Consider the following 57,671-nt stretch of genomic DNA (forward strand, 5'->3'; position numbering starts at 1 on the left):
CAAATACGTTTGGGATAGCTTGTAAAACTTGTTATTTGGCAACCCAGGATAATTAACCCAAGCCACTTCATCTTGCTCTTGTAACCATTGTGCCAGTTCTAGTGCATTTTGACTATGTTTCTGTATACGTATAGATAAAGTTTCAAGTCCTTGAAGAATTTGAAATGCATTAAACGGGCTCAACGCAGCGCCATGATCCCGCAACCCTTCTATACGTGCTTTTGCAATAAATGCAGCGCTACCCAAGACTTCGTGATACACCAATCCGTGATATCCTTTTGACGGCTCTGTAAACTCAGGAAATCTACCGCTCGCCCAATCGAATGTCCCTGCATCGATAATTGCCCCACCAAGAGAAGTCCCATTGCCACTTATATACTTTGTTAGCGAATGAATTACAATATTTGCTCCGTGTTCAATGGGATTCAATAATGCCGGAGTTGCTACAGTATTATCCACAATAAATGGAATCTTAGCCTGACTGGTCACCTCTCCGATCGCTTTGAGATCTAAAACGTCCAGTTTTGGATTCCCCAAGGATTCCACAAATACCACACGTGTATTCTCCTGAATAGCTGCTTCAAAATTTTCTGCTTCTGAAGGATCTACAAATGTCGTTGTGATACCGAATCTTGGCAAGGTGACATTTAACAAGTTATAAGTGCCTCCATATAAACTATTTGAAGCAACAATATGGTCTCCGGATTTTAACAAGGTTAATAATGTTGTACTGATTGCAGCTGTCCCCGATGAAGTAACTACGGCACCAATGCCTCCCTCGAGTGCAGCTAATCGTTTTTCTAAGATATCATTGGTAGGATTATTCAATCTGGTATAAATAAATCCCGGTTCACTAAGGTTAAATAAGTTGGCCGCGTGATCGGAATCCTTAAAAACGTATGAGGTAGTTTGATAAATAGGTACTGCTCTTGTACCTCCGTTGGATACTACATCATGTCCTGCATGTAGCGCTTGGGTTGAAAAATTTTGTGTACTCATGATTTTCTAACTTTTAAATTTTTTAGTTTAGGCATATGCCAAAATAACAAGGACAATATTTTCATCTTTAGACTGTGCACGGTCTAACTGAAAAAATGTCAAAAAAAATTCAAATACAATCAACACTCTTAAAAGTGTGAACGCGTAGAAAATTAAAAAGAAAGGAAAATCAATTACCAGAAAAGTAATTGTTTCGTGTTATCTATTCCAAAACACATTAACTGCTTGGATAGAATTTAGCACCTTCTTTACGAATAAAGGGTTGCTAAGGTTTCATAGGGTCTATTCCCTCCACCTTTCTTGATAACTTACTAAGTATGTATAAGAAACTTATGGCAAAGCTAGTAATTATTTTTATATATGAGATATCAGTAACCACATTTTATTTTTACAATACCTTTATAAAAATTAATGATACGTTAAATACTTTTGGGTCTAATCATTTTTCATAACTTTGCCCGAATTATTAGCAGGGAAAGATTTGACTGATTGCAACCCTAACAAGCCAAACAATTTGGCTACACTGTATTACAGAGTATAAAATGCTAAAGCAGTTATCAACCTAAGATTTGTTGATATGTGTTTTTGAGCAATCGTTTCAAGATCTTCCCATTAAACAATTATAAATGGCATATTTATTTACCTCAGAAAGTGTTTCTGAAGGACACCCAGATAAGGTTGCTGATCAAATCAGTGATGCATTATTAGACAATTTTTTAGCTTTTGATGAAAATTCAAAGGTGGCTTGTGAAACTTTGGTTACTACTGGTCAAGTAGTGTTAGCCGGAGAAGTAAAATCACAAACCTATCTGGATGTACAACAAATTGCTAGAGAAGTAATCAATAAAATTGGATATACTAAAGGTGCATATCAATTTAGTGGTGATTCCTGCGGAGTAATATCTTTAATTCATGAACAATCTCAGGACATAAATCAAGGTGTTGATCGAGAATCTAAAGAAGAGCAAGGAGCTGGTGATCAAGGGATGATGTTTGGATATGCTACCAAAGAAACTGCTAATTATATGCCTTTGGCACTTGATATTTCACACAAAATACTTATCGAATTAGCACAATTACGAAGAGAAGGCAAAGATATTTCATATTTACGCCCTGATTCTAAAAGTCAGGTTACCATAGAATATAGCGATGATAATATACCTCAACGTATTGTAGCTATTGTAGTCTCTACGCAACATGATGACTTTGACAGGAATGATGATGCTATGCTTGCGACTATTAAGGAGGATATTATAAAGATTTTGATTCCGCGTGTTAAAAAACAATTACCGGAATATGTGCAAGCATTATTTAATGATGAAATCACCTATCATATCAATCCAACCGGAAAATTCGTTATAGGCGGACCTCACGGGGATACCGGTTTGACTGGACGTAAAATTATAGTAGATACCTATGGTGGTAAAGGAGCACATGGTGGAGGCGCCTTTTCTGGAAAAGATCCAAGCAAAGTAGATCGATCTGCAGCCTATGCTGCCAGACATATTGCCAAAAATCTTGTCGCTGCTGGCGTAGCTAACGAAATTTTGGTGCAAGTTTCTTATGCTATCGGTGTTGTAGAACCAACCTCGATTTTTGTAGATACTTATGGTACTAGTGCTTTAGACCTTACAGATGGTCAAATCGCAGCACAGGTTAAAGATATTTTTGACATGCGCCCTGCTGCTATTGAAACACGCTTAAAACTACGTAATCCAATTTATACGGAGACGGCTGCCTACGGTCATATGGGTAAAGAACCTCAAATTATCACCAAGGTATTTGAAAGCCCGTATTCTGGTAGAATTGAAAAAGAGGTTGAACTATTTACATGGGAAAAACTAGACTATGTAGACCATGTTAAGAAAGCGTTTAAGCTCAACTAGTTCTAAGCCGATTCTGATAAAATTAAGAAAATCTTAGTTATTACAAAAGCTGTAATACGTTGACAATTTGTAACTTGCCACGTTTTACAGCTTTTTATATAGCCTTAAACCAAAATTATGAAGAATCTATTATTTTATGCGTTTTTGATTATGTGCTTCTCTTCAAATTTTGCCCAAAATATTCAAAATGAATTCTCTGTCATAAAAACTGTGGATTCCCAAATTCAAGCAGAAAATTTTGAAATTTCATCCACCACATCCAATTCTATCCTGTTATGGACTGAAAATAACTCACGTACAGTGCAAGCTCCCATTTCTGATGAAGCTTGGAAAATGACACTGCAAAGAATAAAACAGTCTAAAGAAAGATTTATGCAGGATAAGAGCAAGAGTATTAGCATACGTATATTAGACACCATTATTCTTCCCATTCCTGAAGCTTCTCAAGAATCTAGATTATCCGGATGGTAATCAAACACTACTGATTTCCCTATCTGGTAATACCACCGAAATTTAAAAGCACACCTCAAGTTTCAATAACTTTAACACGCATTAAGATTAGCGTTAAACTACCGCTAAACTTGAATAGCAGATTTTTATCTACATTCGAATAACCGTAACTTTAGTAAAAAGAAAAATCACGCTCATTTGATTTATTTGAGCCAAAAAAAACTAGTGTTATGAATATAAAAGACAAAGTAATTATTATTACCGGTGCATCAAGTGGTATTGGTGAAGCAACAGCTATTAAACTAGCTAAAGAAGGTGCAAAAGTTGTATTGACTGCCAGACGAGAAGATCGACTAAAGGAATTAAAAAATAAGATTGAAGAAAATGGTCATGAAGCTTTAGTTATTACCGGGGATGTAACAAATAAAGATGATTATAAAAAAATCGTGGATGAAACATTGAAGCATTATAACACTATTGATGTTATTGTAAACAATGCCGGCTTGATGCCATTATCCTATATTAAGAATTTACATACCGATGAATGGGATAAAATGATAGACGTAAATATAAAAGGAGTTACTAATGGAGTGGCTGCGGTCTTACCCACTATGATGAAACAAAAAAGTGGACATATAGTTAATCTATCATCAAGCGCCGGTCGCAAATATTATCCAGGTGGAGCGGTTTACTGTGCTACAAAGGCTGCTGTCAAAATGTTCTCTGAGGGATTGCGGCAAGAATTAGCGCCTAAATACGGAATTAATGTAACCTCAATAGAGCCGGGATTTGTAGATACCGAACTTACTGATACTATCACAGATGAAGAGATTAAGGAAAAATTAGCTCCAATGATTAAAAAGGTAACTACCCTTGAACCCGAAGATATTGCTGAAGCCATCCACTATGCCATTGCACAACCTAAACGTGCCAATATCAACGATGTGTATATCATGCCTACAGAACAAGAGAGCTAATATAGCATAAACTAAATGTTTTAAATCCGTAGCTTAATTTTTAACCTACGGATTTTTCATTTTTTATCCTGCTGTAAATTAAATATCCTACAAATAATAGAACGCTAATTATAGAGATCCATAACAAAACTATTTTGAGCTGATCCATATAGCCCCCGGTAATAGCAATTAGAATAACAAGTGGGGTTATCCCTATCAAAGTTGCTCCTATAAATTTTGGGTAACTGATATCTATGATACCCGCCACAAAACTAATGGCATCATTAGACAAAAAAGGGTTCAATCGTGTTACAATTACAGCCCAAAACCCATAGTTGGCAATAAACTTTTCAATCTTCTCTTCAGTAGCAGTTCCCAATACGGCTGAAGTAATGAATTTTGCAAAGTATTTACCAATATAAAAACCAACCGTGGATGCTATACTAACTGACACATATATAAGGACGCTACCCCATAACGGTCCGTAAGCGATTACTGAAACTATCATCAACGCAAGTGAAGGTATTACGATCAAGAACATTTGCAAAATCATTGCTACAATTAAGATAATAGGTCCCCAACAACCAAATGTAGCTATCCATGAATTTATGTCATCACTGTTACCACTGGATAAAACGCTCCAAGCCTCATCAAAGAATTTAGTAACCTCAGGTATAAAAATATAAGAACCTACCACAATGCATGCAACAATAAATGTTACCAACTTGGTCAAATGTTTTTTAAACATATTTCAAACTTCGTAGAAAATTCTGAACAAACATGAACCTCAATAAACTTTCACCAGCATTTTTCCTTTATTCTTACCATCAAACAAATCGAGAAATGCTTGCGGAATTTGGTCAAATCCTTCTACTATGGTTTCAGAAAACGTTATTTTTCCTTCGTTTAACCAGGTTGACAATTGACTGATTGCCGGGCCGAACTCTTTTACAAAATCTCTAACAGTGAATCCTTGCATACGTACACTCTTTTTTATCAGAGTACCTTCGTGCCGAGGCCCAGTTGGTGTTTCGCTTTCATTATAAATTGAAATAGCGCCACAGTTAATAACTCTACCGTACTTATTGATATTATTCATTACCGCATCAAGAATTTCTCCTCCCACATTATCAAAGTATACATCTATACCATCAGGACAATGTTTTGCAAGTGCTTTAGACATGTCCTGGGTTGTTTTATAATTGATACCCTCATCAAAACCAAATTTACCCTTTATGGTGTTAATCTTTTCATCACTTCCTGCGATACCAATAACATTACAACCTTTAATTTTACCGATTTGTCCAACGATACTTCCCACAGCTCCTGATGCGCCGGATACCACCAAGGTTTCTCCTTCTTTCAAATTACCTATTTTTTCTAATCCGAGATAGGCTGTTATACCAGTAAGCCCCAAAACACCCAAATATGCGCTTAAGGGCGCAGTGTCTTTATTTACCTTATTTAAACCTTTACCAGATGAAGTTTGATATTGTTTCCATTGAAGCATCCCATTCACGAAGTCACCTTTCTCAAAATTGGAATTATTAGATTCAATCACTTCAGCAACTATCCCGGACTCTACCGGTTCATCGAGTTTAAAGGGTTCTATATAAGATTTTGCATCTCGCATTCTCCCTCTCAAATATGGATCTACAGAAACATACTTAGCTTTTAAAAGCAATTCCCCTTCTTTCGGAGCTGGTTTTTCTTCTTCAATGAAAGCGAAATCAGATGTGGAGGGACGTCCTTCAGGTCTGTTTTTTAATAATATAGTCTTATTCATTTGTACATTTTTTTATAAAGTTAGTGGATTGTTATTTAAGTAAAAATTAATCCAGTACGCTTTGTTTCGTTTTTCAGAAAACATTAACGGTTGGGGCTTTACAAGATTCTTCTCATGAAACAACACAAAACATACGTTTCATATTTTATTATAGTTTTAACCTTTGACCCATAAGAATTTAGAGGTCTTTAACGTCTTATACATTTTGCAATAAGTACCTTTAAATTTATATTTAAAACGAAATGTTATGCATCATTTAGATACTTTATCACAGCAAATGAATTCCTTAAAGGAAGAGGGTTATACAATCGAATTCGATTTAAAAAATAATAAAATATTGGATCACAAATCTGATAAAAGTTATACTATAGATGAGTTCGATGTAGTACAAACATTTAGATTTGAAGGTGCTAGTAACCCTGCAGATAATTCAATTTTATACGCTATAAAAACTACTACTGGTGACAAAGGGGTGCTTTTGGGAGCATATGGAGCAGATGGTGAAGAGGTATCTAAAGAGATGATTGATAAATTACGCGCAATAAATTCCTAAAGATTTTCAGTAAAATTAGTCAAAGTGTTAATATCAGTAAGGATGCAATGTATTTTTTCATTGTGTCCTTTTTATTTACTTAAAAAGTTTTATGCTCCTGTAGATTTTCTTTGAAGTGAAAAAGTAATTTTTTCAAACTAAGGAAATCCATTATATTTACGATTTTACAAAACAAACGATCCTTTGCTAAACCCCATAAATAAAAATCTATGCATGTTGCAATAGCCGGAAATATCGGTGCAGGAAAAACGACTCTAACCAAACTTTTGGCCAAACATTATAAATGGGAAGCTCAGTTTGAGGATGTTTTAGAAAATCCATATTTAGAGGATTTCTATAATAAAATGGAGCGGTGGTCATTTAATCTTCAAATTTATTTTTTAAATAGTAGATTTCGTCAAATATTAGAAATCCGAGAAACCGGTAAAGATATCGTCCAGGATAGAACTATTTATGAAGACGCCTATATATTCGCTCCCAATTTACACGCTATGGGATTGATGACAAATCGCGACTTCGAAAATTATAAATCACTATTTAATTTAATGGAAAGCGTGGTTGAAGGACCTAATCTTTTAATATATCTTAGAAGTAGTATTCCTAACTTGGTTTCTCAAATCCATAAACGAGGCAGAGAATACGAGAACACTATAAGCATTGATTATCTAAGTAGATTAAACGAGCGTTATGAAGCATGGGCGCACGACTACGATAAAGGAAATTTATTAATTATTGATGTAGATAACTTAAATTTTGTTGATAATCCCGAGGATCTGGGAACTATTATAAACCGCATAGACGCCGAACTAAACGGGCTATTTTAATGCAAAAAACTCATCGCATGCGATGAGTTTTTCTTTATATTGCTATTGACGATTAGTTATCGTCTGTACCACCGGTACCTGTATTTTCCTTAACTTCATCTACTCCTTCTTCGACTGCATCACCTACATCGTCTGCAGCATCTTCGATAGCATCACCCATATCATCGGCTGCATCTTCAATATCTCCTTTTTCCTTGTTTGTATCTCTACATGAAGTAAATGCCGTACTAAACGCAAATACAAGCATAAACATTACTAATACTTTTTTCATCTTAATTTATTAATTAGTTACTATTGCTTTTATTAATTATCGTCTCCGATTCTTTCGATTTCTTCGTTAACCTCTTCATTAACTTCTTGGTCTACTTTTTCGGCAGCACGCTCTAGCATACCTTTAGACTCCTCTTCTTTTTCTACTTGAACTTCTTTTTCTTTAACGATAACTTCTTTTTTAGTTTCTCTACAAGAAGTAAAGGCAGTACTTACTGTTAATAAGATTGCCGCAATAAAAATTGCTCTTTTCATACAATGGTTGATTATAAATGTTAAAACAAAGATATAATAGCAAGAACATTCCTAATTAAAATAAATATATAATGTTTTCACAAAAAATGCTAAAAATAGCATGTCTACGTAGTGTGTGCTGACGCATAATTAAACGGTAGGCCTAGGTGCTTCCAACAGCTGTTTTCTCTGTATGTGATCCATAACTATAGCAGTTGCACCGGTGTTACTATTCACAAAGTGACCAGCAATCATGCCCGTTTTTTCACGAAATGCTTTATTCGTTATAAGATGATTTGCCACCTCTCCAAATTCTTCTTTGGTAGCAACCGAAAATAATCCTGCAAGCTTTTGAAGCTGTTTGGCTTCTCTGAAGTTATCAAAATTCTTTCCAATTAGGATTGGTACGCCAAAAGTAGCCGGCTCTAAAATATTATGCAGTCCCGAAGTACCCATAGCCCCACCCACATAAGCTATATCTGCGTAGCTATAAAGCTTGGTTAAGTAACCAATTGCATCAACAATACATACTTGAGCAGAGGCTTCTTGACCTAAAAAAACATGCTTCTCTGAGAACAACACCTGTTTTTGTTGAATCCTAGATTGTAGATTTTTAATTTTTTCAGTTTTGATTTCGTGAGGTGCGATTACAAAACAAACTGAGGCTGGAGCATTATTTATAAAATCTATAAATATTTCTTCATCCTCGGCCCAGGAGCTACCTATTACAATACACGTTCGCTTTTGTTTGAACTCTTCAATAAACTCAACTGTATTATCCATTTCTATTTGATGACTCACCCTATCAAACCGGGTGTCGCCACTCATAGTCACATTATCAAAACCGAAGGACATTAAAATGTTTCGTGAAGGCTCATCTTGTACAAAAAAGTGCTCGACCAAGGTTAATTTATCTCTTAAAAATTTACCATATGACTTAAAAACTGCCTGATTTTGTCTAAAAGATGCAGATATTAAGAGCAACGGGATCTTTCGTTTATGAAGACCGGAAATAAAATTTGGCCAAAATTCATATTTTACAAATATCGCCAGTTCAGGTTGTACATTAGTTAAAAAATGGTTGACATTTTTTGGCGTATCCAGCGGCATATACACAATGTGATCGGCAAGTGTGCTTCTTTTTTTTGCCTCATAGCCGGAAGGAGAAAAGAAGGTTACTAAAATTTTATAGTGTGGGTATTCCCGCTTCAATGCCTGAATAACCGGAACACCTTGCTCATACTCACCTAGTGACGCACAGTGCATCCAGATTACTTTTTGATCATTGAGATGTAAGGCTTCTAAGCTTTCAAAGATTTTGCTCCTACCTTCTGCAAATAATTTTAGCTTAGGAGACAATAAGCCAACCATTGGCAATACTTTTTGAAACAAATTTATTAGGATAGTGTACAAGGTATTCAAAACAGCAAAATTAAAGAGATGCTAAAATACATTTCTTTTGTAAAAAATAGCGTTGTTGTTGGTTTCATTATTTTGTACTTTCGTGAAGTTTCAATACACACCTATGAAGAAGATACAAATGGTTGACCTCAAAGGTCAATATGCTGGAATCAAAGAACAAGTTGATTCCTCAATATTAGAAGTTATAAATACCACAACCTTTATAAATGGCCCTGAAGTACATAGTTTTCAAAAAGAATTAGAGGATTATCTTGGTATAAAGCATGTCATCCCTTGCGCCAATGGAACCGATGCCTTACAAATAGCTATGATGGGACTTGGCCTACAGCCCGGTGACGAGGTTATTACTGCCGATTTTACCTTTGCAGCTACTGTTGAAGTTATCGCCTTACTACAATTAACACCTGTATTGGTCGATGTGGAAATAGATTCGTTTAACATCGATCCCGAAGCAATTCGTAAAGCTATAACTCCTAAAACTAAAGCGATCGTTCCTGTACACCTTTTTGGACAAGCTGCCAATATGGATGAAATTATGGCTATAGCTAAAGAACATGATTTATATGTTATCGAAGATAATGCTCAGGGCATCGGAGCGAACTATACCGATAAAAATGGTAGAAAAGAAAAAACAGGAACCATTGGTCATGTTGCATCCACTTCTTTTTTCCCTTCAAAAAATTTAGGCTGTTATGGAGATGGTGGTGCCATTTTTACGAATGATGACGCATTAGCTCATGCCATCAGAGGCATTGTTAATCATGGCATGTATGAACGCTATCATCATGATGTTGTTGGAGTAAATTCACGATTAGATTCTATTCAGGCCGCAGTATTACGTGCTAAACTACCAAACCTTGACGCTTATAATACTGCCAGGAGAAATGCTGCACGAAAATATAACAAAGCCTTCAAAGGAATTGAAAATATTATTACCCCCAAGGTGTCCGGCAGTTGCCAAACTAGTTGCGATGTTATTTGCGACACCTGCGACTGTCATGTTTTTCACCAATATACATTACGTATACTCAATGCAGATCGTGATGCACTGGTTAAACACCTCAATGCGAATAATATTCCTTGTGGCGTTTACTATCCGATACCTTTACACAGTCAAAAAGCATATACCAGTGATCGATATAAGGAAGCTGATTTTACAGTGACAAATCAATTAATCAAAGAAGTAATTTCTTTACCGATGCATACCGAATTAGACGACGAACAAATCGATTTTATTACACAGCATATTATTGATTTTATATCTAAATAGAAACTAACACTCACAAACTCATGACTCGTTTTAAACTTAGATTAACCACGCTTTTAATAGCCTTTTGTAGTTTTACGTACGCTCAGGACTTTTACCTCCATTGTGGTAAAATTCTAGATACAGAAAATGGTAAAATGCTTACTGACAAAACTATTGTAGTAGCCGGAAACACTATCCAGAGTATTGAAGATGGATATAAAAATGCTGATGGCAACATTGAGGTCATTGATCTTAAAAATAAAGTAGTACTGCCCGGTCTTATTGATATGCACGTACATCTTGAAAGTGAAACAAATCCTAAACAATATTTAGAACGTTACACAAATAATGATGCTGATGTTGCTTTCAACGCAGTTGGGTTTGCAAAAAGAACTTTACTGGCTGGATTTACAACCGTTAGGGATTTAGGCGGAAGTGGTGTAAATATCGCTTTAAAAAATGCAATAGCCAAAGGTTCGATCGAAGGACCTAGAATATTTACTGCAGGAAAATCGTTAGCAACTACCGGAGGGCATGCGGACCCAACGAATGGCAGTAGTCGTAAATGGATGGGAAATCCAGGTCCTAAAGAAGGAGTGGTTAACTCAGTCGATGATGCCAAAAAAGCAGTAAGACAACGCTATAAAAATGGTGCCGATTTAATTAAGATCACAGCTACGGGCGGTGTTTTAAGTGTCGCTAAAAGCAGCTCTAATCCTCAGTTCACAATCGAAGAAATAAAAGCTATTACTGAGACTGCAAAGGACTATGGATTTCATGTAGCCGCGCATGCACATGGAGATGAAGGTATGCAACGTGCAATTTTGGGAGGTGTAAAAACCATCGAGCATGGAACACTTATGAGTGAAGAAACAATGGACTTAATGATTAAACATAATGCCTATCTTGTGCCTACACTAACTGCTGGTAAAGAAGTCTCTGAAAAAGCTTTAATTCAAGGATATTATCCGGACATAATTGTGCCAAAAGCCCTAGAAATTGGACCGAAAATTCAAAATACTTTTGGAAGAGCCTATAAAAAAGGAGTAGGAATTGCGTTTGGAACAGATGCGGGTGTGTACCAACACGGACAAAATGCTAAAGAATTTGGTTTTATGGTTGAAGCCGGAATGCCAGCTATACAAGCGATTCAAAGTGCTACAATAACAAATGCGCTTATTCTCAACATGGCTACTAAGTTGGGTCAGATTAAGACCGGTTTTTTTGCAGATATTATCGCAGTGGATCAAAATCCTGTTGAAAATATTAAGGTATTAGAAAAAATTTCTTTCGTTATGAAAAATGGTAAGGTAGTTAAACAGTAGTCTTTTTTCTTTACTCTAATCGTTTAAAAAGCCATCATTTAAATTCAGAATTTAAATGATGGCTTTTTTTATCTGAAATTAACTTCAATGGCATTAGTACCTCGAAAAATCTTTAAATCTCCATAGAATTGAAAGACAGAAAGGAATAAAATCTTGCATAGTTCTTAATCAAATCTATCCGATTTTAGCTTTTTCCGCAAAAATAATAAGCTATCCTGTAAGCATTTCTCTCCAAACATGACAAACCAGGTATTCTTATTAGATAACTAATAAGCTTACAGATCAAAACTAAATCTTTTTAACTCATGAAAGTAATTCGTTCCTTCTACGCTTTTATTTTTCTTTTATGCCTTGCATCCTGTATAAAAGAAGATGTTATAAGTGACGAAGTAAAACCAGCAATCAGGTTTACTAATCCTTTACAATCACTCGCCTTAGACGACTCCTATTTGTTAAAAGCAACCTTTACAAATACAATTGGTCAGGAAGAATCTAAGATGTTCACATGGTCCAGTTCTAATGACTCTATTGTTGCTATAGATATGGAAGGTAAAGTAACCGGCAAGAAAAAGGGAGAATCAATCATTACCGTTTCTACAACTCTTGACACCGAGATTATCGAAGCCAGTACAACGGTCAAAGTCAGTGATCAAACAATAGAGGCCAACGAACCTAAAAAGGGCACTATTGTCTCTACTAGCAGTTATGAACTGCAAGGTGACTTTACGCTAAAAAAAATTCAAGACCAAGAGTTTCTAGAACTATCAATCGCAAACAACTATGTTGCCTCTACCGCATTACCTGGTTTATATCTATACCTTACCAATAACCCTAATAGTATAAATGGTGCATTAGAAATTGGCCCTGTTACAGTATTTAGCGGTGAACATTCATACAGTATAAGTACGCAGGATGCTACACTTAATGAGTACCAGTTTTTATTGTACTGGTGTAAACCATTTTCTGTAAAAGTTGGAGAGGGAGAAATAAAATAAGAATATAAAACTATGAAGAAATTTTACCTAACTACTGTCATATTAGTACTAGCTATTCAATTTTCTACTGCTCAATGGACAAAGGGAAAAAACAAAGGATACTATAAACTTTCAGCATGGTCTCTGGTTGCTGATCAACATTATACGGATACCGGCGACACAGATCCAAATGCTACACGAGGTCAATTTAACGTTAATTTTTACGGTGAATACGGCGTCTCAGATAAACTTGATATCATCGCGTACATACCCTTTTTTGCCCGGGCTTACCAAAATGATCAGGTATCGGGTACTACAGGGGAAATAATTCAGAAAGGGGAAGCTATTAATAGTATTGGGGATAGCGATATTGGTATACGCTATGCTATTTTAAAAAAGGATCATCTGGCGTTATCGACTACTTTAAAACTGGGTATTCCAATTGGAGAAAGTGCCGGTGGTTCTGACAAAAGCTTTCAGACGGGAGATGGAGAATTTAATCAGTTACTTCAGGTTGATTTAGGAATCCCATTCACCATAAATAGTTTTCCTCTCTATGCAAAGACCTTTGTGGGATTTAATAACAGAACTCAGGATTTTTCAGATGAACTGCATGCAGGTGGAGAGATCGGATTCTCTTTTCTAAAAAATAAATTTTGGCTTATAGGTAGACTAAACACTGTGCAGTCATTACAAAATGGTAGTAAGTCAGCGCAAAATTCTCAAGGTAGTATCTTCGCAAACAATGTTGAATACACCAGTGTCGGTGGTGAAATAGCTTATTATATTACCAAGAAGCTTGGTATCTCCCTATCATATGCTTCTGCGATTAGTGGCAGAATTATTTATGCAAGTCCATCCCTATCCGGTGGAATATTTATGGATATTAAATAAAACTTAGGAGACTTAGAATTAAAAAGTGTCAAGAAGTAATGCTCTTGACACTTTTTAACTTTATTTAAACCTACCTAAAGCGTTGCAGAGGAAGTTTCCATCGCACGATCTACTTTTTTAACTAATCCAGATAACACTTTACCCGGTCCTACTTCTACAAAAGAAGTAGCGCCATCGTTAATCATGTTTTGAACGCTTTGCGTCCATTTTACAGGTGCAGTTAATTGCGCAATAAGGTTATTCTTTATTGACTCAGGACTAGTAACTGCAGTTGTGCTTACGTTCTGATAAATCGGACAAATTGGATTGCTAAATAATGTTTCTTCAATGGCAGCAGCCAATTCTTCTCTAGCCGGTTGCATCAATGGCGAATGAAATGCTCCCCCGACAGGTAATAACAATGCTCGTCTGGCTCCTTTTTCTTTCATAATTTCACATGCTTTCTCAACAGCTTCATTTTCACCGGAGATCACAAGTTGTCCCGGGCAATTATAATTTGCAGCAACCACCACACCGTCAACCGATGCGCACACATCTTCGACAATTGCATCATCCAAACCAAGTACTGCAGCCATCGTTGAAGGATTCATTTCGCATGCTTTTTGCATAGCCAACGCTCGTTTTGATACAAGTCGTAAAGCATCTTCAAATGTCAGCGTTTGGTTAGCCACGAGCGCAGAAAACTCTCCCAACGAATGACCTGCAACCATATCCGGTTTGAAATCAGCACCAAGAACTTTAGTCAAAATAGTCGAATGTAAAAAGATAGCGGGCTGTGTAACTTTAGTCTCTTTAAGTTCATCAGCTGTTCCCTCGAACATAATTTTGGTAATTTCGAACCCTAAAATTTCATTAGCATTTTCAAAAAGTTCTTTTGCAACTTTAGAGTTTTCATAGAGATCCAATCCCATTCCACTAAACTGAGCACCTTGTCCAGGATATATATATGCTTTCATTATTATTGTTATTAAATTTTGACAAAAATATAAATTCTAAAATGAAAGACCTCATACTTTAAGCATGAGGTCTGATAATATGACATTTCAATAATTACCAAATTACATCTTAAGAGCGCCATCAACGCCAATATCTGCCTCATCTTTAGTAATAGCGGCTATTCCGATTTTAAATAAAGTGACGTATTTATTGTTTTTTGTATCCCAATAATAAGCTTCCCGAGGATAAAATTGAATTGCTGTAAGTCGTGGATCCTCTAAACCATCAAACCACACATCAGATTTTTTATCATAGAGCTCTGCTAAAATTTTACGCTCTTTAGTAATTATCGCCTCACCATATACACTCAGGTATCTCATATCAGAAGGGTCACTGTAAATAAGCTGTACCCGTTTGTCATTTTCAATATGCTTGTTGTGATCACTATCGGCTGCACTTAGAAACCAAATATTTCCTTGTTCATCCACTTTTTTGGTTGTCATTGGGATAGCATTCAATGGCTTTAGATCCAAAGCAGTTACCATCATGGTAAATTTTATATCCTCAGCTAAATCTCTAAGTTTGGCTTTTGCTTCATTATCAAATAGATCTTTTGTACTCATAACTTTCTTTTTAGGAAAGATACGCTTACGTTATACAAATTTGACGTAAAGAAATATTAAAGAATACCTTTTATCTTGTTAAGAATTAGCTCTGAGTATAGTAATCTATAATTTCAATCACCTGATTATAGTATGCGTCACCAAAAATATTGAGATGTACTAATACATAATAAAGCTGATACAGAGGTATTCTGCGCTCCCAACCTATAGCTAGTGGATAAATTTCCTCATAACTATCCATTACTGAAAAATCAAAACCTCCAAATAATTTCATCATTGCTATATCCATTTCACGAGAAGCAAAACAAACCGCAGGATCTATAAGACAAGGAGAAGCATCGGAGGTTACTAAGAGATTACCTGACCACAAATCACCGTGAATCAAACTAGGTTTTTCTGGTGCAGTATTATTCTCTATCCACTGAAACAGTTTTTCTTTATCCCTAAATATATACCTTTTAGATTCGGCCCATGTAAATTGTGGTTGCAACCGTTGCGTTATGTAAAAGGTCCCCCAATCTGATATGGGCTTATTATATTGTGGTAAGGAACCTATAAAATTATCCTGATGATATCCGAATTTAGGTTGAGAAATTGCATGCAATTTTGCTAGATTTTGCCAAAACCGAATCCAAAAAGAATGGCTTTTGCTTCCGCTTTCCACATATTCAAGTATCAAATATGAAATCTTATTATAAACACCGGTAGTAAGTATAGAAGGAGTAATAAAGGTGCGAGTTTTTGTTATGGTCGAAAGTCCATCTACTTCACTTTGAAACACGTTTTTAATAGAATGGGATAGGTTTATTTTTAAAACATACGTATTCTTGACACATATTACCTTGTATACACTATTGGTGTCTCCCCCAGAGAGTTGTACTATTTGCACAACTTTGTCAGTTACAGTTTTCTGAATTATCTTTATTATATTACCATCAATCACATATTATTTTTTATTCTTAAAGTAGGTATAATATGTGAATGCATAACTGTGTCTTTCATCCATCGGGTGAAACTCCTCTTCCTGTTTATCCCAAATATCACTAGCTATGCTAGGAAAAAAGGTGTCCGCTTCAAAGCTTGCGTGCACACGTGTCAATTCAATTTTTTCAGCATAATCCATTCCCATTGCATAAATCTCACCCCCACCTATGATAAAAGGTTGATTATCATTTTTTGCTATTTGTAGAGCGTCTTCCATACTGTGAACCACAATAGCGCCCTCAGCCTGATAGTCTTTGTTTCTCGTTATAACGATATGTATGCGATTAGGAAGCGGATTGGGAAATGACTCAAATGTTTTGCGCCCCATAATGATATGATGACCCGTCGTAAGTTTTTTAAACCGTTTGAAATCATCCGGTAAATGCCAAACCAAGTCATTATTTTTTCCAAGTGCATTGTTCTCTGCAGCCGCAGCAATCATTGTAATCATAGAATCATTTATTTCTAAGAATATTTATTTTCTTCCATATTGAGAATCTAACGCCTGATCGTCAGAAACATTTGGTATAGATTGATTAAAACCCATTTCACGTTCCATCTTCTCTATTTGAGCCTTTTGTTTTGCAACCAATTTCAACATTTGCCTATCTGTCCATTCCTTTCCCATAAACTTACTAAACAGCACTACCTTACCCGTGTGAATAAGCAAAATAAATACCCAAATCAAAATAACATACACAAACCAGTCAACGTCAAATAACCTAATATCTTTTCCAAATCCAAACACAAGATTTAGAACGATAAAGAAAATTGCTCCTGCCAGAAAAAAAATAAAATGGTGAAGTAGCCTCTTTTTCTCTAAAATGCGAATACGAGCGTTTTCGAACAATTCTCGTTGCTCTGCATCAATATGAGGCGTTTCTTTCTTTTTTGAAAACATATAGTAGTATCTTAGTAATCTATAGTAAAGATACCGGATTTGTAAAAAATCAGCCTTAATACTTATGAAGAATTTAAGAAAAGAGTTTCCTGTGGTGGATCAATATACCTATTTGAACACTGCTTATTCTGGCCCCTTGTCCACTCAACTAATAAATCATCGACGCACTCAAGATCAACTACAATTAGAACGTGCAAGTTTATATCGGATTGAAAATGACTCCATTTTTTCTACGGTCAAAAAGACAATTGGCTCCAGTTTTGGGGCACAAAATTCAACAATTGTATTAACTCAAAATTTTTCCATAGGAATTAATACTATTTTTAATGGTTTATCCACAAAGAGCAAGGTTCTACTCTTAGAGAATGATTATCCTGCTATGCAAACCGCAGTGGCAAGTAAGGGTTTCGATACGAAGTATGTAAGATGGGACAAAAATATTCGCGAAAATATTAAAAGTGCAATTGATTCGTATACGCCTGACATTTTTGCGTTTAGCATAGTGCATTATATCAGTGGGGCAAAAATAGATCTTGCTTTTATAAAAGATCTAAAAGAAACATATCCCAATATTTTATTCATCGCGGACGCCACGCAGTTTTGTGGCACAAGTGCTTTTGACTTTGAGAATTCTGGCATTGATATTTTGGGCAGTAGTGGATATAAGTGGTTGTTAGGTGGCTACGGAAACGCTTTTTTTGCCTTTCAGAAAAACACACTTGAAGCAGTAACACCAACACCTTATAAAAAAAACATATCAATCTCATCGGCGCCGGACGATTATAAAAGCTTAGAGGCACGTTTTCAACCTGGACATTTGGATACCTTTAATTTTTCCAGTTTAAACTATTCTCTAAAATTTCTACAAAGTATTGGATTTGATCGGATTGAAAAAGAATTAGAAAAACTTAGGCGTAAGCTCTGGTTCGAATTAGCAGATCTCAATTTAATTGACACTACTAATTTTTGCGTACAGGAACACAGCAGTATCCTTAACATATCAGGTGATAAAAAACTTTTTCAAAGTTTAAATAAAGAAAGAATAGTTTGCTCCCAGCGCGGCACCGGTATTCGTTTCAGTCTACATTTCTTTAATTCTGAAGACGATATTGAACATGTGATAGCTGTGTTAAAAAAAGTATTGTAAGCCTACTCTATTCTACTATTTCAACCCCTCGCCAAAATGCTACGTAGTTCTCGATTTGTTTGGCAAGATCACTTGTATCGGGGTAAAACCATGCCGCATCTAGATTTTTTTCTCCGTCTACCTCTAGTGTATAATAAGATGCCGTTCCTTTCCATGGGCATTTAGTATGTGTATCACTAGGCTTAAAATATTCTGTGTGTATAGATGATGGAGGAAAATAATGATTATTTTCTATCACTTTTGTTTCATTACTTTCTGCCAATATCTTACCATTCCAAATAGCTTTCATAAGTTTATTTTTTACTGAAAATATAATTTTTGTATAACATTTGTTCGTCAGAAAAGGATTCTTTGATTTGCAGACCTGACTCTGACGCTAACCATGATACTATTTCGTCATCATATTTCTGTGAGATTTCCGTATGAATACTTTCCCAAGCTTTAAAATGCACTTGTAATTCCAGCTCATCAATTGATACCGTTTGCTTTTTAGTACTAACCAAATAACTTTTTGCGGTACCGCTCTCAGGATCGTATGTTTCCCAATGATTGAAGGCATCCAGATTGAAATTACCGTTTAATTCTTTGTTAATTCTGGTTAATATATTTTTGTTAAATGCTGCTGTAACACCGGTTTTATCATTATAAGCATCCAAGACCATTTGAGGATTTTTTTTCTGATCAAATCCCATAAACAACAAATCGTCATCATTCATGCAATTGTTAAGTCTTTTTAAAAACTCAATAGCTCGAGGATGTTTCAAATTCCCAATATTCGAACCTAATACCATGATAATTTTTTTACGTGAACTCAAACTTTGCAATCGATCTAAAACCTCAAAATACTCCCCTATCTGACCCTGAACCTGAAGGTTAGGTAATTCTTTATGCAGACTATTTACCAATCCCTCAACAGCGTTTTCACTTATATCGATAGGATGGTACGTAAATTCTTTATTTGATTTAAGTAGTTCTTTGAGCAATACCTTGGTTTTCTTACCATCACCTGCACCTAGTTCAATAAGATCAAAACCTTCCGGATTTTTGCTAAAGCTATTAATTATGTCCGTGCTGTGTCTAGTTAAAATAGTATGTTCAGCATTGGTCAAATAATACTCTGGCAGCGCCATGATTTTCTGAAATAAAGCATCACCTTTTTTGTCATAAAAAAATTTTGATGATAAATATTTAGGAAACGCTGTTAAGCCTTCGTGTACCTCTTTGGCTAACGAAGACACGATAATATTCTGTTGGTTAGAATTCATTTTTGATGATTTGATCTTATTTATCTTTAACTAATCGGAAGCCATTAAATTGCCACCGTAATGTTGGATGAAAAAAATTGCGATATGTCGAACGTGTGTGATGCTTTGATGTAGCTACTGAGCCACCGCGCAGCACCTTTTGATTTACCATAAATTTACCGTTATATTCACCCAAAGCACCTGGGGCTTTACTGTATCCGGGATAAGGTAAGTAAGCACTCTCCGTCCATTCCCATCGAGAACCCCATTCAAAAAGGTGTTGTGCAGTTTCCCATTCGAACTCCGTTGGTAATCGTTGCCCTTTCCATTGAGCAAAAGCAAAGGCTTCATAGTAAGAAATGTGAGATAGAGGAGCATCTAAAACAAGTTCTTTAAGACCTTGCATAGTATACTGTTTATACTCTGAATCAACATTGAACCAATATAATGGTAAAGCGATATTATTTTGACCTATCCAATCCCATGCCTCAGCATGCCATAGTAAAGGCTCGCTGTAACCACCCGCATTGATAAATTCTAAATACTCTCTATTAGTAACTAATGTATCAGCGATGTTAAAGGAATGCAAAAAAACTTTATGATTATTTTGTTCGTTATCATAACAAAATCCTTCCCCAGAATATCCTATATCATAAATTCCCTCTTCTATCTTTAGATATTTTGTCTTACCAGAGGTTACAGAATTTTCATTAAACGTGTCGTTATATTTGGGCAGGAGTGGATTATTCCCCAGAATATACTTAATATCGGTAAGCAATAATTCTTGATGCTGTTTCTCGTGATGGATTCCTATTTCTATCAAATCATACACTTCCGGATTATCCGTTTCTTCCATAAAACTTTGGAGATGACCGGTAACATAATCTCTATATTCGTAAACTTCTTCGACTGTTGGCCTGGACAAATTACCTCTATCGGTTCGCACTACGCGCTTACCAAAGCTTTCATAATAGCTATTAAAGACAAAATCATACTCCGCATGAAAACGTTTATAGTTAGTATTAAATTTCGCTAAGATAAACTCTTCAAAAAACCAGGTAGTATGACCCAAATGCCATTTAGGCGGCGATACATCCACTATCGGCTGAACAACATAATCTTCTGTTTGTAAGGGAGCACAAATCTCTTCTGAGTGTGAGCGCGTTTCTAGAAAATCGGCTAATAAATTCTTGGTAATACTCATAAAAAAAGTGCACAAGCTTTTCGACATGCACACTCAAATTTAAGTATTTTTAAAATGGATCGGCTGCAATCCAGCGTTAATCAGTTGTTAAAAGATATTACTAATTTGATTTCCTAAATGTAATAGGAACCTTATAGACTATGGCAATCGGCTTATTACCCCATTTAGCGGGTTCCATTTTAGGTATTTTTCGGATTATACGAATTCCCTCTTGTTGCAAATAACGGTGTGCCCCCGTAACCTCAAGAATTTCCACTTTTCCTTTCTTATCAATCATGAATTCGATATTCACCGTACCTTCTAACGCATCCTTAATTGCAATTTCAGGGTATTCAAAATTTTTAATAATATGAGTTCGTAATTGATTATTAAAACATTGAATTGGTGTTTGCCTAGAGCGATCACATTTGGGCCACATAGGCGTAATTCCCTTTTCATTTGCATTTTCTTGGGATAACATAATGCCATCTTGTGAAAAAGCATTAGTTGTAAAAAGCAGGGTTAAGATGAGTAAAAGTTTTTTCATAATTCTTCAGTTTTAATTGGGGTCAAACTGCAACCGCTCCTTTAATATGTGGATGCGATTCATAGTCTTTTAATTCAAAGTCATCAAAAACGAAGCCAAAAATATCTTTCACCTTAGGATTGAGCTTTATAGTAGGTAATTTATAAGGTGTTCTAGACAGCTGTAATTGTAGTTGTTCTATGTGGTTATTGTATATATGAGCATCTCCAAAAGTATGAATAAATTCACCCACTTGTAAATCACAAACCTGTGCGATCATCATGGTAAACAAAGCATACGAAGCGATATTAAAAGGAACCCCTAAAAAAACATCTGCACTGCGCTGATAAAGCTGGCAAGATAATTTATTGTCAGCAACGTAAAATTGAAAAAAAGCGTGGCATGGAGGTAATGCAGCTTTTCCTTGTGCCACATTCTCAGAAAAGGATTTTGAAGTATCCGGCAAGACACTTGGATTCCATGCGGAGACTAGCATCCTTCTGCTATTTGGATTAGTTTTCAAAGTATCTACCAGCTCTTTAATCTGATCTACTTCATCTCCATTCCAATTTCGCCATTGATGACCATATATCGGCCCTAAGTTACCATGCTCATCTGCCCAGTCATTCCAAATTTTAACTCCGTTATCTTTTAGGTATTCTATATTAGTTTCTCCTTTAAGAAACCACAACAATTCATGGATTATTGACTTTAAATGCAATTTTTTGGTAGTCACCATAGGGAAGCCTTCGCTAAGATCAAAACGCATTTGATACCCAAAAACACTTAGTGTTCCTGTTCCTGTTCTATCTCCCTTTTCATTGCCATTTTCAAGTACATGCTGTACGAGATCAAGATATTGCTTCATACTAAACGGGCATTCTTTTTTTTATTATCACCTCTCTTTTCAAATATACAAAAATATGGACACCAGACCTTATTATTTATAAGCTATAGAAAGAAAATTATTTCACTGTACTGACTAGCCAATAATCATTCCTGCAATGGTTGCTGACAATAGCGACGCAATCGTACCCCCGAGTAAGGCCTTCATTCCAAATTCAGAAAGTGCTTTTCTCTGACCCGGTGCCAACGAACCTATTCCTCCAATTTGAATTCCTATAGAAGCAAAATTTGCAAATCCACATAACATATAGGTAGCCATGATTACAGATTTATTGTAAGTAAGATGAAGAGGGTTTAATGGATTTTTTAAATCTGCAAGCTGGATGTAACCAACAAATTCACTAGCCGCTAACTTAATCCCTAACAATTGCCCCATTAACATCATATCTTCTTTTGCAATTCCAATCAACCACATTAAAGGTGAAAATATAATTCCCAAAATAGATTCAAGTGAAAAAGCACTATAGGGAGTGTTCTCTGCTAATACGGTGTTTAAACCTGTCCAAACCCCTATTTTATTAAAACCATAATTGATCATTGCAATAAATGCGATAAAAACCAAAAGCATAGCCCCCACATTTGCTGCTAATTTTAAACCTTCTGTCGTTCCATTCGCGATTGCATCCAGAATGTTTGATCCTATTTTCTCAGAAGAAACCTCAACATTTGTGTCAATAGCTTCTTGCTGTGGGTACAATAGCTTAGAAATCACAATTGCTCCTGGTGCAGCCATTACAGAAGCAGCCAATAAATGCTTAGCAAACTCTAATCGCAATACAGGATCTTCCCCTCCTAAAAATCCGATATAGGCAGCTAATACGCCCCCCGCAACAGTAGCCATCCCACCAATCATAACTAATAAAATTTCAGATCGCGTCATGCGTTCCAAATATGCTTTGATCATAAGAGGAGCTTCTGTTTGCCCAAGAAATATATTACCAGCAACACTCAGACTTTCTGCTCCAGAAATCCCCATCAATTTGGTAAGAACCCACGCCATCCCCTTTACTACTATTTGAATTACTCCAAGATAAAACAATACAGAGGTTAAGGCTGAGAAAAAAATTATAGTCGGTAAAACCTGAAATAAGAATATAAAGCCAAAGCTATCTACATCCATCATACCACCCAATAAAAATTCGCTTCCTGCTCTGGTAAAATCCAGGATAAGGACAAATATCTTGCCTACAAATTCAAAGGTATTTTGTACAAATTCAATCTTCAAAACACCAATAGCTAATAACAATTGAGCGACCAGTCCAATCCCAACTGTTTTCCAATTAATAGCTTTACGATTGCTGCTAAAAAGGAAAGCTATGAATAGTAAAACGAACATGCCTAACACGCCTCTCCAAAAACTTGTAAAAGTAAATCCCTGATTTGGCAGTATAATCGATTCTTCAGTTGAGGTTTCAGACAAAAGTATTACATCCTCAGCAATAAAAGAAAATTTATCTCCCGCTTTAGTTAGCACTAACGTTGAATCACTTAATGTTGTGATCTTATATCGTATGATTGAGTCCTGAGCTTTTTCAGGAAAAAAAAGCAATACCTTGTTTTGTTTTATATAATCACCACTCAACTCTTCGCCGATAGCGTTATAGGTGTATGAAAAAGCACCTTCTTTAAACTCTAAATGATCTACCGCATCAGTCTTAAATAATTTTTCAACTCCTCTTGAAGCATCTTGTAGTAACCATTTTTTTTCTATTGATTGTGCTGTAGCAATTGCACTAATAAGGAATATAAATAGACCCGTGAGTAATCCTTTTTTCATAAAAAGTTTGATCATTTGTAATAGAATAGATAAAATATCTAAAGTATAACAACTATTCTCGTTTTGAAATTTCATCTCTTATTCTAGCAGCAAGCTCATAATCCTCACTATGCACTGCTTGATCCAGCATTTTGTTCAGCTCCTCAATTGAAAGGTCTTTATAACTAGTTTCTTTAGCCTCAGGTTCAATATCTTCTGCTACTAACTCATCAACTAAAAAATTCTCGACATCGCTATCCTCATCTTCCTTTTTAGGATTGACTTTTAGATAAATACCTGCTTGGTCTAAAATATTTTTATACGTAAATATAGGTGCCTGAAAGCGCAAAGCCAAAGCAATTGCGTCGCTAGTTCGTGCATCGACAATCTCTTCAATTTCATCACGCTCACAAATTATACTGGAGTAAAATACACCATCAACTAATTTGTGAATAATTACCTGTTTTACCTTTATTGTGAACCGGTCAGCAAAATTTTTAAAAAGATCGTGCGTTAATGGTCGAGGTGGTTTAATTTCTTTTTCTAAAGCAATAGCTATTGATTGTGCCTCAAAGGCTCCAATGACTATTGGTAACTTTCGCTCCCCATCTACTTCGCTTAAAATTAACGCGTAAGCGCCATTTTGCGTTTGACTATATGATATTCCCTTTATGTTCAGACGAACTAAACTCATAACGTGTTTTAATAGAAAAAGGCTGTTTGAACAATTGGACTTACACAAAGGTTCAAACAGCCCTCAATCGGGGCACAATTTATGAAAATTATGCGTTATTCGCCTTAAATTCCTTTAATTTTTCAATTAACTGAGGTACTACCTCAAAAGCATCTCCGACAATCCCGTAATCTGCCGCTTTAAAAAACGGAGCTTCAGGATCATTGTTTATCACTACTTTAACTTTACTCGCGTTGATTCCCGCCAAGTGTTGAATTGCTCCTGAGACACCTACTGCGATATATAAGTTTGAAGCTACCGGCTTACCAGTTTGACCCACATGCTCACCGTGAGGCCTCCATCCCATATCACTTACAGGTTTTGAACATGCTGTTGCCGCTCCTAATACCTGTGCTAAATCTTCAATCATTCCCCAATTCTCAGGACCTTTTAACCCTCTTCCTCCAGAAACAACAATCTCGGCATCAGCTATAGAAACTTTATCTGTAGCTTTATCTACCGATGTAACCTCTACAGTAAAATCGTTGTCTGATAAGGCAGGATCAAAACTTTCCACCTTTACACCCACCTTGTCCTCATGAAGACCGAAGGCATTATTAGACAATCCGATAACCTTTTTATCTGTGTTAATTTCAGTTATATTAAAAGCTTTGTTTGTAAATGCCGTGCGCTTTACTGTGAATGGAGAAGCACTTTCTGGTAAGGCCACAACATTTGAAGCATATCCTGCATCCAAATGAACGGCTAATAAAGGCGCGATAAATTTACTATCTGCACTTGAACTGATTACAATAACTTTAGCACCCTCCTTTTCGGCTGCTTGTTTTAGAACATCTGTGTATGCCTTGGCGTTAAACGTTCCTAATTTATCATTCTGAACATGTAACACTTTATCCACACCATACACGCCCAATTCTTCATTCTGATCGGCACCAATGCTCACCGCCGTAACGGTGGTTCCAAGCATTTTTGCGATAGCTCTAGCGTAAGAAGCTACTTCAAAGGCTGCCTTCTTAAATTTGCCGCCTTCATTTTCTGTATAAACTAATACTGACATATTATATATTTTTAAAAACCCCTCTTTCAGAAAGATTTATTTTTTCAACAATTACTTATTTATATAACTTTTGCTTCGTTGTGTAGCAAATCAACTAGCTCTCCGATATTATCCGGAGCTATTAGAGTAACCTCTCCTTTAGGTGCCGGCTTCTCAAACTTAACAGCTTTGGTCTCATTCTGCACATCTGCAGGCTCCTTTACCGTAAGTGGTTTCTTTCTAGCCATCATAATCCCTCTCATGTTAGGAATACGCAAATCACTTTCTTCAACCAAACCTTTTTGCCCACCTATAACCAAAGGCAATTTAGCTTTTGATGTTTCTTTACCCCCATCAATTTCCCGTATTGCAGTAGCTGTATCTCCTTCAACTTCAAGACCTATACAGGTGTTTATAAAGTTAGCTCCGGTAAGTGCTGCTATCATCCCAGGTACCATTCCTCCATTATAATCAATGGATTCCCTCCCGGCAATAACTAAGTCATAACCGCCTTGCTCGACTACCTTTGCAATTTGTTTTGCTACATAAAAACCATCCGTCGCTTCGGTATTTACACGAATTGCATTATCTGCACCTATAGCCAGTGCTTTTCTCAACGTTGGCTCTGTCTCAACTCCTCCTACATTTACCACATCAACTGAGGCACCTTGCTTCTCTTTAAACCACATCGCACGTGTTAAACCAAACTCGTCATTAGGGTTTATCACAAATTGAACTCCATTCGTATCGAATTTTGTATCTCCTTCAGTAAAATTAATTTTTGAAGTAGTATCCGGCACATGGCTAATACAAACTAATATTTTCATTTTATAACTGGTGTTTTTTTGAGTAATAATTAATTAAGACGAAGGTACAAATAAAATGTCAAATTTACTATGCGTGCATAATAAATTTTTTAGCATTCAACCTTTCTCAAAGGGTATTAATTGCTATTTTTGCCTTTCGAACAGGACAAAAATAATTCTTTATAAATGAAAACGATACAATTCAGAGAAGCAATTTGCGAAGCAATGAGCGAAGAGATGCGCCGAGACGAATCTATTTATCTAATGGGTGAAGAGGTTGCAGAATATAACGGAGCTTATAAAGCGAGTAAAGGAATGCTGGATGAATTTGGTGCTGAACGTGTAATTGACACTCCAATTTCGGAGCTTGGTTTCTCTGGCATCGGCGTAGGTAGTGCTATGAATGGGAATCGTCCTATCATAGAGTTTATGACGTTCAACTTTTCTTTAGTAGGTATTGACCAAATTATCAACAACGCTGCAAAAATGCGTCAGATGAGTGGAGGTCAATTTAATATTCCAATCGTTTTTAGAGGTCCCACAGCATCAGCAGGACAATTAGGAGCTACGCATTCACAAGCTTTTGAGAACTGGTTTGCCAACACTCCCGGACTCAAAGTTGTGATTCCATCAAACCCAAAAGACGCAAAGGGATTACTAAAATCGGCTATTCGTGATAATGATCCTGTTATTTTCATGGAAAGTGAACAAATGTACGGTGATAAAGGAGAGGTTCCTGAAGGAGAATTTACAATCCCCTTAGGTGTTGCGGAAATAAAAAGAGAAGGTTCTGATGTCACCATCGTATCTTTTGGTAAGATAATTAAGGAAGCATACAAAGCTGCGGAAGAATTAGAAAAAGATAATATCTCCTGCGAAATCATTGACTTGAGAACAGTAAGGCCTTTGGATCTGGATGCAATCTATAAATCTGTAAAAAAGACGAATAGATTGATAATTTTGGAAGAAGCATGGCCCCTTGCCAATATCGCTTCAGAAATTACGTATCAAGTTCAATCAAACATATTTGACTACTTGGATGCTCCTGTAATTAAAATTAATACAGCAGACACTCCAACACCATATTCTCCGGTTTTATTTGAGCAGTGGCTTCCTAATAAAGAGGATGTAAAAATTGCGGTAAAAAAAGTAATGTATAAATAAAACTAACGACTACCCCCAAGTTTGCCTTAGTTATTCCTACCCAAATTCTTAACAGAAGCTTAGTAGATCTGAAAAAGGTGATTTGTAATTAAAGTATAATTTTATCCTTTTTTAAATATAACAGATGAAATATTGGATCTTAGGGGTTTTTGTGATATTTGTGAGCACATATGCTCTTGCGCAAACCAAAGTAAGTGGTCATGTACGTGACACCAACCAACAACCCATTCCTTTTGCTAACGTAGTTTTTGAAAATTCAACAATCGGAACCATCACAAATGAAAACGGTAAGTTTTATATTGAATCTGATGATACATATGATGCAATAAAGGTGTCCTTTATAGGCTTCCAAACTCAAACCATTACATTAGATCGCAAAACTAATTATGAAATAGAGATTCTCTTAGAAGAAGAGACGAATTCTCTTGATGAGGTAGTTATATACAAGGGCAAGACTTCAAAAAAGAATAATCCGGCAATTGATATTCTTAGAAAGATATGGGAGAATAGACGAGATAATGGAGTTAAAAAATTTAAACAATATTCGTATGATAAATACGAGAAGTTAGAATTTGATTTAAACACTATTGACAGCGCCCTTATCAATAGCCGTGTTTTCAACGGAATGGAATTCATATTTGATGATATCGATACGTCAAGAATTTCAGGTAAAACTTATTTACCCATCTTTCTTAATGAAGCAATCTCTAAAGTCTATGGAGACAACATTCTCAACGAGACTAAGGAAGTTTTGACCGGTAATAAAAACGCAGGATTTAGCAACAATCAAACACTTATTGCATTTGTAAAAGACCTCTATTCTGATTACAACATCTACGATAATTATTTAAAGTTTTTTGACAAGAGTTTTACCAGTCCGCTATCAAGAACAGGTATTGGCGTCTATAATTATGTGCTTTCTGATAGTGCTTATGTAGATAATAAATGGTGTTATAATATTGTATATTATCCGAGGCGTAAAAACGAACTCACTTTTAAAGGAGATTTCTGGGTTAACGACACCACTTGGGCCGTCAAACAAATCAGTCTTGAAGTAACTAAAAGCGCCAATATTAACTGGGTAAAGGATCTTTATATCGAACAAGAATTTGATGTACTTAATGATTCCACCTTTTTAATAACTAAAGATTACTTTCAGTCAGATTTTGCTTTTAGCAAAAAAGAAAAATCACGAGGTGTATATGGAAAGAGAACAACACTATATGACAACTATAAATTTGACATACCAAAGGACAAAAAATTCTATCAAAGTCAAATTGATCCTTACAACGAGGATGTTTACAACCGGGATGATCAGTTCTGGTCGAATGCTCGCATGGAAGCTCTCAACAAGGATGAGACAAAGGTCTACAAGCTGCTAGACACTTTACGCACGGTAAAAGCATTTAAGCGTCTTTATAATATAGGAACAATTTTGGCTTCAGGATATGTCGAATTGAATGGATTTGATTTCGGACCTTTATTCTCCTCGTTTGGCTACAATACTATTGAAGGCTTTCGTTTGAGGGCTGGAGGTAGAACTTATTTTACAGCTAATGACCAGTGGAGGATCGAAGGATATGGTGCCTATGGATTTAAAGATGAAAAATTCAAATATGGAATTTCGGGAAAATATTTATTAGACAGGAAATCGCGACTTATCGTCTCTGCAGGTAATCGTAGAGATGTAGAACAACTTGGCGCCAGTCTCACCAATACAAATGATGTTGAAGGTCGCAGTTTAGCATCCTCATCCGTTATAGCCACAGGTGACAATAACCGCCTAACATCAATTAATCTAACCGCACTTTCGCTGGAAATTGAACCTCGTAAAAATCTAACAATTGGTATCACAGGATCTTTCAGGAAACTGAAACCTGCTGACAGGGAATTGTTTAGTTTAGATTTTTATGACCCTGATACTAATGAACTAAAATCCGAAATCAAGCAAACCGAAATCTCTACCAAGATTACCTATTCACCGGGACGTAAAACTACCGGCTATGGTGTGGATAGAATTATCGTGAATGACGGAGACTACGCTCAGCTCTTTCTAAATTATAGTGCCGGTCTTAAGGGTATTGCTGAAAGTGATTTTGAATACGAAAAACTACAGTTTTTTTATAGACAGCCATGGAATGTGGGTGGCTTTGGGAAGTTAAATAGCTCCTTAGAAATAGGTAAAACATTTGGCAATGTTCCATTAGGTTTATTAAGTGTGGTTCCTGGAAATCAGACGTATCTCTCGATCTATAATACTTTTCCGCTACTTAATTTTTATGAATTTGTGACAGATACGTATACATCCCTTCATTTAGAACATAACTTCAACGGCCGAATTTTTTCAAGAATTCCGCTATTAAGAGAACTCAATCTTAGAGAGCTTGTAGGCGTTAGAGGTGTTTGGGGAGAATTATCCGATGAGAACAGATTACTTAGTGAACCCTCTGAGCTACTTCTAATTGCTCCCAACGAGGAAATTTATTGGGAATATAGCGTTGGTGTTGGAAACATTTTTAAAATTTTCAGAATTGATTTTCATTTTAGGGGTAACTACTTTGATAACCCTGATGCTCGTAGTTTTGGTGTTACCGGATCCTTTGGCTTCTACTTCTAAAAGGTTTACGAATAATCAGCTCATTTCAAATTAGTTAACACACACCAAAAGACATCTCTAAATTAAATTTTACTTATCGTACTTTAAAAAATTAATAATTTTGGATAAAATTTAAGTTTAACCTTTATCCAACCCCCTGTAATTGTTATATTTGCCGCCCATTAAAAGTAGAATAAATATGAGCGCAGCAACACGCGAGAGTTTTGACGTTTTGATCGAAATTCCAAAAGGAAGTAGAAATAAATACGAATACGACTTTGATATAAAGAAAATACGATACGATCGTATGATATTTTCTTCTATGATGTACCCGGCAGATTATGGTTTCATTCCTGAAACTTTAGCTCTAGACGGAGATCCTTTGGATGTTTTGGTATTAGTTACAGAACCTACTTTTCCAGGTTGTGTGATGGAAGTTAAACCAATCGGAGTATTTCACATGGCAGATGAAAAAGGTCCAGATGAAAAAATCATTTGTGTTCCTATCTCTGATCCGATAGCAAATAGCATTTCTGATCTTAGTGAACTAAACCCTCATTTAATTAAAGAAATTGAACATTTTTTCCAGGTTTATAAAGATCTTGAAAAGAAAAAAGTTGATGTTGGGGATTGGGGCAATCAAAGTGCAGCCAAAGATATTATCAAAGCTTGTGTAAAACGTTTTGAAGATTTGGCAGACAAACCTAAAGGACTTTTTAGCATCAGCTAAAAACAGCATATAATTATCCTAAAAGCGCAATATTTTACATAAAATATTGCGCTTTTTGTATTTAAATGAATTTTACTACATTTAAACTTCATTAACTAAATACAAACTATATGCAATCAAACATGATCCTAATCCCCATAGCCTTAGCTATACTGGGATTGCTCTTTATGCTCATAAAAATGTCTTGGGTAAAAAAACAATCTCCGGGAAGCGAAAAAATGCAGCAAATCTCTAAAAGTATCAAAGAGGGCGCCCTAGCATTTCTCTCTGCAGAATATAAATTACTTCTGATTTTTGTACTTATTGCTTCCATCGCACTTTTTGGGATTTCAATGTTTGTTGAAACTACCAGCTGGATGATCGTCCCTGCGTTTGTAATAGGAGCTATTTTTTCAGCGCTTGCAGGTAATATTGGTATGCGAATCGCTACCGAAGCAAATGCACGAACTGCAGAAGCTGCAAAAACAAGTTTACCGCAAGCATTGAAAGTTTCTTTCGGTGGCGGAACGGTAATGGGCTTGGGCGTAGCCGGTTTGGCTGTTTTAGGCCTAAGTCTGTTCTTTCTTTTCTTCACTAATCATTTTATGTCATCAACCGGTGATTTCTATGAAAACATGACTATCGTTCTGGAAGCACTGGCAGGTTTCTCTCTTGGTGCAGAATCCATTGCGCTATTTGCACGTGTTGGTGGGGGCATCTATACTAAAGCAGCAGATGTAGGTGCTGATTTGGTTGGAAAAGTAGAAGCCGGAATCCCTGAAGATGATCCTAGGAACCCAGCAACCATAGCTGACAATGTGGGTGACAATGTGGGAGATGTTGCAGGAATGGGCGCAGATTTATTTGGTTCCTATGTTGCTACAGTTTTGGCCGCAATGGTATTAGGTAATTATGTTATACGCGATATGTCTGTTACCTCTCAGTTTACAGATGACTTTAATAATATGGGACCTATTTTGCTTCCTATTGTTATAGCCGGAGTGGGTATCTTAGCATCCATTATTGGAACATTTCTAGTTTCTATAAAGAATAATGATGCTAAAGAAGCTCAGGTACAACGTGCACTAGATATAGGAAATTGGGGAGCTATATTGATTACCGTTATCGCCAGTTACTTTTTGATTCAATACATGCTTCCGGAGACGATGCAGATGAACTTTTTTGGTGAAGGATCAAAAATAATTCCTTCCATGAATGTTTTCTACTCCTGTATTATCGGACTAGCGGTAGGGGCGTTAATTTCTATGGTAACGGCTCATTACACTAGTTTAGGTAAAAAGCCCGTTTTAGATATCGTTAAGAACAGTTCTACAGGGGCTGCCACCAATATTATTGCAGGATTAGCCGTTGGTATGAAATCGACGTTTTTATCTGTTTTATTATTCGCTGCGGCAATTTATGGATCTTACGAACTTGCCGGATTTTATGGTGTAGCTCTAGCGGCTTCGGCCATGATGGCAACGACAGCCATGCAACTAGCAATTGATGCCTTTGGTCCTATTGCGGATAATGCTGGCGGAGTTGCAGAAATGAGCAACTTGGAGGATCATGTTAGGGAACGAACAGATATTTTAGATTCTGTAGGGAATACAACCGCGGCCGTTGGTAAAGGGTTTGCAATTGCTTCGGCAGCCTTAACTGCTTTAGCTCTATTTGCGGCATATGTGACGTTTACCGGAATTGATGGTATTAATATTTTTAAAGCTGATGTCTTGGCGGCATTATTTGTCGGAGGAATGATTCCTGTCGTATTCTCGGCTCTGGCAATGAAATCTGTAGGAAAAGCTGCCATGGAAATGGTTCAGGAGGTACGCAGACAGTTTAGAGAAATTCCAGGGATTCTCGAAGGAACGGGTACTCCCGAATATGCTAAATGTGTAGATATTTCCACAAAAGCAGCCTTAAAAGAAATGATATTACCAGGATTATTAACCATTATCAGTCCTATTCTTATAGGGGCTTTCTTTGGAGCAGAACCGCTAGGAGGTTATATGGCTGGCGTATGCGTATCTGGTGTGATGTGGGCTATTTTTCAAAATAATGCCGGTGGTGCCTGGGATAATGCCAAAAAATCATTTGAAGCTGGCGTGGAGATTGATGGAAAAATGACATTTAAGGGATCTGAAGCTCACAAAGCTGCTGTTACAGGTGACACCGTAGGAGATCCTTTTAAAGACACTTCTGGTCCATCGATGAATATCCTAATTAAATTGACATGTTTAATAGGACTGGTGATTGCGCCGATACTAGGCGGTCATCATTCGGATACTGAGTTATCTCCCAATCAGGTAATTGAATCAATCGAAGCTCTTAATGTTGCCAATTTTGAAGTGGAGATCAGCGTGATAGATGACAAAGCTACCGCTACGGTTCTTTATGTAAAAGATGGAAAAAGTTTTAGAGAGACCTATGCAGGTTCAGAAACCTCGGTTAGGGCGGATATTGAAAAACTTAAAAACTCCTTAAAATAAATCAAAAATTAATTACTAACCTCGTCTCTCGACGAGGTTTTTTTATCTTTAGCCCTACAAGATATTTCCATGTTTAGAAGAAAACCTTTACGCATCAATTCTTATTTAAGTTACGGTACGCCTTCTCATTTTAGAGCATCAGGAAGAGCTTTAGAGTTTCGAAATGTTGAATTCATCAATGATTTAAATCAGTGGCGTACACTAATTAATATTTATAAGCAATTTGAAAGTGACGAAATTCGTAATAGTGAACTCCTTCTAAAGCTATCTAATGGTTTAAAATTCTCTACAAAGACGGATAAAGAAGGATATTATGTTTTTGATCGTGATATTGAAAATTTACATGAACTGGCAGATAGTCAAGGATGGGTCAAGTATGTGGCATCCTTTGATGATGATACCTCACCAATCATAAAGAATAATATTTTTGAAGGTGAAATGATTATACCATCGTCAAAAGCCAACTATGGAATTATAAGTGACATCGATGACACCATTTTACATACAGGAGTTGCTTCCTTTATGAAGTGGCGACTAATTAGAAACACATTTTTTAGAAATTTTGATAAGCGTATGCCGCTGGAAGGGACTTCACAGTTCTACAAAAAACTACAATTGGGAACACTTAAAGAACCATTGAATCCATTTTTTTATATTAGTAACAGCCCTTGGAATTTATATGATTATCTAACAGCCTTCTTAAAACGACATTATTTTCCTAAAGGCCCAATATTGCTGCGGGATTTTAGAAATCCATTTGAAAGAAAACCTAAAGTCAAACTTCCGCACAAAGAACGAGAGATTATAAATTTGCTCAGGATATACCCTGATTTAAAATTTGTTTTGATTGGTGACAGCGGAGAAAAAGATGCAGATATTTACACCAATATTGCTCAGCAATTTCCTGATAGAATTCTAGCAATTTATGTACGAAGCGTAAATCACGCAAAGCGCTTTCAACGTATTCAAAGTATTGTAGACAATTTTAAGACTACGCCAATGCTTCAAGTAAAAACCTCTGAAGAAGCCGAGGCACACGCTCGCAATATAGGACTGATCCTATAAATTTAATTTTTTAGACTTCGAACCTCAGATGTAAGTGTCTTCATTGCCTCTTGCAGTTGCTTCAAGCTAGCACTATCGGTTTGTGAATCTACATTAAAACTCAACTTGCTATTCACTTCCCATAACTCCATGATCTGATGAGATTGTATTGGGTAAGGTAAATATTCAGGATTCAACGAGACCAAGGTAAGCGTACTTGCATCAGGACTTTTACGAATCTTTTTTACCAACACACTATCCTCTAAAACAATGACATACATATTATTGTCAGTCACCTCAGATAAATTGGAGATGGCCTTTCCAATCACCCATTCTTTGGGTTCTAAAACGGGAAGCATACTATCCCCTTCAACTTGAAAACCTCGATACGTGGCATTACGGTATTCGGACAAGGGTATATTAAACGCCGGCAATTGTTGATACCACTCTACATCCTGTACATTTTGTGGATACCCCGCGGCAGCCTTCACATTAACCAATACGATGTTCTCATTATCCTCTGCATCAACAGTCACCACTTTTGGTGCTACATCCACAGCAGATAATTTAATGTTTTTTTGTTCACTCTCACCGAACAACCATAAAGGATTTAAACTAAATTCTCGTAACAAATTAGCCACTACTCTACCAGAAATTTTCGTTTTTCCACGTTCTATATCTGCCGTAGAATTTTTAATCCCCAGCACCTTGGCGAATTCAGACTGCGTATAATGTTTCTCTTCGCGAATCTGCTTGAAACGCTTAATGGTTTGGTTGGTTGAATGTTCCATAATTAAATTTATGTTTTTGGAAATGTTCATAACAAATATATCAATTTTTGGAATATTTCCAATTTTAACAGTTATAAATTTTTATTTTAATGGAATATTTCCATAAATTTGGAATCTTTACAAAACAGAAAAAAATGAACGTAGTATCAACTCATATTCCCGTTAAAGAGCAAGTAATAAAATATTCATTGAATAATACAATGGGTGCTCTTGACCAACTAGCCCTTGCGTTTACTCAAAAAGGATTTTCATTTAAAAGAAATTATAAAATAGGCAATTATACTTTTGACTTTTACCATCCGTCGTTGCGTCTGGCTATCGAAATTGATGGGTATGCACATGAATTCTCAGAAATTGTGAATCAAGATCGTCCTAAAAAACTTTTAATTCCTTCTTTAAATCTTCATGTGCTGCGTTTTACTGATCACCAAATCTTGGTAGATAGTGAAGAAATTTTTAGAGCTATAAAAACGCATAACCCATTGGATAAGGAAATTAATTATGTCGTTTGATCGTATTGAAGAAAAGTTGTCTATCCTTGCGGACGCAGCAAAATATGACGTTTCCTGTTCCAGTAGTGGTGCAAAACGTACAAATGCTACCAAAGGATTAGGAAATGCTACGAATAGTGGAATATGCCATAGCTACACAGAGGATGGTCGCTGTGTATCTTTGTTAAAAATTCTGCTTACTAATCACTGTATTTTTGATTGTGCGTATTGCGTAACAAGAAAAAGTAATGATATTAAACGAGCAGCTTTTAAAATTCAGGAAGTTGTAGATCTCACGATTAATTTTTACCGTCGCAACTATATTGAAGGGCTTTTTCTAAGTTCCGGAATTTTCAAAAGTGCTGATTACACGATGGAACGATTGGTTCAAGTGGCTAAAAAATTACGCTTGGAGGAAAACTTTAATGGCTACATTCACCTGAAATCAATTCCGGGTGCCAGCGATGAGTTAATGAGAGAGGCTGGGTTGTACGCGGATCGCCTAAGTGTTAATATAGAAATACCTACGATATCCGGTTTAAAATTATTAGCTCCTGATAAAGACCATAAGGACTTTATCAAACCGATGCTGAAAGTAAAAAATGAAATTATTCAATATAATACAGAGAGAAAAATCATAAAAAATACACCGAGGTATGCCCCTGCCGGTCAAAGTACCCAAATGATTATTGGCGCAACAGGAGAAAGTGATAGGGATATTATGTACTCAGCTACACATTATTACAAAAATTATAATATGAGACGGGTATATTATTCGGGTTATATTCCTATTAGTACCGATAACAGGCTTCCCTCTATAGGATCTGAAGTTCCGATTTTGAGAGAGAACAGGTTATATCAAACCGATTGGTTACTTCGTTTTTATGGTTTTAATGTGTCTGAGCTACTTAATGAAAACCATAAGAATTTAGAGTTAGATATTGATCCCAAATTGAGTTGGGCGCTTCGTAATTTGCATTTGTTTCCTATTGATATCAATAAGGCCGACAAACGGTTGATTGCAAGAGTGCCTGGAATTGGCATGCAGTCTGTCAATAAAATTACCCAAGCCAGGCATTTTAGAAATCTGGATTGGTCTCATTTAAGAGCGATTGGTATCGCAATGAATCGTGCCCAATATTTTATAATCTGTAACTCCCGTGAGTTCAATAGAAAAGAATATGCTGCTGATCACTTAAAACAATTAATTCTTTTAAACTCTAAAAGCAAGTATCAAAAACACTTTGACCAACAATTGAGTTTGTTTTAATGTTCATTCACTATTAATATGTTAACAAAATTACTTTATGACGGAAGCTTTGAAGGTCTCTTAACATGTATTTTTATAATCTTTGAAGAACGATTAAAGGATTTCTCTATTGAAAAAAAGGCAGAAGCTACTACTGAACTATTTGGAGATCATCAGGATGTATTTACTGATTCTATAAAAGCTGATCGCGTATGGACCGGTTTCAAAAAACATAGCACAAAGAATCAGCAGCAGCAAATTTTAAAAGTATTTCTTAGTGAGATCAAAGGAATGGAAAATACCTTAGCTACGTATTTTATCAACAGTTTCACTATAAAAAAACATAGGGGAAATGATTATAGTAACCCAACTATTTTGAAAATTAGTCAAGTAGCTAAGATGGTTGGCAGAGAAAAGCACAGAATGGAGGCTTTTGTTCGTTTTCAGCATACCATAGAAGATGAATATGTGGCGTTTGTAGAACCGGATTTCAATGTACTTCCTTTGATTTCAGCTCATTTCAAAGATCGTTATGCAGATCAAAAATGGTTAATTTATGATGTCAAAAGATCATACGGAATTCAGTATAATTTAAGAGAAGTCAGGCTAGTGACCATCGACATGCTTACAAAACCTCAACCTAAGATTCATTCAAATTTATTAAGTTCTAAAGAACTTAAGTATCAAAAATTATGGAATACCTACTTTGAAAAGGTAAATATAGCTTCGAGAAAAAACACAAAGTTACATGTGCAACATATCCCTCTTAGGTACTGGAAATACCTTACTGAAAAGACCATGATTCCTTAATACAACTGTCATACTTCTTATGTTCCTAGATGCTATTGTATTCCTAAATAAAGTAGCTGAAGCTCAATTTTTTAATTAATTTTATTATGTATGCGTAATAAAATTTTAAATAAATAAAATAATACACTAGATTTGGCGTTAAATAACCCATTAACTATATCTATCAATTATGAAAAATTTATTTTTAGGAGCAGTAGCTGTATTATTATTATCAGTTACTTCATGTAAAGAAACTGCAAACAAAGCAGAAGAAGCTGGTGAAGCAATCGAAAACGCGGCTGATGAGGCAACTCAAGCAGCTACTGATGCTGTTCAAGAAGCAGATAAAGCTTTAGAAGAAGCTGGTGATGCTTTAGAAGAAGCAGGTGAAAACGCTAGTGATGCTGCAAAAGAAGCAGTTGAAGAAGCTGACAAAGCTATCGAAGAAGCTGGTGATGCTTTAGAAAAAGCTAAAGAAGACACTAAAGATGCTATGAACCAATAGTCATAGTATTTCAATAGATTACAATGAACCATCCTTGTTACCAAGGATGGTTTTTTTATTACGCATCAAAACTGAACCCATTCTGTTTTGTTGAGAATGCTACCTCTTTTAGATTCCCCTTTTTCATCCTTGTTATAATACCCCATATAAAAAAATCCTAAACACCGCTCACCCTCCTCCAAAGTAAGTAAGTCTGACAAGTAGTCCTTTAGTACCGGACTACTCCAATAACAACCTATATCATTCACTTCACAGGTTAACCACATATTCTGCACAGCCATAGCAACTGCTGAGACTTCTTCCCATTCGGGAACTCTTTCTTTTGGATCGCGCTGCATACATATCGCAACAATTGTATCTGTTGCTTTACATTTATCTACTATTTTTTTATATTTAAAGGGAGAGAATTTGTCATCAGGAGTAATATCCAAGTAAGTATTAGCTAAAAATTCTCCTAATCTATCCTTAGCTTCCTCTCTAAAAATTTTAAATCGCCAAGGTTCTGTTTTTTTATGGGTTGGTGCCCAGTTTGCATTTTCCAATATTTGATCAATCAATACTTTGTCGATTGGCTTCTCAATATATTGTGCGGGAAAAACAGAACGTCTTTCCCTGATAATATCGTTAATATCTCGTGTCATCTTTCTGCATTATTTTAATATAGGCAAACTACAGTTTTGGATTATATTTTGCACTCTTGAAATTAATCTTATGAAAAATTTAATATATCTTAAGCTTCTTCCAAATCAAAAAAGATTGATCGATCATTAGTTCACATCCGTATCAATACTAAAAAAATCTACCAGGTACTTGTTAAGCTAACCCTTATTTACGTTGAAGCAAATATTGTTGCTTACCCTGCTTAACCAGTTTATAGGTATCCCGTATGTGCGAAGCGCCTCGAACATTTAAGGAGTCAGAAAGTATGCTGAGCCAGTCGCTTCGGTGTACGATTGCATTATCCAGAATTACATCTTCCAAATTGGCATTGATCATATTTGTACCCCATAGCTTTGCTTCAGAAAGATCTGCACCTTTTAAATTAGCCTGTGTAAGATTGGCATTGGTTAGATCTGCACTTAACAATTCCGCCTTTTCTAGATTTGCTCTTCGCATTTTAGCATTTTTAAGCGTTGCATCAGACAAATTTATACCGCTTAAAATAGCATCATTCAACTCTGCCCGCTCAAGATTTGCTGCCGGCATTTGAGCATCGCTGAAATCAGAAAAATCCAATCTCGCATACTTTAATCGCGCATCTCTCCCCAAATTGACTAATTTTAAATCTGTGTAGTGAAAATCAGCGGAATTGAGGATATCCTGAGAAGATTCAGCACTCAAATCACTTTTTAATAAACTAAATAGCAATTGTCCACGCTCAGGGCTTATAGGATCCTTTATGAGCGCACCATCATCAATATAACGATATGGCTTCATGGCCATACATAAACTGACTATACGAGCTTCTAAGGTCTTACTGATATTACGGGCACCGGATCCTTTATACTTTAGCTCTTCATTTAGATCTCCCAATACATCTCCCATCAAAAATACTAACGAGGACCTTCTGTCTGCTTCGATTAAACTGGTTTGATTATTAATGTACTTGTTCTGATTATACAATAGCGAGGTCTGAAAAATAAGGATCAAAGAGGGAACTATCGTCATAAAAAAAGCAAAGATACCGATTCGCGTAAATCGATAAACGATATTTGAAGTTACATCCGCTACAGTATCCACAGACAACGTTTTGGAATGTTTATATTCAACTATTGCATTTTGTATACTTTTTTTAAGTCGGATTCCTAAGAGTGGAATGCTAGATTTTTTGAGTAACCAGAAACCCATCTTTTTTTTGCGCTTTTTTTCAGCTTCAATTTGATTAAGTCTATTCTGGAGAATCTCTTTTTCGTTCTCTAATTGTTTAATATATGTTTCTTGGGACACAGATCAGTAATTTTCAGGATTTATGATAAGGGCTATACTAGTTTAACGCTTTAAAGATAAACTATATTTCAAAACCAATTTATAAACTCAATCCATATCGATATCAAAATCTTGTATAATACACTTGGAATAGTGGTGCTTCAACTCTCTCTTATAATGTACCAACTGCTTTATATAATTTTGTATAAAAATTTTCTTTTGTTCATCTTCAGGAAAATTGTTGCTCTCTAAAATAACATAGGTTATCAAGTCACGAATTTTTCTTCGAAGTTCATGAATATCTACAATTGTATAATTTTCTTTCATTTAGGTTTTATTAGTATTCAAAAAGTACTAACAAAAAACTCTTCCTACAATTACAAAGAACAATCATCAGATCGATTTCCGACCAATGACACAAACCTTCGTTTTACCGCATTTAGAGGATTAAAAATAGTAAGCTTCCTACTCTCAAATCACTAACTCATTTAGTACGAATTTAGTCAGACAGGGTTAAACTCTGTTAAAGCAACACTTAGCCCTGAGTCCCATGCTTAATTTTAAAAAAAGTACCTAATGAAAAAGTATACAGGATTACACTTGCAATTTATCAATGGTTCGTGGGAAGAAAGTAAGCAATCATCATCCGATATAGAAAACAGAAATCCCTATTCGGGCGATAAAATTGATACCATAAAAGGAGCCACTCAAGCAGAAGTGGACAAAGCTTACGCAGCCGCAGCCCAAGCTGCTAAAACATGGAGTCAAACGCTACCTCAAGAACGATCAGAAGTACTACATAAGCTTACCCATGTGATGCAAGATCGAAAAGAAGAAATTATCGAATGGTTGATAAAAGAATCAGGTAGTACCTATATAAAAGCATCCATAGAATTCCAGATATGTATTAACATTATCAGAGAAGCTTCATCATTTCCGTTACGATCTCACGGATTTATCTTTAATTCGGGAACCCCGGGAAAAGAAAGTCGTGTATATCGTAAACCTCTAGGTGTTATCGGTATTATTAGTCCGTGGAACTTCCCCTTGCATCTATCCATGCGTTCTGTTGCCCCTGCTATCGCATTGGGTAATACTATTGTTATTAAGCCGGCATCGCAAACTCCCGTTACAGGAGCAACCCTACTCGCTAAACTTTTTGAAGAAGCAGGGTTAGCAAAAGGTGTGCTAAATGTAGTTATAGGCAGAGGATCTGATATTGGTGATTATTTTGTCAAACATCCAACACCAAAATTGATATCCTTTACCGGTTCTACTCCTGTGGGAAAAAATATCGGTAAGCTTGCCGGTGAAGCATTAAAGCGCGTATCGCTCGAATTGGGCGGAAATAATGTTTTTATTGTCATGAAAGATGCGGACATTGAAAAAGCGGTCGATGCAGCGATTTTTGGAAAATTTATGCATCAAGGACAAATATGCATGTCCATCAATCGGCTTGTTATCCATGAGGACGTTGCGGATGAATTTGTTTCTAAATTTGTCAAAAAAGCCAAAGCTTTAAAATCAGGTAACCCCATGGATCAAGAGGTCATTATTGGACCTTTAATTAATACTGATCAGGTAGCACGAATTCAAAAAGATATTGAGGCCAGTACGAAAGCCGGCGCAAAAATTATTTTGGGCGGAAATGCAAAAGACGCCTTATTAGAAGTTACCATTTTAGATCATGTAACAGATGATATGCCAATTGCTGAAAATGAAATTTTTGGACCGGTTGCACCTATCATTCGCTTCAAAACTGAAGAAGAGGCGCTAAATATAGCCAACTCCAAGGACTTTGGCTTAAGCGGAGCCTTGCACACCAAGGACATAGAAAAAGGAACAGCCTTTGCCAGAAGTGTAGAAACCGGCATGATCCACATCAATGATCAAACAGTTAATGATGAAGCAAACGCTCCTTTTGGTGGTGAAAAAGGATCAGGGCTTGGTCGTTTTAATGGCGACTTTGTGCTAGAAGAGTTTACCCGATTACAATGGGTAACAGTACAGCATGAACGAAGAGATTATGCGCCTTTTGCCTAATCTTCTCTTAGTGTATTCTAACCCATGATCATATAAAAATATAATTAACATTGCTGTGCGATAAATTAACATTTATACTTAATTTATTAACTCATTTGAACTGTTTTTAACAAGGCTAATCGAAAAGAATTATATTTGTCGCTTACACAAATTATCCTTTATAATTCATGATTACACCTGTCTATCCCGTAAATGAGGTGGAACGTCTACGTTCTTTACAAAATTTAAATATTTTGGATACCTTACCCGAAAATGAATATGATAACATTACAGAACTTGCAGCTTTTATTTGTAATACAACTACATCTCTAATTTCACTTGTAGATGAAGAACGTCAATGGTTTAAGTCAAGACAGAATATGCCATTGTCTGAAACGCACAGGAAGCATTCTTTTTGTGCACACGCGATTAACAATCCAGAAGAGACCTTTATTATACCAGATGCTACCAAGGATCAACGCTTTTTTGATAATCCTTTGACATGTTCCAATACGCCGGTTATATTTTATGCTGGTGTTCCTTTATTAGACAAAGAAGGTCATGCCTTGGGAACTTTATGTGTGATTGATGACAAGCCTAACACCCTTTCTCCTAAGCAAGAAAAAGCGCTTAAAAAGTTAGCGTTACAAGTGGAAAAATTGTTTGAATTAAGAAAAGCAAATAGCACATTAGAAGAAACCAAGGAAAGTCTAAAAAATCATAATGATCTGTTGCAAAATTTTGCGGGTATTGTATCACATGATATGAAAATGCCATTGTCCAACATGATCATTACCTCTGATCTATTACAAAAAAAATACGATAATGTTCTGGACGCATCAGGTCTTAAATATATGACGTATCTTAAGAAGTCTGCGATGTCATTAAGTCATTATATTACTAATATTTTAGATCATTATGAGAGTACGGCCTACAGTAGGGAAAACGTACAATCTTTTGATATAAACACATTGCTTGAAGATATTGTAGAGCTTCTACAGATTAAATATGACTGTGAAGTACATCTTCCGGATCTCAACATAGAGGCTACCTGTAACAGAACGGCACTGGAACAGATCTTTCTTAATCTTATTGGTAACAGTTTAAAATACAATGATAAAAACACTATTCAAATTTTTATTGACGCTAAGGAAATGCCAAACTATTACGAATTTAGCATAAGGGATAATGGCATTGGTATAGAAAAAGAAAAAATAGATTCCATTTTTGAATTATTTACGACCGTGGGTCATTTAGACAGAGATGGAAACAAAGGGCATGGTATTGGATTGTCCACAGTCAAAAAACTGGTTGAAACTCTTAAAGGAACTATTACTGTTGATTCACAAATTGGTAGCGGGACGACTTTTACGTTTACCGTAGCAAAATAGGAATTTTGCTGGTATTCTTGTATTAAAAACTGCCAAATATAGACAAAAGACGGCTCAAAGATTTGAGTCGTCTTTTTTTTGGAAATCACCGCTTATCGATTTTTTTATTCATTTGCCGAAGTTATGTTCGTTTTCTTATGGTAAAAACTCTCTGATCTTAAAATAAATCAGAGTTTTGTTCAACAAACTCTCAAAAATGAAAGCTAAAATTCACCATACTTTTTTAATTGATGACAACAAAACGACCAATTTTTTAAATCAATATTTACTTTTGAAATATGGGACTTTCGGTCAAATTCATAAATTCGAAAGTGGTGCCTCAGCCATTTCGTTTTTTGAAGAATATAATACACAACTACATCAGCGAACAATTCTGATATTTCTTGATATTCATATGCCAACTATGAATGGCTGGGAGTTGCTGAGACAATTGAAACAACTTGATAAAAATTATTCATTTAATCTCAAAGTAATTATATTAAGTACAGCTAATGAAACATGGTTTCAAAAAAAACGCTTACGGTTTGATTTTGTAATAGAATGGATCAAGAAGCCGTTGTCCATTGAAAAATTAGATAGGGTTATTGCTAAACAATTTGCTTTAAGAATTTCCTGATAAGAATCCTTCTTAACGAATAGTCTTATGTACCGGGGAGATTAAAACTAAACGTACTTCCCTCACCAACGCTACTTTTCACTGCAATAGTGCCTCCGGCATTCTCCAGCATATCTTTGCAAAGCATAAGTCCTAAACCTGTTCCTTCTTCTCCTGCAGTACCGACTTGCGTAAGAGAAATTCTATCTTTGAAGAGTTGACTTAAGGTATTTGTCGTCATTCCTATACCCGTATCAATTACCTCAACCTTAATATTCGTACCCTCATAGGTCGCTCGTACGGTTATCGTACCACTATCTCTGGTAAATTTAACGGCATTTGCAATCAGATTGCGAATTACAAATGAAATAAGATTGTTATCTACATAGAACATTTGATCTTTATTGATCGTATTTTCAATCTTCAAATTTTTCTTGTAAATACGGTTTTCAAAAAGTTTTAGGGTATCGTCCACAATCTGATACAAGTTGCAATCGGATTTTAATACCTCTTTATTTGCCAACTGAGATTTGGCCCATAGCAACAGATTATCCATTAAAAATTGAATCTTATTTAGCTCCAATTGGACTGTAGCTGTACATTCTTTCAACTCCTCTTCGCTTAGCGCGATTTGGTCATCGTTAAAAATCTGCAGTAATCCATCAAGTGTAGCCAAGGGCGCCCTAACATCATGAGAAATTATAGAAAATATTTTATCTTTCATCACATTAAGCTTTTCTAGCTGATCGTGTTGTCTAGCAATAATCATGGCTTGCTCTGCCATTTCTTCTTTATCTTTTTTTATTCTAAGGTAGGCATCATGTAATTTGAGGGTGGCTCGTACTCTGGCAATAAACTCAAGTTTATCAAAAGGCTTTTTGAGATAGTCATGCACTCCAGCCTCAAAACTATCTTTCATCGATGCTGCATCAATTTTTACCGCAGATATCATAATAAACGGGATATCCTTTGTTTCTTCAAGTTTTTTAAGATTTCTGAGTAATTCTAAACCATTCATCTCTGGCATTTCCCAATCAGATAAAATTATATCAGGTATAATCTGCACCGCCAACTGCAAAGCAATCTTACCATTGGGTGCAGCGTATATTTTTCTGCCTAAATCCATTTCTTTTAAAATGTGGGTAATCAATTTGATGTTTTCAGGTTGATCATCCACAACTAATACGGAGTATTCCATTACAACTGATTTGTGATTAGAGTTATGCCTGGTCAAGGGCTAAATTTTTATAATGTGAGAAGCTTGCTGTATTGAAACTTGTCAAAGCATGCATCATCAAATCTTTCCAAGTTTTGATATTCTGTGTTTCATGATCATTTAATTTTTCAAAGATATCCAACCATTCGCCTGTTTCATAAATTTCTAAAGTATTGATTTTTTTAATGAAAGGTTTTAAAATCAAATAGTCCTTATTTTCCAAAACTAATTTTGCCATAGACGGACTTTTCATAAACAGCTTATGTTCATTTTTAATTTCTTGGTCGTTAACTTTACCTTTACCTTTGGGTATAGTGAAATAAAATATACTTCCCTTGCCAATATTAGAATCTACCCAAAGTTTTCCACCGTGCGCCTCTATTGCCATTTTACAGAACGCTAATCCCAAACCAGTAGATTTTGCTTCTCCAGAACCCCTCACCTCTGCCTGAGTATATTTTGAAAATATAGCGGTTATCTTATCTTCCGGAATTCCGGCACCAAAATCCTGTACACCGATAATTATCCGTTCAGAGGATGTATCTTCTACGTTACTAAAAACTTTGACTACCGCCCCACTTTCTGAAAATTTAATTGCGTTTGATAATAAATTTATCAGAACCCTTTCCACGAGATCCGGATCAATTGTTCCTGACACATTCGAAGATATCGTGTGTTCCAGTGTTATGTTTTTTTGGTTTGCTATAACTTCTACTTGTTTAAAGGATTCCTCCACCAACATAGTTAGGTTCACAATTTGCATCGACAACTGGACATTTGTATTTTCAAATTTCTGCACTTCTAGCATATTTTCAATTAAGTGTAACATGCGTTTACCCGATACATTAATATCTTTTAACACAGGATGAGATGCAGTTTCCGAAGAATAGCCTAGAATACTGACCAATGGATTTTTGAGATCATGCGCTAGCATATTCGTAAAGTCGTTTTTAAATTGCTCCAACGTTTTGAGTTTCTCATAAGCGGTCTCTGTTTTTTCTTTTTCAGCGCTCAATGCTTCATTCTTATACTGTATTGTTCTGGTACGTATCTTTACTTTCTGTTCCAGCTCTCTATTAATTAATTTAACCCGATTCATTTTTACCCAGTAGTACCGATATGCTGCAAGTGCAATTATAAAAACCGTCAGAATTCTAAAATACCAAGATAAAAACCATGGGGTGGGTACCTTTACATCAATTTTAGCATAGGAAGGATTCCATTGCTTATTACTGTTTGTGCTCCTTACTCTAAGCTCGTAGGTGCCAGGATCTAAATTTGTGAATTCGATATGACGATTATTCTTCATGTCACTCCAATCTTTATCACGACCAACTAGTTGGTAAGCATACTCAATTTTCTGCATTTTATCCGGATTGATCGCCGCATAATCAAACGAAACTCTCGACTTATATGGCACTTCTAGCTTAGTTGGAACCACGTGCAACTTTGCATTTTCAACCTCTATGTTCGTAAAAGCAACCTTTGGGAAATTTGTATTCGGTACTACCTCCTCCGGCTTAAAGTAGGTGATTCCGTTTTTGCCTCCAAAATAAAATACATCATTTTCATCTACAACAAAGGCTTCGAGATTAAAATCATCGCTACCCAATCCATCCTGCGTAGAATAATTTGTAAAAGACTCTGATTGTGCGTCAAATCTTGATAAACCCGTATTGGTACTTATCCAATATGCGCCTGTTTTATCTAGTAACATCCCCATCGTAGAGTTATTACTTAAACCATCCTTTTCGGTATAGTTCAGGAATTTATTTTGACCGTAATAAAACTTATTGAGTCCTCCACCAAGGGTTGTAACCCATAAAAAATCTTGAGAAGGCGTATCAAAAATATGCAGGGTTTTATGGCTATTTAAACTCGTATCGACATCAGCATTAGGCAGGTAGCGTGTAAATGTTTTTGATTGTTTGTGATACGAGTTGAGTCCACCACCATAAGTACAAATCCAGATTAATCCTTTATCATCCTGATAAAACGAAGTAATATGATCATCGCTCAGAGAGTTCATCGTATTTGCATCATGACGAATGGATATAAAATTATCTGTATCTGGCTGATATAAATTAATACCACCTCCATACGTACCGATCCATAGTTCTCCATCACGATCCTCAAATAATGCTGTGATAATATTGTGATTTAAAGCCGTCTCAGAGTCGTTTTGAGGCAGATATCTTTTAAAAGTTTCTGTCTCCCTGTCAAAACGATTCAATCCTCCTCCCCAAGTTCCTACCCATAAAGTATTTTGACGATCTTCATAAATTATTCGTACCCAATTATGACTAATACTCTTAGGATCTGCTGAGTTGTTGAGGTAGTGTTTAAATGTCTTCGTGCTTGGATCATACCGATTAAGTCCTCCTCCATAGGTGCCAAACCACAAGAAATTCTTGTGATCTTTATACATGCAGTAGACATTATCGTTACTTAGTGTATTTTTTTGTTTTGGATTATTTTTCAGGGTTTTAAACGGGGTTGATATCATTTTATCAAAACCTTTCATATAAAAACCTATATAAAGCACTCCGTTTGCCCCCACCTCAATACTACTTACATCATTATCATATATCGTATTTATATCGTAAGGGTCCTTTTGATAGGTATAAAAGCCTCGATCTTTGTAAGAATATTGGGACACCCCTTGAGTAGCACTCCCTATCCATAACTTTTCTTCGCCCTGCGCGGTTATTGTCTTTATTTTATTCCCTGCTTTATAAGAATACTTTTTACTTTCTTTAGCATAGAAATAAAAACTATCCGCTTTGCTTTCAAATCGTACTAAACCATCCGTATCAGTGCCTATCCAAACATCACCTTTATGATCGGCATACAAACTCCAAATAGTTTTACTCTCAAAAGATTTATTGAGTCTGAAGGCGGTTACTTCAGTTCTATTCGCTGAAATTTTAAAAAGCCCCAAGTTTTCTGTAGCTACCCATAAGTTGTTCTTAGTATCCTCAGTCAGCGCAGTTATCTTTGCATCCTTCGGAAGTATGCTTAAAGAAGTAAATGTTTCACTTTTTAAGGAAAAAAGGAAAAGTCCTTGTCCTTCTGACCCTACATAGAATCTACCGGAATGATCCTGAAAAAGTGCTTTAATTGCTAAGGTTGCCGAATTACTATCTTGATCGAGAATGTAAAAATTAGAAAAATTGTTAGTCGTTTTGTTATACCTACTCAAACCGGTCTTGGTCCCAAACCACAAGGAAGTATCGCTTAGTTCACGAATAGTCCAAACTGAGTTATCCGAAATTGAAGTGTCATCTCCAAAATCATTACTATAGGAAGAAAATGAATAACCATCAAATTTATTTACGCCGCCAAAATTAGCTATCCAGACAAAATCCCGAGAGTCTTGAAAGATATAGTTTACGCTACTCTGGTTAAGACCATCTTGTTTACCGTAATGACTAATTTTGTATGCTTCTTCTTGCGCGTGGAGTATATTCATAGTATACAGCATACCTATAGCCATATAAAATGACATTTTAGCCATTACATACAAGTCTGGTTTTGAGTAATTTCCGAACCGTATTATAGGATCAAAAAACTTTATAAGTCGTGACATTATTCTATATATTGAATAGAATTAACGGGGGTTGAACAGCTAAGATAGCTGTTACACTTCACATTCATATTAGAAATGCTCAAAAAATGTTATGAAATTTTTAAGAAAACGATTGATGTGTTGTATAATAGTTCGGATGAATATTAATAAGAGAGCATCAAGACAGCACATTTCTAAAAACACTTTTTTATGTGTTTTTTACTAGCTTTTTAACCAACCATATTACTATACCACACTAAAACATTTATGTCTTAAACCTCATATAGGTGACATTAGAGAGGTAACGAAGCCGTTTTTTGTAAAAAATATACGCCATCAATATATTACAAAACAAAAAACCCTCCTGATCAAGGATCAAGAGGGTTAAGTACTGAAGGTGGGACTGGTCTCGAACTTTTTTACTCGTAGACTGTGAATCAGTAGCACAATATTCAGTCACATTTCAAAATGCCTATTTTTTAATTCCGCAATGGAGACAGGTATTTATTTTTTTTATTAATCAATCATTAAACTTATTCCTTTATAAAATGTAATGATTTATTGATATCCTTACCTTTTATTGTTAAGATATAACGACCAGCTTCTAATTTGCCTACTGCTAACTGATACACCTTGGTGTTTTTAATCTCTTTATATAAAACTCTACGTCCTGTCAAACTAAATACTTGTATGAATATTTTTTGGTTCTCCAGACCCCCAATTGACAAGACATCGCTCTTTACCGGATTTGGATACATAGAAATTTTCACGTTTTCTGCCCCTTTTGTAGACAAAATAGACGCTTGTCTGCTATTATTTGTGGTTACCACAAGTTCTGGCTTTTTGTTTCCTTCTTTTGACCAGAAACTCACATCATTTCCCAAGGTATGCTCTACAATCAAACTCAGTTTACCTCCAACAGCAAGACCGTCGAGATTCCAGATATAGGTACCATTGGTAGTATACGAAGTGTTTTTTGAAGCTAATAATGTTCCTTTACCAGGTTTATTACTGTTAGAAAGGTTGCTTTCTGTCCAATTAGTACCATTACCCAGATATACTTTGACACTACCATTACCAGAATCAGAACCCACGGTAAGCCTAAGTTCTGCTTTGTTTACTGTTCCACTAAGTGTGCTTAGGTCAAATAGTAAATAGCCTATTCTGTTTCCTGATTCTACTCTAAGATCTGCAGTATTGAATCTTGTGCTACCTTGTAGGTAGGCATCATGTATAGGAGCAAGATTGTTAGTAACAGGTTGATTACTTTGAACTGTGAAAGAAAAAGAAGCTTCACCGGTATTACCCTCGTTATCAGTTGCAACAGCTTTTAAAACATAGGTTCCTGCTGCAAGGTTTACTAACGCAGCATCATTTTGACCTGGATTTGCTGTACCCCATTCATAAGGAGCTACGCCTTCTTGTCTTACCAATACATTATTAAGGTATAGTTTAACATTTACCACAGTTCCATCAGTATCTGAAGCATTAACAATTACTCCTAAATCATCTCCTTCGATAAATTCGCTATTCGTTGGACTCTGGAAACTAACAGAAGGAGCTACCGGTACTCTATCAACGATAATAGTTTTTGTAATCGTAGTTGATACTCCTTGGTTATTTGTTGCCACTGCTTTCAAAATGTAAGTTCCCGCTACTAGGTTTACTAATGCAGCATCATTTCGACCAGGATTTGCGGCACCCCATTCGTAGGGAGCTCCTCCTTCTTGACGCACGAATACATCACTAAGATATAACCTAATATTGGATACACTTCCGCTATTAAGAGCAACTACAACTCCTAAATCGTCACCTTCTTGTAACTTTGTATTGGTAGGGCTTGTGAAAACAATTTCAGGTGTATTATCACAAGGGGCATCTGATGCATTCGGACCGTGAATATAATCAATAAACGTATGCCTAGGAGCTGATGCATCCGGAGGGAAATCTAATCTAATTTTAGTAATTGTTTTTCCCATCCAAGTGTTGAGATTACTCATATCAAAAACGAGCTCCTCAAAGACATTGGTAGTTTTTGGAGTTACCGTTACGGATCGACCTGCTGTAAAACGAGGTTGATCAGTAGTTGTCCAAAATAACTGGAATGCCCCGGCAGCTTCAGATTTAGCCCTAATCTTTAATTGTGGTACTTGATTACCATTAAATTTCAACCCATCTCTTACAATATATGGATCACTAGAGTTATCTGCTCTTAATAACCAAAATGCATCGTTATTGGTGTTGTCGGCTGCGATATTAGTTTTACTAAAACTTTCTGAGCTTTTATTAAACCCAAAGTTCAAATCAGAAGCATTATTTGGGTTACCACAGGTCTCCGTTTCAACTATATCTGATCTTCCATCACCATCACTATCGAGAGCAGTAGCTCCATCCAGATCGTTTGTCGTACAAGGAAGCCCAACCGATTGAAAACTTCCATTATTATCCCAATCAAAGAAAATGTTCACTCGGTTATCACCTTCAGCACTTCTGAATTTTACATATACATCTCCGTTTCCAGCAATATAATAAGCATTATTGGTAGCATTTTCTACTTCCGCTACTGAGTTTAGTCTTGGAAATCCATTAACTCTAAAATTACCAAGTTTACCTAAACCTTTAAAACGTGCGTATCCCATATCACCGGCATCTCCTCTATTCCAAATAAGTAGTATACTTTTGTTTGCCGGCGCTTTATCAAAATAATACGTGTAGAGAAATCCTTCATTTACAATCATTGGAAATTTGTACGTTCCTGAGGCTGGTGATCCTGACTCATAAAAACAAACATCTTCAGTTCCGGGTTTGGAACGAACAATGGACATACGAACTCCACTTGAATTGATTCTGGCAAACCACAATCCTGCGAAGTAATAATCAGATCGAGCCGCATTTCTCCATGAAGGGTGCCTGTATTCGTGTCCATCTCTAAGAAATGGAATGTCTCTGATTAGTGTACCAGGCTTTCCTAACATGGTTCCGTCATAATCTTTGAAAAATTGTCCAATCTTTCTTGTACGAGTAGCATCTGTATTTGGTAATGGGAAAAATCTGAAAGGAAAAGGTTCAGAAAACCCTTTGGTAGTGCCACGAAAAGTAGGATTGAAATTCTCAGTAGCTCCACCACCTGTGATTTGTTTAATCATTTCGGTATTGGATCGGTTCCATCCTTCAAAATGACAGTCGATATGCCTTCCAGGACCGTCATAAAACCTAAAGAATTCACGTACGCCGTTGAACACGCCCAGATCAGTATCTGCGTTAAAAAGACTGTTCTCAATGGTTAGATCACCAGCCAGCATCGTGGCGGTTTTGTTATCACTAAAAACACAATTGTAAAAAACAGTGTTCTTGTTGTTACCTCCAACGCCTAATCCGCAATATAAGCCTTGATCATTTCCGTAAAACAATCCATCTTTGATTAATTGTCTACTATCTACATCCCATCCAAAATTTGCTTTCAAAGAATGATCAGGATTTAATCGGTCAAAAACATCCCAACCTGTCATACATGTATGGGCTACGAAACCATCAAATCGCCCTAAGGGTTCCTTTGATGGGTTTAAACCTTGGTAATAGGGCAAATTTCCTGAAGCGAACATCGGTTTTTCAGGAAAAGCAAACCAAAATCCTGTACCTTCAGTTCCTGCCGCTACATTATTTTCAAAGTAATTATTGGGATTAGTAATCCAATAAGAAGCAGGTGTTCTGTTTTGAGGAGCATTGGCCTGATTGTCGGATGGTGTTAGTTGCTCTCCGGGTTTTGGTCTTCTGGTTACAAACACTACATTATTTTTGACCGTATTGAAACGTTCTCCTCCATCTTCAAAAAAGATACCGTGACCTATATGATCATACGCAAATACACCATCTACCGTTACATAATCGGTACCGTGAATGGTTACCGCTCTGTTAAAAGATTTGTGTACACTGCTGTTTTTTAAATAACTGCCCTTTGCCTTATCTTCATTTAAGTGCCAATGGAACGGATAGCGTCCTAAAATTCCTTTTTGACCCATTTTGTAAAGTTCTACCTGTTCTGCGTGAGCTATAGAATTTTTCATGAGCATGATATGGCCTCCAAATCCATCTGATTCATTGTTCCCATCCATTTTGCCCTGAATCTTGATATAATGAGACAATAAGCCTACCTCACCCTGAATATTCACATTCCATGTTTTTCCATCTCTGGCTCTTGTGTAAGACTTTGATCCTCCTATATGTTTATATTTTAAAGGATCTTTTAGCGTAAGTGTTTTTTTATCACCACTAATGGCAGTAATTTCAGCCTCATCAACATTGTTCCAGGCTTTTGTTTGACCACTGGCTAATCCTGTAGCAGTCAAGGCAATTTTATCGCCTATTTCCCAATCAACAGCATTTTTTAAGGTGATTTGGGTAGCTCCGGCATTGGCAGTCTTGGCAAGGTTTGTCCAACTCATTCTTTTTTTACCGTGTAATTCCAGAGTACCTCCACCCATTACCATGATGGCTTTATATGATGCAGGGGCATTATTCAATTTACCGCCTGTTAAAGTTATTAAGCACTTTCCTGTTGCATAATAAGGTTGCGATGCTGTACCAATTTCCATTTTTCCGGAAACCACAATACTTTGCGTTTCTAAATTAATCCATGCACCAGTTTCCTGCCAATTAACGGCATTTAATTCACCATTAACCCTAATGGTTTTTGCACGGCATGTTCCTGCAAGTCTTACTTTTCTACCAACCGGTATTATTACATCATCATTTGCGGTCGGTACTTTACCATTTGGCCAAATAGAGGCATCATACCATAATCCATCGGCCACAGGTTGTATGGTTGCCAAATTAGCAGACGGCGTGCAGTCAATAGATGATGTAATTTTTGATGAGGTGTTACTATATGGTGTCTCAAGTGCAAAGGACGAAACTATCCAAAAGCATAGAAAGGGAAAAAGTAATTCAATTTTTAATTGCCGTACTTTCCAGATATTCAGATTAAAATTAATTCGATTTTTTAGGAGCTTTTTCATGATTATTCTGTGTTAACGTTCTGATTTTTGTATATGAATTTTTAGCATAATACACTGATTTTATACTTCTCGTGTATTATTAAGACTGGGATAATTCCATCAGGAAACTTTTTTGTTTCCTGATAGAATTTGAACTAAAACTATGCTTATTCTTTTATAAAATGCAGTGATTTGTCAATACCCTTACCTTTTATGTTTAAAATATAACTTCCTGCTTCTAAGTACTCTACAGGTAATTGATAAACATTAACTCCTTTTACATTCTTAAGTAAAACCCTACGACCAATTACACTAAATACTTGCATGGACACTTCCTTATTTTCGAGTCCTGCAATAGATAACACATCGCTCTTAACCGGGTTAGGGTGTAATACAATATTCTGAGCGTTTGCATTTAAAAAAGAAATCTTACTTTGTCGATTCGCACACGAAGGAGCTTGAGAAGAGTTGCTAAAGTAAAGCGTAAATCCTCGATCTTTGGATACCAAAACAAAATTATCACCATCTTTGGCCACCCAGTAAGATCCATCTAATCCATTGAAGCCAGTATTAGATAATGTCACTTCGGGTTGCCCATTATTTAATTGAAAACTCATGGTGTCAGAGAAGTCCACATACCAATTTGGAACTCCATTATTGGTATTAATTGCGAATTTGTAAAGACCGTTGTAGGTAGGATCCCAATCGATTGAAAATTCTCTGAAATTACTAAGACTTGGACCACCTTGTCCTAGAACATGAACATACCCGTATGAAACGTTATCCATAGCAGGAATACCATTGGCAATCGGTATTCCGAAAGAACAGCCTCCAGTATTGCCATCATTACTTTGTACAGTTAAGGTAAAGGTAGTTTCATCTGTATTACGATCATTATCTGTTGCTACCGCTTTAAAGATATGCGTTCCCACAGGAAGTCCATTGACTTCTGCCGGGTTAGGTGATCCGGTATGCCCCCAGTTATATGGTGCTATATTTTCTTGTCGTACCAAAGTGTTATTGATATACAATTTGATATTGCTTATTGTTCCATCGGCATCTGTGGCGTTGGCTTCAACCTCTATGTCATATCCTTCCTGTACTGTTAGGTTTCCGGATGGATTCACAAAAGATACCACAGGATCTATAGTTGGCACAGCACCTTCAACTTTTAGAATAAAGGTAGCTTCAGCTTTTGCACCATCATTATCGGTAGCTACGGCTTTTATGGTATGATTTCCTACTGATAATCCTAGTAATTCAGTTGTATTATCGCCATTGCCCCAAGTATAGGGAGCTAGAATTTCCTCACGAACCAGTGTTCCATCAACAAATAATTCAACTTTACTAATAGAACCATCACTATCTGAAGCATTTACAGTAACCTCAAAACTTGTATATCCTTCCTGAAGGGTTGTGTTTCCCGATGGAATTGCAAATGATACTTCCGGAGCTACATTTCCGCCCGGATTAGAACCTTCTTTAGTGATTAGTATTATCCAATCCTGACCTCCATTATTAGGAGCACTTCCAAGAGATCTATTACCACCACCATTTACACTGGTTACAGAACCGTTCTTCAGGTTTCCGCCATTACGAGGATCATACCACTTGACAGCAAATTGTCCACTTTGTCCATTTAAATTAAGATTCGTAGAACCTCCATTTTTTAGATACACTACATAGGCTTCTCCTTGTTTTGCATAGCAATAATCGTTAGAACTAGAAGACAACGAATTGTTATTTCGCATTTGTGTCAAAGGAAGATCCGTTATCTCGAAGAAACGAATGGCGTGACGGCCATAATCCCACCATGTATCGCGGCTTCTAAAATCTTGCAATGAAAGATCTGAATGTGCATTCTGATATCCGAAGTACCATTCATTACCCCATCCACCTGCGAGAAGGGTTCCCCACAATGCATTTTTTCGACCATCTACATGAGAATTTGCTGCATTATTGTCTGGTCTAATAGCATACTGTGCATCACCCGGTTCATCACAAGCGACAGCCCATTTTTTTCCGGCATTTCTAGATTTATCAAGAGCTTCTTTTACTTTGCTAAAAACATTTGTGAAATCAGATTTATTGGTTTGCAAAGAAAATCCTGTCAGTTCAGATTGATTACCAACCAAATGATCAGGGAAATCATTAGGATACGTATGGATAACAATATGATGACGATACGGATCATTTTTATAAAAATATGCTGCCATTGCCCTTTGTTGTGCAGGGGATTGATCTGTTGATTGGGGCCCAGCTCCATTCTCCTCACCAAGGTTCCAGTTGAGCGCTAGGTTGTGTCCAAATCTTGCAATCAGTTCACGATAATACAGTTTACGTTGTGTTCCGGTATTTCCGTTATCAAGAAGTGTTTCATTTTCAGTTTCTTGAGTTTTGAAATGTGCAAAAATTCCATTCTTCTGCATATGTTCAACCACGATAGCCCATTGAGACAGTTTAGATACATCCATTCGAGTACGTTGGTTCGAAGCAATGTATGGATATACATTTTCATCATCACCATTAATATTCATGGTCAAGAAAGACATAGAGTTTAGTCCTTCACTAGCGATATAATTTACAGCTCCAATCAATCCTTTTCCTTTACCGCTTTTCCAGGTAGGATTGCCAGAGTTCCAATCCCCCATGTGTGGTTGATAATTTTTCCTTCTATTTCCTGCGTTAGGTGTATTGTCAAAATCGTCGTAGGCAAATAAATTTTCTGGAGAGTCTGGACCTTGCTTGATCATGTATTCGCCAGTTTCGGCAAAGCGCAAGTAATGTTCTCCAACATATTGCAAACGACCCTTTGCTCTAAAATCTCTACCTGTTTTATCCGACGCAGCAACATCAAATGACCCTGTTTCTCCATTCATGAATCCAGCAACTGTCCCTGCGGTATTACTATCATTTACCGCAACATTACTTCCTTTTCTAAAAGAAACAGAATAATTCCAAGTACCCGTCTTATCCGGAGCAAAATGAGCTCTCCATTTATTACCACTGCTTGCAGAGGTTTGTGCAGCATTTCCATCGGTAGCATAATAACCAGGCACAACATAGGACGGAGAACCACTCTGATGTGTAAATGTTACATTTAAACGATAATTTAAAAATGGGTTATCATTAGCAGTCTCAGAAGAATTGGGACCATCAAAAGTCAAAGTAACTTTATGCCATTTTTTTAACTCGCCAGTTACAACTGTCCCATTATTTCCTCCACCACCATCGGTACAATCCGCTAATTGTGCAGCTGGACCATCACCCGATGGTTTAGTATACGCTTTTGATAGAACGAATTTATCGAATTCAAATCCATCTTCGCGCATTGAAAAAGATATGGTATGAACCCCAGCTGATGGAATATCTAAATATATCTTTTTTTCTTCTCCACAATGATTGGCGTCGGTTCTTTGCCTACTCTCCCAAGTCCATTGATTTTTTCCTTCACACCATTGCATTTTTTTACCAGACGAAGGCCAATTCCCATTAAGGCCTACGTGAATACCATTGTCCTCGCTACCTGTAGAATATGCTCTTACCCATACATAATATCTTCCTG

The 57,671-nt window shown here is 36.2% G+C and carries 49 protein-coding genes and 1 riboswitch (2 of these 50 running past the window's edge); of the genes, 22 read left to right on the plus strand and 27 right to left on the minus strand.

What is annotated here, in order from left to right; all coding sequences use genetic code 11:
• Nucleotides 1–999, minus strand: partial view of an O-acetylhomoserine aminocarboxypropyltransferase/cysteine synthase family protein gene (locus tag ACJRPK_RS15680; protein ID WP_407141357.1) — the 5' portion only. Its footprint begins 288 nt before the window's first position; 999 of the gene's 1,287 nt are visible here — the first part of the coding sequence; its start codon is at nucleotides 997–999; its stop codon lies off the left edge, out of view.
• A 195-nt stretch (nucleotides 1,000–1,194) separates the two neighbouring features.
• Nucleotides 1,195–1,309, minus strand: a riboswitch (SAM riboswitch).
• A 316-nt stretch (nucleotides 1,310–1,625) separates the two neighbouring features.
• Here ACJRPK_RS15680 and metK point away from each other — a divergent pair.
• The 3 genes from metK to ACJRPK_RS15695 all read left to right on the plus strand — a co-directional run bounded on the left by metK (nucleotide 1,626) and on the right by ACJRPK_RS15695 (nucleotide 4,312).
• Nucleotides 1,626–2,885, plus strand: coding sequence for a methionine adenosyltransferase (gene metK / locus ACJRPK_RS15685; RefSeq protein WP_407141359.1), 1,260 nt, complete (start codon nucleotides 1,626–1,628; stop codon nucleotides 2,883–2,885).
• Nucleotides 2,886–3,002: 117 nt separating this feature from the next.
• Nucleotides 3,003–3,356 (plus strand): hypothetical protein, encoded by a 354-nt coding sequence (locus tag ACJRPK_RS15690; protein ID WP_407141361.1) that lies wholly within the window; start codon nucleotides 3,003–3,005, stop codon nucleotides 3,354–3,356.
• A gap of 209 nt (nucleotides 3,357–3,565) precedes the next feature.
• A complete protein-coding gene (locus tag ACJRPK_RS15695) occupies nucleotides 3,566–4,312 on the plus strand; it encodes an SDR family oxidoreductase (RefSeq protein WP_407141363.1) in 747 nt (248 codons plus the stop codon).
• A gap of 40 nt (nucleotides 4,313–4,352) precedes the next feature.
• Here ACJRPK_RS15695 and ACJRPK_RS15700 read toward each other — a convergent pair whose 3' ends face one another.
• Together ACJRPK_RS15700 and ACJRPK_RS15705 are read right to left on the minus strand one after the other, a co-directional pair.
• Entirely contained in the window at nucleotides 4,353–5,039 is a 687-nt protein-coding gene (locus ACJRPK_RS15700; RefSeq protein ID WP_407141365.1) for a TVP38/TMEM64 family protein, read from the minus strand.
• Between the two features lie 39 nt (nucleotides 5,040–5,078).
• Entirely contained in the window at nucleotides 5,079–6,077 is a 999-nt protein-coding gene (locus ACJRPK_RS15705) for an NADP-dependent oxidoreductase (protein ID WP_407141366.1), read from the minus strand.
• Between the two features lie 247 nt (nucleotides 6,078–6,324).
• On the opposite strand from ACJRPK_RS15705, the gene ACJRPK_RS15710 reads away from it, so the two are divergent.
• Complete coding sequence (locus tag ACJRPK_RS15710) at nucleotides 6,325–6,630, plus strand: phosphoribosylpyrophosphate synthetase (RefSeq protein ID WP_148781538.1); 306 nt, start codon at nucleotides 6,325–6,327, stop codon at nucleotides 6,628–6,630.
• A gap of 209 nt (nucleotides 6,631–6,839) precedes the next feature.
• The gene (locus ACJRPK_RS15715) at nucleotides 6,840–7,454 is read left to right on the plus strand and encodes a deoxynucleoside kinase (protein WP_148781539.1); all 615 of its coding nucleotides are present in this window, start codon (nucleotides 6,840–6,842) and stop codon (nucleotides 7,452–7,454) included.
• A 52-nt stretch (nucleotides 7,455–7,506) separates the two neighbouring features.
• On the opposite strand, the gene ACJRPK_RS15720 is transcribed toward ACJRPK_RS15715, so the two are convergent.
• The 3 genes from ACJRPK_RS15720 to ACJRPK_RS15730 form a co-directional block, all read right to left on the minus strand.
• The gene (locus ACJRPK_RS15720; protein ID WP_148781540.1) at nucleotides 7,507–7,725 is read right to left on the minus strand and encodes a hypothetical protein; all 219 of its coding nucleotides are present in this window, start codon (nucleotides 7,723–7,725) and stop codon (nucleotides 7,507–7,509) included.
• Nucleotides 7,726–7,757: 32 nt separating this feature from the next.
• Complete coding sequence (locus tag ACJRPK_RS15725) at nucleotides 7,758–7,979, minus strand: hypothetical protein (RefSeq protein WP_407141369.1); 222 nt, start codon at nucleotides 7,977–7,979, stop codon at nucleotides 7,758–7,760.
• A gap of 129 nt (nucleotides 7,980–8,108) precedes the next feature.
• Nucleotides 8,109–9,329: a 3-deoxy-D-manno-octulosonic acid transferase gene (locus ACJRPK_RS15730; RefSeq protein WP_407141371.1), complete on the minus strand. Its 1,221-nt coding sequence runs from the start codon at nucleotides 9,327–9,329 to the stop codon at nucleotides 8,109–8,111.
• Between the two features lie 154 nt (nucleotides 9,330–9,483).
• On the opposite strand from ACJRPK_RS15730, the gene ACJRPK_RS15735 reads away from it, so the two are divergent.
• The 4 genes from ACJRPK_RS15735 to ACJRPK_RS15750 all read left to right on the plus strand — a co-directional run bounded on the left by ACJRPK_RS15735 (nucleotide 9,484) and on the right by ACJRPK_RS15750 (nucleotide 13,822).
• The gene (locus tag ACJRPK_RS15735; RefSeq protein WP_407141373.1) at nucleotides 9,484–10,650 is read left to right on the plus strand and encodes a DegT/DnrJ/EryC1/StrS family aminotransferase; all 1,167 of its coding nucleotides are present in this window, start codon (nucleotides 9,484–9,486) and stop codon (nucleotides 10,648–10,650) included.
• 20 nt (nucleotides 10,651–10,670) lie between these two features.
• The gene (locus tag ACJRPK_RS15740; protein WP_407141375.1) at nucleotides 10,671–11,954 is read left to right on the plus strand and encodes an amidohydrolase family protein; all 1,284 of its coding nucleotides are present in this window, start codon (nucleotides 10,671–10,673) and stop codon (nucleotides 11,952–11,954) included.
• A gap of 305 nt (nucleotides 11,955–12,259) precedes the next feature.
• Entirely contained in the window at nucleotides 12,260–12,949 is a 690-nt protein-coding gene (locus ACJRPK_RS15745; protein ID WP_407141376.1) for an Ig-like domain-containing protein, read from the plus strand.
• A 12-nt stretch (nucleotides 12,950–12,961) separates the two neighbouring features.
• Complete coding sequence (locus ACJRPK_RS15750) at nucleotides 12,962–13,822, plus strand: hypothetical protein (protein WP_407141377.1); 861 nt, start codon at nucleotides 12,962–12,964, stop codon at nucleotides 13,820–13,822.
• Nucleotides 13,823–13,896: 74 nt separating this feature from the next.
• On the opposite strand, the gene fabD is transcribed toward ACJRPK_RS15750, so the two are convergent.
• The 5 genes from fabD to ACJRPK_RS15775 all read right to left on the minus strand — a co-directional run bounded on the left by fabD (nucleotide 13,897) and on the right by ACJRPK_RS15775 (nucleotide 17,266).
• Nucleotides 13,897–14,778 carry an ACP S-malonyltransferase gene (fabD, locus tag ACJRPK_RS15755; protein ID WP_407141378.1) on the minus strand — a complete coding sequence of 294 codons (882 nt, stop codon included), beginning with the start codon at nucleotides 14,776–14,778 and terminating at the stop codon, nucleotides 13,897–13,899.
• A 102-nt stretch (nucleotides 14,779–14,880) separates the two neighbouring features.
• The gene (locus ACJRPK_RS15760; protein WP_407141379.1) at nucleotides 14,881–15,381 is read right to left on the minus strand and encodes a pyridoxamine 5'-phosphate oxidase family protein; all 501 of its coding nucleotides are present in this window, start codon (nucleotides 15,379–15,381) and stop codon (nucleotides 14,881–14,883) included.
• Between the two features lie 85 nt (nucleotides 15,382–15,466).
• Entirely contained in the window at nucleotides 15,467–16,324 is an 858-nt protein-coding gene (locus ACJRPK_RS15765; protein WP_407141380.1) for a fructosamine kinase family protein, read from the minus strand.
• Between the two features lie 3 nt (nucleotides 16,325–16,327).
• The gene (locus tag ACJRPK_RS15770; protein WP_407141381.1) at nucleotides 16,328–16,816 is read right to left on the minus strand and encodes a dihydrofolate reductase; all 489 of its coding nucleotides are present in this window, start codon (nucleotides 16,814–16,816) and stop codon (nucleotides 16,328–16,330) included.
• A 24-nt stretch (nucleotides 16,817–16,840) separates the two neighbouring features.
• Entirely contained in the window at nucleotides 16,841–17,266 is a 426-nt protein-coding gene (locus ACJRPK_RS15775) for a 2TM domain-containing protein (RefSeq protein ID WP_407141382.1), read from the minus strand.
• A gap of 64 nt (nucleotides 17,267–17,330) precedes the next feature.
• Between ACJRPK_RS15775 and ACJRPK_RS15780 the strand changes: the two genes are divergently transcribed.
• Nucleotides 17,331–18,413, plus strand: coding sequence for an aminotransferase class V-fold PLP-dependent enzyme (locus tag ACJRPK_RS15780; protein WP_407141383.1), 1,083 nt, complete (start codon nucleotides 17,331–17,333; stop codon nucleotides 18,411–18,413).
• 7 nt (nucleotides 18,414–18,420) lie between these two features.
• On the opposite strand, the gene ACJRPK_RS15785 is transcribed toward ACJRPK_RS15780, so the two are convergent.
• The 9 genes from ACJRPK_RS15785 to ACJRPK_RS15825 form a co-directional block, all read right to left on the minus strand.
• Nucleotides 18,421–18,702, minus strand: coding sequence for a DUF427 domain-containing protein (locus ACJRPK_RS15785; RefSeq protein ID WP_407141384.1), 282 nt, complete (start codon nucleotides 18,700–18,702; stop codon nucleotides 18,421–18,423).
• 4 nt (nucleotides 18,703–18,706) lie between these two features.
• Complete coding sequence (gene egtD / locus ACJRPK_RS15790) at nucleotides 18,707–19,678, minus strand: L-histidine N(alpha)-methyltransferase (RefSeq protein WP_407141385.1); 972 nt, start codon at nucleotides 19,676–19,678, stop codon at nucleotides 18,707–18,709.
• Between the two features lie 16 nt (nucleotides 19,679–19,694).
• Complete coding sequence (egtB, locus tag ACJRPK_RS15795) at nucleotides 19,695–20,861, minus strand: ergothioneine biosynthesis protein EgtB (protein ID WP_407141386.1); 1,167 nt, start codon at nucleotides 20,859–20,861, stop codon at nucleotides 19,695–19,697.
• Between the two features lie 100 nt (nucleotides 20,862–20,961).
• A complete protein-coding gene (locus tag ACJRPK_RS15800; RefSeq protein WP_407141387.1) occupies nucleotides 20,962–21,387 on the minus strand; it encodes an energy transducer TonB in 426 nt (141 codons plus the stop codon).
• A gap of 22 nt (nucleotides 21,388–21,409) precedes the next feature.
• Nucleotides 21,410–22,234, minus strand: a complete 825-nt coding sequence (locus tag ACJRPK_RS15805) for a thymidylate synthase (RefSeq protein ID WP_407141388.1) — start codon at nucleotides 22,232–22,234, stop codon at nucleotides 21,410–21,412.
• Between the two features lie 114 nt (nucleotides 22,235–22,348).
• Nucleotides 22,349–24,049 (minus strand): NupC/NupG family nucleoside CNT transporter, encoded by a 1,701-nt coding sequence (locus tag ACJRPK_RS15810; protein ID WP_407141389.1) that lies wholly within the window; start codon nucleotides 24,047–24,049, stop codon nucleotides 22,349–22,351.
• A gap of 52 nt (nucleotides 24,050–24,101) precedes the next feature.
• A complete protein-coding gene (locus ACJRPK_RS15815; protein ID WP_148781555.1) occupies nucleotides 24,102–24,722 on the minus strand; it encodes a bifunctional nuclease family protein in 621 nt (206 codons plus the stop codon).
• Between the two features lie 88 nt (nucleotides 24,723–24,810).
• Nucleotides 24,811–25,779: an electron transfer flavoprotein subunit alpha/FixB family protein gene (locus ACJRPK_RS15820; RefSeq protein ID WP_407141390.1), complete on the minus strand. Its 969-nt coding sequence runs from the start codon at nucleotides 25,777–25,779 to the stop codon at nucleotides 24,811–24,813.
• A 59-nt stretch (nucleotides 25,780–25,838) separates the two neighbouring features.
• On the minus strand, nucleotides 25,839–26,585 hold the full coding sequence (locus tag ACJRPK_RS15825) for an electron transfer flavoprotein subunit beta/FixA family protein (RefSeq protein WP_407141391.1): 747 nt from the start codon (nucleotides 26,583–26,585) through the stop codon (nucleotides 25,839–25,841).
• Nucleotides 26,586–26,750: 165 nt separating this feature from the next.
• Between ACJRPK_RS15825 and ACJRPK_RS15830 the strand changes: the two genes are divergently transcribed.
• From ACJRPK_RS15830 to ACJRPK_RS15850, 5 genes are all read left to right on the plus strand, one after another.
• The gene (locus tag ACJRPK_RS15830) at nucleotides 26,751–27,728 is read left to right on the plus strand and encodes a pyruvate dehydrogenase complex E1 component subunit beta (RefSeq protein WP_148781558.1); all 978 of its coding nucleotides are present in this window, start codon (nucleotides 26,751–26,753) and stop codon (nucleotides 27,726–27,728) included.
• Nucleotides 27,729–27,852: 124 nt separating this feature from the next.
• Entirely contained in the window at nucleotides 27,853–30,345 is a 2,493-nt protein-coding gene (locus ACJRPK_RS15835; RefSeq protein ID WP_407141392.1) for a DUF5686 family protein, read from the plus strand.
• A gap of 178 nt (nucleotides 30,346–30,523) precedes the next feature.
• Nucleotides 30,524–31,054, plus strand: coding sequence for an inorganic diphosphatase (locus ACJRPK_RS15840; RefSeq protein WP_148781560.1), 531 nt, complete (start codon nucleotides 30,524–30,526; stop codon nucleotides 31,052–31,054).
• 110 nt (nucleotides 31,055–31,164) lie between these two features.
• Nucleotides 31,165–33,525, plus strand: coding sequence for a sodium-translocating pyrophosphatase (locus tag ACJRPK_RS15845; protein WP_407141393.1), 2,361 nt, complete (start codon nucleotides 31,165–31,167; stop codon nucleotides 33,523–33,525).
• Between the two features lie 69 nt (nucleotides 33,526–33,594).
• A complete protein-coding gene (locus ACJRPK_RS15850) occupies nucleotides 33,595–34,590 on the plus strand; it encodes an App1 family protein (RefSeq protein WP_407141394.1) in 996 nt (331 codons plus the stop codon).
• 2 nt (nucleotides 34,591–34,592) lie between these two features.
• Here the strand turns inward: ACJRPK_RS15850 and ACJRPK_RS15855 are convergent, their stop codons facing one another.
• Nucleotides 34,593–35,360: a LexA family transcriptional regulator gene (locus tag ACJRPK_RS15855; protein WP_148781563.1), complete on the minus strand. Its 768-nt coding sequence runs from the start codon at nucleotides 35,358–35,360 to the stop codon at nucleotides 34,593–34,595.
• A 134-nt stretch (nucleotides 35,361–35,494) separates the two neighbouring features.
• Between ACJRPK_RS15855 and ACJRPK_RS15860 the strand changes: the two genes are divergently transcribed.
• From ACJRPK_RS15860 to ACJRPK_RS15875, 4 genes are all read left to right on the plus strand, one after another.
• Nucleotides 35,495–35,872, plus strand: a complete 378-nt coding sequence (locus ACJRPK_RS15860; protein ID WP_407141395.1) for an endonuclease domain-containing protein — start codon at nucleotides 35,495–35,497, stop codon at nucleotides 35,870–35,872.
• The gene (locus ACJRPK_RS15865; protein ID WP_407141396.1) at nucleotides 35,862–37,121 is read left to right on the plus strand and encodes a putative DNA modification/repair radical SAM protein; all 1,260 of its coding nucleotides are present in this window, start codon (nucleotides 35,862–35,864) and stop codon (nucleotides 37,119–37,121) included. Before ACJRPK_RS15860 ends, ACJRPK_RS15865 begins: the two co-directional genes overlap by 11 nt.
• Nucleotides 37,122–37,139: 18 nt before the next feature.
• Nucleotides 37,140–37,910: a TIGR03915 family putative DNA repair protein gene (locus tag ACJRPK_RS15870; RefSeq protein ID WP_407141397.1), complete on the plus strand. Its 771-nt coding sequence runs from the start codon at nucleotides 37,140–37,142 to the stop codon at nucleotides 37,908–37,910.
• Between the two features lie 169 nt (nucleotides 37,911–38,079).
• Entirely contained in the window at nucleotides 38,080–38,394 is a 315-nt protein-coding gene (locus ACJRPK_RS15875; protein ID WP_211356687.1) for a hypothetical protein, read from the plus strand.
• 65 nt (nucleotides 38,395–38,459) lie between these two features.
• On the opposite strand, the gene ACJRPK_RS15880 is transcribed toward ACJRPK_RS15875, so the two are convergent.
• Both ACJRPK_RS15880 and ACJRPK_RS15885 read right to left on the minus strand, forming a co-directional pair.
• Nucleotides 38,460–39,035 (minus strand): nitroreductase, encoded by a 576-nt coding sequence (locus ACJRPK_RS15880; protein WP_407141398.1) that lies wholly within the window; start codon nucleotides 39,033–39,035, stop codon nucleotides 38,460–38,462.
• 184 nt (nucleotides 39,036–39,219) lie between these two features.
• Nucleotides 39,220–40,341 (minus strand): pentapeptide repeat-containing protein, encoded by a 1,122-nt coding sequence (locus ACJRPK_RS15885; RefSeq protein ID WP_407141399.1) that lies wholly within the window; start codon nucleotides 40,339–40,341, stop codon nucleotides 39,220–39,222.
• 555 nt (nucleotides 40,342–40,896) lie between these two features.
• On the opposite strand from ACJRPK_RS15885, the gene ACJRPK_RS15890 reads away from it, so the two are divergent.
• The 3 genes from ACJRPK_RS15890 to ACJRPK_RS15900 all read left to right on the plus strand — a co-directional run bounded on the left by ACJRPK_RS15890 (nucleotide 40,897) and on the right by ACJRPK_RS15900 (nucleotide 44,349).
• Nucleotides 40,897–42,363: an aldehyde dehydrogenase family protein gene (locus ACJRPK_RS15890; protein WP_407141400.1), complete on the plus strand. Its 1,467-nt coding sequence runs from the start codon at nucleotides 40,897–40,899 to the stop codon at nucleotides 42,361–42,363.
• Nucleotides 42,364–42,530: 167 nt separating this feature from the next.
• On the plus strand, nucleotides 42,531–43,733 hold the full coding sequence (locus ACJRPK_RS15895) for an ATP-binding protein (protein ID WP_407141401.1): 1,203 nt from the start codon (nucleotides 42,531–42,533) through the stop codon (nucleotides 43,731–43,733).
• A gap of 196 nt (nucleotides 43,734–43,929) precedes the next feature.
• Nucleotides 43,930–44,349 (plus strand): response regulator, encoded by a 420-nt coding sequence (locus ACJRPK_RS15900; protein WP_407141402.1) that lies wholly within the window; start codon nucleotides 43,930–43,932, stop codon nucleotides 44,347–44,349.
• 25 nt (nucleotides 44,350–44,374) lie between these two features.
• Here ACJRPK_RS15900 and ACJRPK_RS15905 read toward each other — a convergent pair whose 3' ends face one another.
• The 4 genes from ACJRPK_RS15905 to ACJRPK_RS15920 form a co-directional block, all read right to left on the minus strand.
• The gene (locus ACJRPK_RS15905) at nucleotides 44,375–45,526 is read right to left on the minus strand and encodes a response regulator (RefSeq protein ID WP_407141403.1); all 1,152 of its coding nucleotides are present in this window, start codon (nucleotides 45,524–45,526) and stop codon (nucleotides 44,375–44,377) included.
• Nucleotides 45,527–45,548: 22 nt separating this feature from the next.
• On the minus strand, nucleotides 45,549–49,133 hold the full coding sequence (locus tag ACJRPK_RS15910) for a two-component regulator propeller domain-containing protein (RefSeq protein WP_407141404.1): 3,585 nt from the start codon (nucleotides 49,131–49,133) through the stop codon (nucleotides 45,549–45,551).
• A 512-nt stretch (nucleotides 49,134–49,645) separates the two neighbouring features.
• Entirely contained in the window at nucleotides 49,646–54,127 is a 4,482-nt protein-coding gene (locus ACJRPK_RS15915; protein ID WP_407141405.1) for a G8 domain-containing protein, read from the minus strand.
• A gap of 146 nt (nucleotides 54,128–54,273) precedes the next feature.
• Nucleotides 54,274–57,671: the 3' portion of a polysaccharide lyase gene (locus ACJRPK_RS15920; RefSeq protein WP_407141406.1), read on the minus strand. The gene runs 1,495 nt beyond the window's last position; only the last 3,398 of its 4,893 coding nucleotides appear in the window; its start codon lies off the right edge, out of view; the stop codon is at nucleotides 54,274–54,276.

Source organism: Aquimarina sp. 2-A2 (genome assembly GCF_045505135.1).
Classification (GTDB): domain Bacteria; phylum Bacteroidota; class Bacteroidia; order Flavobacteriales; family Flavobacteriaceae; genus Aquimarina; species Aquimarina intermedia.

Coding starts and splice junctions, on each gene's coding strand:
- ACJRPK_RS15725 (WP_407141369.1), bottom strand. CDS start 7,979: ATGAAAAGAGCAATTTTTATTGCGGCAATCTTATTAACAGTAAGTACT.
- ACJRPK_RS15740 (WP_407141375.1), top strand. CDS start 10,671: ATGACTCGTTTTAAACTTAGATTAACCACGCTTTTAATAGCCTTTTGT.
- ACJRPK_RS15870 (WP_407141397.1), top strand. CDS start 37,140: ATGTTAACAAAATTACTTTATGACGGAAGCTTTGAAGGTCTCTTAACA.
- ACJRPK_RS15730 (WP_407141371.1), bottom strand. CDS start 9,329: ATGGTTGGCTTATTGTCTCCTAAGCTAAAATTATTTGCAGAAGGTAGG.
- ACJRPK_RS15840 (WP_148781560.1), top strand. CDS start 30,524: ATGAGCGCAGCAACACGCGAGAGTTTTGACGTTTTGATCGAAATTCCA.
- metK (WP_407141359.1), top strand. CDS start 1,626: ATGGCATATTTATTTACCTCAGAAAGTGTTTCTGAAGGACACCCAGAT.
- ACJRPK_RS15735 (WP_407141373.1), top strand. CDS start 9,484: ATGAAGAAGATACAAATGGTTGACCTCAAAGGTCAATATGCTGGAATC.
- ACJRPK_RS15850 (WP_407141394.1), top strand. CDS start 33,595: ATGTTTAGAAGAAAACCTTTACGCATCAATTCTTATTTAAGTTACGGT.
- ACJRPK_RS15825 (WP_407141391.1), bottom strand. CDS start 26,585: ATGAAAATATTAGTTTGTATTAGCCATGTGCCGGATACTACTTCAAAA.
- ACJRPK_RS15750 (WP_407141377.1), top strand. CDS start 12,962: ATGAAGAAATTTTACCTAACTACTGTCATATTAGTACTAGCTATTCAA.
- ACJRPK_RS15860 (WP_407141395.1), top strand. CDS start 35,495: ATGAACGTAGTATCAACTCATATTCCCGTTAAAGAGCAAGTAATAAAA.
- ACJRPK_RS15695 (WP_407141363.1), top strand. CDS start 3,566: ATGAATATAAAAGACAAAGTAATTATTATTACCGGTGCATCAAGTGGT.
- ACJRPK_RS15865 (WP_407141396.1), top strand. CDS start 35,862: ATGTCGTTTGATCGTATTGAAGAAAAGTTGTCTATCCTTGCGGACGCA.
- ACJRPK_RS15815 (WP_148781555.1), bottom strand. CDS start 24,722: ATGAGTTTAGTTCGTCTGAACATAAAGGGAATATCATATAGTCAAACG.
- ACJRPK_RS15800 (WP_407141387.1), bottom strand. CDS start 21,387: ATGAAAAAACTTTTACTCATCTTAACCCTGCTTTTTACAACTAATGCT.
- ACJRPK_RS15820 (WP_407141390.1), bottom strand. CDS start 25,779: ATGTCAGTATTAGTTTATACAGAAAATGAAGGCGGCAAATTTAAGAAG.
- ACJRPK_RS15715 (WP_148781539.1), top strand. CDS start 6,840: ATGCATGTTGCAATAGCCGGAAATATCGGTGCAGGAAAAACGACTCTA.
- ACJRPK_RS15830 (WP_148781558.1), top strand. CDS start 26,751: ATGAAAACGATACAATTCAGAGAAGCAATTTGCGAAGCAATGAGCGAA.
- ACJRPK_RS15835 (WP_407141392.1), top strand. CDS start 27,853: ATGAAATATTGGATCTTAGGGGTTTTTGTGATATTTGTGAGCACATAT.
- fabD (WP_407141378.1), bottom strand. CDS start 14,778: ATGAAAGCATATATATATCCTGGACAAGGTGCTCAGTTTAGTGGAATG.
- ACJRPK_RS15875 (WP_211356687.1), top strand. CDS start 38,080: ATGAAAAATTTATTTTTAGGAGCAGTAGCTGTATTATTATTATCAGTT.
- ACJRPK_RS15720 (WP_148781540.1), bottom strand. CDS start 7,725: ATGAAAAAAGTATTAGTAATGTTTATGCTTGTATTTGCGTTTAGTACG.
- ACJRPK_RS15900 (WP_407141402.1), top strand. CDS start 43,930: ATGAAAGCTAAAATTCACCATACTTTTTTAATTGATGACAACAAAACG.
- ACJRPK_RS15805 (WP_407141388.1), bottom strand. CDS start 22,234: ATGAAGCAATATCTTGATCTCGTACAGCATGTACTTGAAAATGGCAAT.
- ACJRPK_RS15780 (WP_407141383.1), top strand. CDS start 17,331: ATGAAGAATTTAAGAAAAGAGTTTCCTGTGGTGGATCAATATACCTAT.
- ACJRPK_RS15745 (WP_407141376.1), top strand. CDS start 12,260: ATGAAAGTAATTCGTTCCTTCTACGCTTTTATTTTTCTTTTATGCCTT.
- ACJRPK_RS15915 (WP_407141405.1), bottom strand. CDS start 54,127: ATGAAAAAGCTCCTAAAAAATCGAATTAATTTTAATCTGAATATCTGG.
- ACJRPK_RS15880 (WP_407141398.1), bottom strand. CDS start 39,035: ATGACACGAGATATTAACGATATTATCAGGGAAAGACGTTCTGTTTTT.
- ACJRPK_RS15810 (WP_407141389.1), bottom strand. CDS start 24,049: ATGAAAAAAGGATTACTCACGGGTCTATTTATATTCCTTATTAGTGCA.
- ACJRPK_RS15775 (WP_407141382.1), bottom strand. CDS start 17,266: ATGTTTTCAAAAAAGAAAGAAACGCCTCATATTGATGCAGAGCAACGA.
- ACJRPK_RS15690 (WP_407141361.1), top strand. CDS start 3,003: ATGAAGAATCTATTATTTTATGCGTTTTTGATTATGTGCTTCTCTTCA.
- ACJRPK_RS15770 (WP_407141381.1), bottom strand. CDS start 16,816: ATGATTACAATGATTGCTGCGGCTGCAGAGAACAATGCACTTGGAAAA.
- ACJRPK_RS15760 (WP_407141379.1), bottom strand. CDS start 15,381: ATGAGTACAAAAGATCTATTTGATAATGAAGCAAAAGCCAAACTTAGA.
- ACJRPK_RS15700 (WP_407141365.1), bottom strand. CDS start 5,039: ATGTTTAAAAAACATTTGACCAAGTTGGTAACATTTATTGTTGCATGC.
- ACJRPK_RS15705 (WP_407141366.1), bottom strand. CDS start 6,077: ATGAATAAGACTATATTATTAAAAAACAGACCTGAAGGACGTCCCTCC.
- ACJRPK_RS15785 (WP_407141384.1), bottom strand. CDS start 18,702: ATGAAAGCTATTTGGAATGGTAAGATATTGGCAGAAAGTAATGAAACA.
- ACJRPK_RS15890 (WP_407141400.1), top strand. CDS start 40,897: ATGAAAAAGTATACAGGATTACACTTGCAATTTATCAATGGTTCGTGG.
- egtD (WP_407141385.1), bottom strand. CDS start 19,678: ATGAATTCTAACCAACAGAATATTATCGTGTCTTCGTTAGCCAAAGAG.
- ACJRPK_RS15855 (WP_148781563.1), bottom strand. CDS start 35,360: ATGGAACATTCAACCAACCAAACCATTAAGCGTTTCAAGCAGATTCGC.
- ACJRPK_RS15895 (WP_407141401.1), top strand. CDS start 42,531: ATGATTACACCTGTCTATCCCGTAAATGAGGTGGAACGTCTACGTTCT.
- ACJRPK_RS15710 (WP_148781538.1), top strand. CDS start 6,325: ATGCATCATTTAGATACTTTATCACAGCAAATGAATTCCTTAAAGGAA.
- ACJRPK_RS15910 (WP_407141404.1), bottom strand. CDS start 49,133: ATGTCACGACTTATAAAGTTTTTTGATCCTATAATACGGTTCGGAAAT.
- ACJRPK_RS15845 (WP_407141393.1), top strand. CDS start 31,165: ATGCAATCAAACATGATCCTAATCCCCATAGCCTTAGCTATACTGGGA.
- egtB (WP_407141386.1), bottom strand. CDS start 20,861: ATGAGTATTACCAAGAATTTATTAGCCGATTTTCTAGAAACGCGCTCA.
- ACJRPK_RS15905 (WP_407141403.1), bottom strand. CDS start 45,526: ATGGAATACTCCGTATTAGTTGTGGATGATCAACCTGAAAACATCAAA.